A 56040-nucleotide genomic window follows, 5' to 3' on the forward strand; every position below is an offset into this window, starting at 1 on the left:
CGTGACAGGCCGGCACTCTAACCAACTGAGCTACACCCGCAGCTATAACAGTTTGCTCGGACTGAACACCTCTTCCCAAGGGAAGTGGCGCGAGTGACGGGACTCGAACCCGCGACCTCCGGCGTGACAGGCCGGCACTCTAACCAACTGAGCTACACCCGCTCAATCCAAACTACCTTCAACAACACTTTGCTTTCCTGCACCACTCTTCCTAAGGAAAAGTGGCGCGAGTGACGGGACTCGAACCCGCGACCTCCGGCGTGACAGGCCGGCACTCTAACCAACTGAGCTACACCCGCTTGGGTCAGCAACGTTGTGTCGTTGTTGGTGGCGCTGATTTACGGCGGGGGCGGGTCCAAGTCAAGCGAAGTTGGATCGACTTTGCGAGTTTTTCCTGAATAACTTGTTTTCACTGTGAAAATCGGCCTCGAAATGCGTTCAGATGTGGAAAACAGGACTGCATATCACCCATTTTATCCCCTTCTGGACTCAAGGACTTTTTGGCTAGCCCTGAAAAATATCTTATTCGCCATCAATGAAAATTTGAAAACCGCCTCAAAAAAGTCAAATCTCGTAATTCTACTTAGCTTGGGGCGGCTCCTGCGATAAACTCAGGAACAATCATCTCAATCAAAATACAAAAAAGTCGACAGTCCAATTCATTTCAAGGACCGGTTTTATGGGCACATTTTTCAAAGCGCTTGCTCTTGCAGCAACAACAGCTGTCGCAATCCCCTCATCCACCCAGGCTGATACAGGAGACGTCATCATCGGGCTCGGTGTAAGAGCGATCGGAAACACGATCATCGATCACACCGCAGCTCAACAACCAACCCCGCATGTCGTCACCGCTCAATCGCAACAGGCGCGCAGCATTCCCCGCATCCCAACTCAACAAACAGTAGCTCTCAGCCGCATTCAGTTGAAAGACGTCCAGTATCGTCTGAACTTGCTGGGCTACAACGCCGGTTTCCCTGACGGCGTAGCTGGTAAGCGCACCTTGCGCGCAATAGGCAGGTTTCAAAGCACCCTCGGTTATGTGGCAACTGGGCGGCTCACACAGTCTCAATTAGAAGAGCTTTACACCCGCACGCAAAAGAAGCGCTATCAGAAGACCCAGATTGATCAGGCGCAGCCAACACCAACTCAACCACCTCTGCCCCAATCCAATCCCGGCGGGTACTCTGAGGCAGAAAAAGCAACGGTCAGAATCCCAAAAGAAAACAAGCTTGCTCTGGACCCTAAAAATCCACCCAACATTTACGGGCTGATCACTGGCATGCGCAGTGACGAAACCGCGTTTTTTTTAAAAACAGAAGGCTATGAAGAGTGTGTAGAGACAACCGGACTGACCATCTGCAAGAAAGCCACCAAAAACCTTGAAGAAACTGTCAGCGTCAATAAGGTCGGAAACGTCATCTATGGAGTGAGCCGCACTGTAACATTCAAGACCGCCGCCCCAAGGTCTGCAGTCCTCACAAAGCTAGCAGAGGCCTACCCAAACCTCACCCGCTTCAAAAGGATGGCAACGTCCAGCTCTAAAACCTGCTTGGAGCAATACGCAGGCGATGGCAGCAGCTTGTTAGCACCAACAGAAGCCAACCCATCCGACCCTGAAACGCTTCTGACGCTCACCGAAAACTGCCGCAACTTCTACGCCATCGAACTGGAAGGCAACCGCAACCTCAAATCCATGCGTATCACTCTCTACGACGGCCACCCCATTCAACAAGCAGAGGAAGAGCAAACTGGTATCTTCCAAACCAAATCCGAAGCCGCAGATGAGCTGAAGTTCTGAACACCATCCTCTTTTGTATTGGCCTCATACCTCCCGAGGCCAATACAGCAGATCACCCCAAGCTCCATCCTAAGGATTACCTCCCCACAACCGAGAGATTATTCCTGCTGCATACACAGTTAAAGTAGCCTCAAAAATGCATTTCTGCTCACCCGCAAATTTGTCCTTTTGGGAGCTCCAAAATGTTGAGAGTAAAAGCACTGGCTCTGCTGCTGGCCGCACTGTGCCTGATCACCACCCCCGCCCTTTCTGAGAAGCTATACAAGCTCAAAGAATTTAAACCTGACGTCTCATATACAGCAGCGTCATACTCCGTTTCGTTCCTCGCCAAAGAAATCGAAGCAGCAAGCTATGATGCCAATGGACATCTGGGGTACATCCTCGTCGCATCAGATTCAGCAGATAACCTCGTCATCTCTACATGGCAGTCCAATGTTGAAATACCAAAAGATTTTATCGACCGGGGCAAAGCTCGCAGCGTATCCATTGCAAAGATCGACAACACCCACTTCATTACACCGATCATCGATGCAGATAATAAGTTGCGGGTCATGCTTTGGAAGATCACAGGAAACGGGACCATCACATATCGTGGCTTTCGCTCCGGCCCGGAAGTTACAGAAGTAACCTCTGCAAGTTCTGGCTCTGCTGCTATGGTCGTCGCTCAACGAAAGAACGGCACCTTGTTTGCACAAGCCTTCAAATTGAAGCAAGCAGAAGACATCCCGACGGAGAAAGCACTCGACCGTCGCGGCATTTATGAGTTTGCTGGCTCTGCGGACCAACTTGCCCCGAGCGATGGAACTGCAAACCTTCTCGCCTTCCGTGACGATGATGGAAAACTGCGAGTTACTCGCCTTCGCAAACGTCAGAACGCATCTGTGATCGAACGCGGCCCAACACTTGTAAGCATGGGCCAAATCCAGAAAGCCGCAATTACTGCTGCCGATGGCACTCCCAATGGCCGATGGATCACCCTATCAACAAGCAAAGGCCCCAGCGAGTTCAAAACAGGGCATCGATGCTTAGGTCAGACCATACATAAAGAACGCCATGGGCGTGGCAAGCTAATCGAATGGGATATTGGAACCGACGGCACCCAGTACCTCCGCCGAAGAGCTGAGCGTGAGTTTCAGGGCAGCGGAGGCGTCGCAAAGGAAGTCGCCGTAGAAGTGATCAGCAATGGCAAATATCTGGTCAGCAGCCACCTGGGCTTTGACACCTTCTGCAAACGAAACCCGAAAAACCGTGGCAAGCAGCGAATGGAAGTCCACCTGTGGGATCACGCCGGAACCACTTATGACAAAGACGCCTCAGGCCGCATCAACGGCAAATACTACGACGTAGCCTTAGCTGAGTTTCATCCTATCCACAACTACGATGCAAACTTCGTCGTAGCCCTCATCGGCGAAAACCAACAGGTCAAGCTGTCCATCTGGGGTGTGAAGTAACTCAACCCCGATCCATCAAAACAGATCAAGAATCTCAAGACAGAAAAGGCAGCCTCCCATCGGAAGCTGCCTTTTCTACATCAGCCAAACCTCAGATTTCAGCTCCAGCATCATTTCTAAGGTCCGATACCTTAAATCATTGCCTGAAACGCACTCACTAACATGAAATGCATTCACCGCAAGCCGACATAAAACAGCAGATACGCTTCAATTATGACCGATATCTCCGAGATATCAGCAATAAAATCTCTCAACTTAAGAGTGAAACACTTAATTTATTTCAACTTACATTTTTTAGAGTTTGAGATAAATTTGCTGCAAGTGGGCCTTTCCCGCCTTTCCTTTGATTTTTTATGTGTGCAAGGCAACAAAATGCGCAAAATGACAAAGCTTACATCCGCTCTCTGCCTCTCTTTAGCAGTCAGCGCCACCACCGCTCGTGCAGGCTCTGAGGATTTCATCTTCGGCTTTGGCGCAGGCATTATTGGTAGCGCTATTGTAAATGGCGCCAAAAAGAATGCGCCACCCCAGACCCAGAAACAAACAACACGGAAAAGAACTAACTTTTCAGCAGAGACACAGGACATCCAGTTGCGCCTGAACATGCTGGGCTTTGATACTGGAACACCAGACGGCGTTTCAGGCCGCCGCACGCGCAACGCCATACGCCAGTTTCAAATTTCCATCGGCGCTTATGCAAATGGCAAGCTCGATAACAGACAAATTGCCAAGCTTTATGAGCTGACAACACCACAACAGCCAGCAGCGCCAACACCTGTCGTAACCTCCACACCAGCACCTGTGGCGGTCATTGCCCCAACGCCGGTTATAGCAGCACCAGTTGCAACAGCCGCTCCATCACAGCAAATCAACATCACAATACCTGTTACGCCCGGCACAAACACAACCAACAACGCTCAGGTCGTGAATGCCACTCCGAACGTGTCACCAAAGAACGAAACACAGATCGCAGTAACCTCCTCCAAACCCCTTGCTCTTGATCCGGCCAACCTCCCGTCAATTCACGGTCTGACCGTTGAGCGCTTTGAGCATGACGTGCAAGGCCTGCTGGAAAAAGTCGGGTATCAGGCGTGCGTAGCTGATGAAACGAAGACTGTATGCTCACTGGAGAAAGACACTCTCTCTGAAACCGTAAGCGTGCTTACTCAGGATGAAAACATCTACGGCCTGCAACGTGAAGTCAGCTTCAAAAACCCAGCTCCCCGCGCTGCTATCATGGGCAAGCTACTGGATGCTTACCCGGTGCTCACGCACTTTGAGAACATGACTGCCACACAGGATAAAGCCTGCCGCATTACTTACGTCAACAACAGTGGCGAGCTCCTGAAGGAGGCTCTGGAGAAACCATCCAACGCAGAAGCGCTGCGCCAGCTGTCAGACAACTGCAATGACTACCACAGCCTGGAGGTCTTTGGAGAAGACACCGTGAGTGGCATACGCCTCGTGTTTTACAGCAGCAAACCAATCAAGGATGCGATTGAAAACCGCAAGGGTGCGTTCCAAATCTCTTCAAAGCCAGCACAAGACCTGACTTTCTAATAGATACAGCCCAACGAAAGCAAAAAAGGCAGCCTCCCCAGGGAAGCTGCCTTTTATTTTGTATCAAAGCTTTAAGAAGCTCACCAACCGTGGCGAATACGCACGATCAGGGCTGTCATGAAGCCAAAGATCATGTGACCAACCAGAGACGCCCATGTCAGCTGAATGAAGCCGAGGAACGGTGGAAGACCAGCAAAGATGTGCGCCATGATGTAAAGCGCGAACACCCAAAGACCAACGCCATAGCAAAGACCAACAACCCACCATGGCAGCGGCGGAATGATCACACGTGCCAGAGGACGAGCAATATAGAGGTATCCGATAGGATAGAAGACGACGCCAACCACGGCGTGAATAACTTCAGCCCAGAAAAGGCTTCTGAAACCAAAGACCGACTGCACAAGTGCAGCTGGCTGTAGTGGACCACCAACCCAGAACGGCGTGATATAGCGCGCCCAGATCTCCCAGCTCACATCTGCAACGATGCCTGCCAGAAGGATGGTGACCAGAGTGTGCCACACAAGTGGCGGACAGATAGGGTGCTTATGACTTGAACCACTCATACGGCGCATGCCTCCACGTAGTTATACTTGATTGCCACGCGGAGTTAAAAACGATCTCAGTCATGCAAGCTGTTATCTACGGCACACTTAGCAGCGCAATAACGGCTCTTGAGCAAGTCCTAAACGATTGTTTCCAACCGAACACTAGGATTTCACTCATTTAAGGGCAAAGCAGCTCTCAAAAAGTTGACGAAATGAGAGCACACTCCGCAATAAGCTCCACAGGCTATTGCAGCAAGCTTAGCTATAAGGTCCTGAGATCACCCTTTGGTTTTTGCTCAGATTAGCACCCTGCCCTACAGCCTTGAGAAACCAATTGCCGAAACGCCGTCTTAAGCTTAACAGCACCGTTCTTGGTAATTTTCAGGAGTGCGGACAACAAAAAAGCCTCCGCGGAAATCCGGGAGACTTGAAATCCTCTGAGAGGAATGGTGGGCGATGAGAGACTCGAACTCCCGACATCTTCGGTGTAAACGAAGCGCTCTACCAACTGAGCTAATCGCCCATCCTGGAGCGTTGAACATCCTCTGAAAGAGAATGGTGGGCGATGAGAGACTCGAACTCCCGACATCTTCGGTGTAAACGAAGCGCTCTACCAACTGAGCTAATCGCCCCCGCGAGGGTGGTACGCCGTGTGGCGTGGGGAGCTATTTAGCCGCCCTCCCTACCCTTGGCAAGGCCTGAGATTGAAAAAAACGACATTACCAGCAAAAAACTTGGAGCAGCCATCCACCCTGTGAATTACCTGATTAAACAAAGGCTTGTCGTCACAGCGAAAAACCGGCAACCCATCAGAATTGAGCGCATAAAAAAAGCCCCTACTGCTCCAATGAACAACAGGGACTTTTAAACCCAAAACGAACAAGCCCAATTAGGCGTTGACCGCGTCCTTCAGGCCTTTACCAGCTTTAAATTTCGGCGTCTTGGAAGCCGGAATCTGAATGGTCTCACCTGTACGTGGATTACGGCCTTCAGTTGCTGCACGAGCGGAAACTGAAAAGTTGCCAAATCCGATGATCCGAACTTCATCGCCGCTCTTCAGGGTTTCAGTGATTGCTTCGAAAGATGCTTCTACTGCTTCGCCTGCCTGTGCTTTGGTCAAGCCAGTTTTTTCCGCAACGGCCCCGATCAGATCATTCTTGTTCATGACTGTCCCTTTCTAAAATAACGTGGGGAATGCTTTAGATTCGCGCTGCACTCCTGAATCGGACATTCGTGCGAAATTGCGTTCAAATCAAGCCGCGAACCGCAGAAAACGGCCATTTTCTGTGTAGTATCAACCAAAAAAAGCCTCGGAACTTGTCCGAGGCTTTTGTATCCACAAGCAGACGCTCTGGTTCAGTGAGCAACGACCCCAGAACCCTTGTCATCTTTGACCAATGCTTCGGAGTTGGACTTTTCTTCCTCTTCGCTCCATTCGATGGCTTCAGGCATACGAACAAGAGCATGTTCAAGCACTTCGTCCATGCGAGCGACTGGAATAATTTCCAATTCGTTTTTCACATTGTCAGGAATATCAGCTAAATCCTTTGCGTTATCCGCAGGGATCATAACCTTCTTAATGCCGCCACGCAGAGCAGCCAGAAGCTTCTCTTTCAGACCACCGATTGGCAGCACGCGGCCACGCAGTGTGATCTCACCCGTCATCGCCACATCACGACGAACCGGAATACCGGTCATCACGGAGATAACAGTTGTCGCCATGGCGATACCAGCAGATGGACCATCTTTTGGAGTAGCCCCTTCTGGAACGTGAACGTGCAGTTCGCGCTTTTCGAAGAGCGGAGGCTCAATGCCGAAGTCTTCTGAACGGGAGCGAACGTAAGAGGCAGCAGCGGAGATGGACTCTTTCATCACATCACGCAGGTTGCCGGTTACGGTCATCTTGCCCTTACCTGGCATCATGACACCTTCAATGGTCAGCAACTCGCCGCCCACTTCAGTCCATGCCAGACCGGTGACAACACCAACCTGATCTTCATCTTCAACCTGACCGAAGCGGAAGCGAGGCACACCGAGGTATTCCTCAATCAGCTCTTCATCCACTTTGATGGTCTTCTTGTCGTTGACCAGAATGTCCTTCACAGCCTTACGGGCCAGAGTGCTCATCTCACGCTCAAGGTTACGCACACCAGCTTCACGGGTGTAAAGACGGATGGTCTTCTGCAAAGCGCCATCAGACACTTCAAACTCACCATCCTTCAGACCATGGTTCTTCACAGCCTTTGGCAACAGGTGACGACGGCAGATCTCGATCTTCTCATCTTCAGTGTAACCAGCAATACGGATGACCTCCATACGGTCCATCAGTGGACCCGGAATGTTCAGCGTATTGGCTGTGGTCACAAACATGACGTCGGACAGATCGTATTCCACTTCGAGGTAGTGATCCATGAAGCTACCGTTCTGCTCTGGGTCAAGAACCTCAAGCAGAGCGGAAGACGGATCGCCACGGAAATCCATGCCCATCTTGTCGATCTCATCGAGCAGGAACAGCGGGTTGGACTTCTTCGCTTTCTTCATGGACTGAATAACTTTACCCGGCATGGAACCGATGTAAGTGCGGCGGTGACCGCGAATTTCAGCCTCATCACGCACGCCACCAAGAGACATGCGTACAAATTCACGTCCGGTTGCTTTCGCGATAGATTTACCAAGAGACGTTTTACCAACGCCTGGAGGGCCAACAAGACACAGGATAGGGCCGCGCAGCTTGTTCGCGCGCTTCTGCACTGCAAGGTACTCCACAATGCGTTCCTTGACCTTCTCAAGGCCAAAGTGGTCGGTATCTAGAACCTTCTCAGCAAGCGTCAGGTCATGCTTAACCTTGGACTTCCTGCTCCACGGAATGCCGATCAGCCAGTCAAGGTAGTTGCGAACCACAGTCGCTTCCGCAGACATCGGGCTCATCTGCTTGAGCTTCTTCAGCTCAGCATTCGCCTTCTCGCGAGCTTCCTTGGACAGCTTCGTCTTCGCAACGCGCTCTTCCAGCTCAGCAAGTTCATCACGGCCATCTTCACCATCGCCGAGTTCCTTCTGAATGGCCTTCATCTGCTCATTCAAATAGTACTCGCGCTGGGTTTTCTCCATCTGACGCTTCACGCGGGAGCGGATGCGCTTTTCCACCTGCAGAACGGAGATCTCGCTCTCCATCATGCCCAGCACCTTCTCAAGGCGGTCGGTGACAGCCACAGTGCCAAGCAGTTCCTGCTTGTCCTGGATCTTCACAGCAAGGTGAGATGCAATGGTATCAGCAAGCTTCGAGAAGTCGTCAATCTGATTAACAGCGCCGAGAACCTCAGGAGACACCTTTTTGTTCAGCTTCACGTAGTTCTCGAACTCGGAAATCACTGAACGGCCAAGAGCCTCGACCTCAACCTCGTCACCGCCAGCTTCATCAAGAATAACGGCTTCTGCTTCATAAAGGTCTTCGCGATCAGTGAACTTGCCGATTTCGGCACGTGCACCGCCTTCAACCAAAACCTTTACGGTGTTATCTGGCAGCTTCAGCAGCTGCAAAACTGTTGCAAGGGTACCGACTTTGTAAATCTGATCGGTATCCGGATCGTCATCCGCCTCGTTCATCTGGGTCGCAAGCAAAATCTGCTTATCAGACTCCATCACCTCTTCCAGAGCACGGATCGATTTCTCGCGCCCTACAAACAGCGGCACGATCATATGAGGGAATACGACGATGTTGCGCAGTGGGAGAACAGGAAAAACAGAGTTTTCTGTCTCTTCTTCCGGGCGCATTTCATTGTCAGCCATCTCTATTCCTTTCAAATTGCAGCTTTCCAACGAAAGCTACGAAAAAGCGCAACATAAAAATCGACTAAGGCCCTTAGGGCACTCGTAGAATTTCGAGGGCCGAATTCACTCGCCCCAAAACGGGCACAAACAAATTCGCCAAGCTGCGAACTAGACCTATTAGGTGGAGACACCGCCTCCAAGTGTCAAGCACTCCGCTTCCAAGTCTTTCAGCGATCTGTTGATATTATAAGCTTTTTTCCTGTTATTAGGAGCGTATAACACCGTTTGATCGTCCTCACACTTAAGCTGGAACACCATCCTTCCCGGTCTTGGTTCGCGTTTACGCAGAACACTCATACGCATCATCATGCTAGACACATGAGACAAAAAATGGGCGGCACTTTTTTCAAGAAGTTACCGCCCAAATTAAACTCAATACCCGTGAGCGAAGCCTACTGGCTCATCAGTCCCCATCGCCTTACGCGCTGGTTGCTGAATTCTCCGCACGATCCTCGTAAATGTACAAAGGACGCGCATCGCCGTCGACCACCTCACCGGAAATCACAACTTCCTTCACACCCTTAAGGCCAGGAAGCTCGTACATGGTTTCCAGCAGAATTGCTTCCAGAATAGAACGCAGTCCGCGAGCACCGGTCTTACGTTCAATCGCACGTCGGGCAACTGCCTTCAGAGCGTCCTCATGGAAAGTCAGCTCTACGTTTTCCATTTCGAACAAACGCTGGTACTGCGCAACAAGCGCATTCTTAGGTTCACTCAAGATGGACACCAAAGCGTCTTCATCCAGATCTTCAAGAGTTGCAATAACCGGCAAACGGCCAACAAACTCAGGAATAAGACCAAACTTCAGCAGATCTTCAGGCTCAAGCTCTGAGAACAACTCGCCGGTCTTGCGATCTTCAGGTGCAAGCACAGAAGCAGCAAAGCCGATAGAGGTTTTGCGACCACGGTCAGAAATGATCTTGTCCAGACCAGCAAATGCACCACCGCAGATAAACAAAATGTTTGTTGTATCTACCTGCAGGAATTCCTGCTGCGGATGCTTACGACCACCTTGCGGCGGAACAGAGGCAACAGTCCCTTCCATGATCTTCAGCAGTGCCTGCTGAACACCTTCACCAGAAACGTCACGGGTGATGGATGGGTTTTCTGCCTTACGGGTAATTTTGTCCACCTCATCGATGTAGACAATACCGCGCTGCGCACGCTCAACATTGTAGTCTGCGGACTGAAGCAGCTTCAGAATAATGTTTTCAACGTCTTCACCAACGTAACCCGCTTCAGTCAGCGTGGTTGCGTCAGCCATCGTAAACGGAACATCCAGAATTCGGGCGAGCGTTTGTGCCAGATGGGTTTTACCACATCCGGTAGGACCAACCAGAAGGATGTTGGACTTAGCAAGTTCAACATCGTTGTTCTTGGAAGCATGATTCAGGCGCTTGTAGTGGTTATGAACCGCTACAGACAGAACCTTTTTGGCTCGGCCCTGACCAATCACGTAATCATCAAGAACACCACGAATTTCCTGAGGTGTCGGAATCCCATCACGAGACTTCACAAGCGAAGATTTGTTTTCTTCGCGAATAATGTCCATGCAGAGTTCGACGCACTCATCGCAGATGAATACGGTCGGACCCGCAATCAGCTTACGGACCTCATGCTGGCTTTTTCCGCAAAACGAGCAGTAAAGCGTATTCTTGCTGTCGCTGCCGCTGGCTTTGCTCATGAGATATAACCCCGCATCGTTTCAAGGGACACAGCCCCTGTTAGAATTCTTAGTTCGACAGCGATACTTTCGCCGCGACGTTCTACTGACTTATCGCGTTTTGTGTTCCGCTTCCAGAGGGAAGCTTTGGAAATCACTAATAGCCATTCTCTTATGCGATATTTGGCTCGCAATAATCAACATTCCTTTAAGCCTCGCACGCAAAGTTCATTCCCTGTTAAAAAAACTTGCGCGCGAGTTACTTTATAAAACCGGCTTTAAGCTGGTTCGATAACGTTCAAGCTCTCGCGATTTTCGATAACGTTATCAATCAGACCGAACTCTTTCGCCGCATCTGCACTCATAAAGTTATCACGTTCAAGCGCTTCTTCAACAGCGTCAAGAGTCTGACCTGTATGAGAAACATAGATCTCATTGAGGCGACGCTTCAGCTTCAGAATTTCCTGTGCATGCAGCATAATGTCTGCCGCCTGCCCGCGGAAACCACCGGAAGGCTGGTGAACCATGACGCGGCTGTTTGGCAAAGAAAAGCGCATACCCTTTTCACCAGCAGCCAAAAGCAGGGAACCCATGCTTGCAGCCTGACCGATACAAAGAGTTGAAATCTTCGGACGGATAAACTGCATAGTGTCATAAATAGCAAGACCACTGGTCACAACACCACCCGGGGAATTGATATAAAGTGCAATTTCTTTGTTCGGGTTTTCCGCTTCCAGATAAAGCAACTGGGAACACACCAGTGTAGCCACAGTATCTTCCACAGGACCGGTCAGGAAGATAATACGTTCCTTCAACAACCTTGAGAAGATATCATAGGCCCGCTCACCCCGGTTGGTTTGCTCTACAACCATTGGCACCAGGCTGTTCGTGAAATACTCAACAGGATCGGTCATGCGTCATCCATTTTAAATATGCAGAAAGCTTCGTAAAGCTCGGTAACTTATCCGGCATTCCGGTAAGCCTGCAAGAAACTTATGTCGAAAAAAGCGCCACGCCCACCCACGGGATGTCGCCCTTGTCTTAAAGGCACTTGCCAAAAGGTAAAGCCACAAGGTTTATGGAGTGTTTCCATAAGACCCGATAGTCTTATCCCAATTATAAGGGAGCTTAAAGACCACATTGGGCCTATGCACTTAAGACGGCTTCAGATATTTCGGCTTTCCACCTCAAAATTCAAGATGTCAAAAAAGAAAAAGGGGGCACAAGGCCCCCTTTCCGAAATTCTTGGGTAATCCCAACAATTATGCTTCGTCTTCGTCCTGAGCCATCAGCTCTTCTTTGGACACAACTTTGTCGGAAACTTTCGCGAGTTCCAGAATGTAGTCCACAACCTTCTCTTCGTAGATTGGGGCACGCAGGGAAGCGAGAGCCTGTTCGTTGTTCTTGTAGAATTCGAACACCTGCTGTTCCTGACCTGGGAACTGACGAACGCGGTCGAACAGAGCCTTCTGAACTTCTTCGTCGGTAACCTGAACTTTGTTCTGCTCACCAACTTCAGAAAGAACCAGACCGAGACGTACGCGACGCTCAGAGATCTTGCGGTATTCAGCTTTAGCTTCGTCTTCGGTTGTTTCTTCGTCTTCGAAGGTTTTACCGGACTGCTGCATGTCAGCTTCAACCTGCTTCCAAACACCGTCAAATTCTGTTTCCAGAAGTTTTTCAGGCAGCTCGAAGGAGTACTCTTCGTCCAGCTTGTCCAGCAGAGCGCGCTTTACTTTCTGACGGGTAGCTGCACCGAACTGGCTTTCAATCTGGCCACGAACGATTTCTTTCAGCTTCTCAAGGGATTCAAGACCCAGCTTGGTTGCCATTTCATCATCAATGGAAACTTCGCCAGCAGCTTCAATGCCTTTAACGTCGATGTCGAAGGTAACTGCGCGACCAGCAAGGTTTGCTGCGCCGTATTCTTCAGGGAAGGTCACGTCGATGACTTTTTTGTCACCGATTTTCAGGCCAACGATCTGCTCTTCAAAACCAGGAATGAACTGACCAGAACCCAGAACCAGCTGACCGTTCTCATCTTCACCACCTTCAAATGGCTCGCCGTCAAGCTTGCCGAGGTAATGCATGGTAACGCGGTCACCGTCTTCAGCAGCAGCACCTTCTTCGCGCGCTTCAAATGGACGGTTGCTTTCTGCGATCTGCTTAACCTGCTCGTCAACTTCGTCTTCGGAAATTTCAACGATTGGGCGTTCAAGTTCAATCGCAGAGAAATCTACGATGTCGAACTGAGGCAGAACTTCATAGGAGATGGTGTAAGCGAGATCTGCTTCACCAGCCAAAACTTTCTCAGCATCATCGTCAGAAAGATCGATTTCTGGCTGAAGAGCTGGCTTTTCTTTGCGCTCTTCAATGGTCTTAGCAGTGGTTTCGTTGATCAGGTTACCGATCAGCTCACCCATTGCCTGACGGCCATGAACTTTCTTGAGATGAGAAACTGGAACTTTACCCGGACGGAAGCCGTTAATGTTTACCTTTGACTTCATGTCATTAAGATATTCATCGAGGCGGGTCGCCAGATCCGTCGCCGGGATAACGACTTTGAGTTCGCGCTTTAGGCCCTCGGCCAGGGTTTCTGATACCTGCATGGTCTTTGCTTCGTCCTTGATTTAGGACGCGTACCGACAAACCAATATGGTTTGTCCCAGCACGGTAAACATAACACCAATTTCGAAGGGGGGAAAACGCTTCGGGAGAAAATCCCTCAGCTCTTATCCGCCTGACGAAAAGGTGAGCATAAACCGAACCTCGACAACGCCCTCAACTTTTCCGTTTCCGATAAGCTACGGTCGTTTATTTATGCACCGTATCACCGGGGATATGGTGCGGCTGGAGGGACTCGAACCCCCACGGTCTCCCGCTAGAACCTAAATCTAGTGCGTCTACCAATTTCGCCACAGCCGCGTTGGAGGGGTAGCTAAATGGGAACCTAAGAGAAGTCAACCACCTAATACGCTGTTTATGCCCAGTTCTCGGTTTTCCACGCCATTTCTACCTATGAAACTGTGCATTACGACAATCCGGGGCTAATTTCTCAAGCAGGAGATCGCATCACATCCTTTTTCTTTTCTGGCTCGTGCATTGCCAGTCAGCAAGCCTCTCCACTCACTCACAAAGTGGCGTCAGAACCCGCTGCATAAAAGCCGCGCCTTTTTCGGTCAGATACAACTCCCGGCGGCGACCATCCGTTTTATCCGCCTCAACACGGGCATAGTTATGTCCGCCACGCACATCCTTGTGCCCTTCGCACCAGTAATAGATGTTGCGGGTCGCGGTTCCTGATTGGTAACCAATCTTCTTTTGAAGGCCATGAGGATGGATCGTCACCCCCTCCTCCTGATGAACGGCAATTTCAAGCAATGTCAAAACCGTCGAGACCTGCATTTTAGCATCATGGTCTTTAAACGGTGCCAGCGCCTCGATGATCTGGCGGAGTGCTGCAGAGTGCTGTGTCGTCTTGCTCATAAGAATATCCGTAATATCGTCCCGAAGGCGAAGACGATCACACGTTTTACGCGCAACCCTCCCCCTTCTCTCGTCTGCCTATCGCATTACTTGTCTCACTAAATGATACGCATGACGTTTCGTAGATTAATTATCACAAATATTGATGATTCCCACCAGATATCTCAGAGGGTAAACCCATCCCTTGGGCGGGGAAGCTTTAAAAATCACCCAAAAATTGAACCAGCTCGGTGAGCACATCCGGGATATGCGAAACCAGATCTTCCGCAATAAGTCCGGCTCCGGCAATTTCAGCGGCCCGGCCATGCACCCAAACACCTTTCGCAGCGGCCTCATAGCCACCAAGTCCTTGCGCCAGATATCCGGCAATCACACCCGCCAGCACGTCACCAGACCCTGCTGTTGCAAGCCAGGGCGTGCCACTGGCATTGATGGACACATGACCTTCAGGGTCTGCAATCACCGTGTCCGCCCCCTTCAGCACAACCACAGCACCAGCCTGTTTCGCTGCCTTCTTGGTGCGTTCCACTTTGCAATCTGTGGAAGTGGGATCATACAAATCAGGAAACAATCGACGGAACTCGCCCTCATGAGGTGTCAGCACAACACGCCCAGCGCAGTCAGAATCCGCAATATAGGCAAACAAGTGCTCCGGGTTTTCCTCAAAGGACATAAGCGCATCCGCATCCAGAACCACACCGCGCTCTCCGGAAAGGCACTCAGCAACCCGCTCCTGCGTCTCACGGCCAATACCGGCTGCCGGTCCGATCACCACGGAGTTGAGCCGCTCGTCTTCCAAAATACGTTCAAAGTCGGCAATACGCTCAGCCGGGCGGATCATGATACTCGTCAGATGCGCTGCATGGACCAGAGCCGCCTGCTCCCGCGCCACCACAGTCACAAGCCCGCTCCCCGCCCGCTGTGCAGCCAACGCCGCAAGACGGCTCGCACCGGTGGCAAACTTGGGACCACTCACAACAACAGTGTGCCCCCTGTTATATTTATGCCCTGCCACCGCCGGCTGATCAGGAAGATCTCCCCAAATTTTATCGCAGTTGTAAAAAGCTGTTGGTCCAACCTTCTCTAAGACAGAATCCTCCAGCCCGATCTGCTCAATAACAATCTCACCGCAATGCCCCCGGCCCGGATAAAGGTAGTGCCCCGGCTTGGCGCGAAAAAACGTCACCGTCATATCCGCATGCACAGCCTCACCCAGCACAGCGCCACTGCGGCCACTCACACCGGAGGGCAGATCAACTGCGACACATTGCGCCGGACTGTCATTGATGTGCTGCACAAGCGCCAGAACTTCATCATCCAGAGGTCGAGAGAGGCCCGCACCAAACAAGGCATCAACAATAACGTCGTCCTCACCCAGCTCTTCCAGCGCAGCCCGCATGTTATCCATTGAAGTTAAATCAAGATCCATCTCGTCATAGGCAAGCTCCGCATCGCCTTCGAGAGTTTCCGGATCACACACCAGCCCGACAGAAACATTAAAGCCTTCATTGTCCGCAAGCTGCGCAATAACAAAGCCGTCTCCTCCATTGTTTCCGGGGCCGCAAAACACAAGAACCCGCGAATAAGGATGCAGGATCTGGCGCATCACTTCAAACACAGCTTTGCCCGCATTATGCATCAACACAATACCGGGAAAGCCACCCTCGATGGTCAGGCGATCTGCCTTCTTCATCTGCAATGGTGTCAACAACTCATGCATAAAGCTCTCCAATTCCCTATCCATCAGGCTTTGAGAAATTTATGACCCACTATCCCTAAGACTTTGGTCCATCATTACCCAGTTGCCGCGACGTTTTTTCGATCACGAAAATTCACAAAACATAAGCTAGTGCTAAAAGGCACAGATTTAAGAGGCACTTCCTGAGTAAATGTTGATACCAGCGCACCACTTCGGGAAAACTACGAAAACATGCACGAGAGACGAGCCCACTACGACCAGCTAATGACTGCTTTCGCACGACGTCTGGGTATGACCACCCAGCCTGATACTGGACTATTTCTTATTGAAGAAGCAAACGGAAGCCGTTGGTCGGTCGAACTCAATGAAAGCTCTGATCTCATTTATATAATCACCAGCCTCCTTCTTGCAGAAGATAAAAACACACTGAAGGCGGCTTTGGAGCTCAATCAGGATGTGGATCTCCTACGTGGAGCTTTCCTCGGCCTGTCTCAATCTGGTGACTTGCAACTGAATGCTCAGGCCACACTCCGGTTCACAGATGGCCTTGCACTGGAGAACACACTGGTCAACCTGATGCAAATTCGCGAGCAGGTATGCGCACGGCTTTCTGAAACGAAATCCACCCAAACCTCCAAAGCCGTAGAACCGGACTGGAGCACGACGTCTATTCGCCTGTAAAGGTCTCTCATCCATGCATTCCGTCAACTCTCCCAAGCATACTCCAGTTGATCAGAGCCAACTCCAGAACGACGTAAGTGCACAACAAAACTCTGCGCCAAAAAAATCAGAGACGTTGGAAGCGCGCGGCGTGTCTGTTGAGACACCAAAGGGCTCAACACCGCCAACAACAAGTAACACAAAGCCCCTCGACACCGCTTCAACTGAAACGCTTGCAAACCGGATAAAGCCACCGAGCCAAACCAGTTCAGAAAGTGTAACGCAGGAGGCTACCGCCCCTTTTGAAGCAGACCGCACCGCGCTTGAGCAAAACGCCAAACGCCTTGGTGCTGGGGCCAATGGTGAAGTCTATCTTGTCAATCAGGACGGCAAGTCCTTCGCATTTAAAGTCGCAAGCACCGAAGCCGGTTGGCAGGCCCTGCAACAAGAGGCACAGGTCTACGGCAAAATTGCCCAGATCGGTCCTCACGATAATATCGTCAAAAGCATGGGCATCGTGGAAGTCCAGGGCGTACAAGGCCTCGCCCTTGAGCATGTAGAAGGCTACGAAGCAGGCAAGCTCTTCACCACTGCCGAAAAGCTGTACACAGACAACAAGCTCAGCCACTCCCAGTACTGGGGCACCGTGCAGTTCATTATGCGCGATGTTCTGAGCGGCGTGCACCATCTGGCTCAGGCAGGCATCAGCCACAGCGACATAAAGGGCGGCAACCTCCTTTATGACAAGGAAAGTCAGGCGATTAAAATCGTCGACTTTGGCAGCGCAGCAAAAATCGGCATTGATCCTGTCACTATTGGCACTCCGGAAGCTCTTTTGTCTCTTCCACACAAAGATGGAGACAAACCACGCGCCAATGAGAAGCAGGACACCTTTGCCGTTGGTCAGATGACCTACCGCGCAGGCGAACATGCCGAGAATTTATTTGGTGCACAAAATACTGGAGATCCTGCCGCACTTGGCTTTGCATTGCATTCCAAACTTCGAGATATCGAGCGTCGCGGTGAGACCATTGAGTATCAGGCGCTCAATCAGGCCGATGACCCAGCCGTTGCAGGCACACCGGGCCATTTCGGCAAGGGCGGCGAAATCGCTCATGTTGAGTTCGTCAATATCTCAACCCTGCTGGACATCGATGTGCGTGGCACCGCAGAAGAGCTCCTGAAAACCAACTTCATCTCTGACCCTTTGTGTCAGCCAGACGAAGCCCGTCAGGTGATCTCAGGCCTCATGACCAAGATGGAAGAAGACCACAAGGCAGAACTCGCAGCTCTCATGCAACAAACCTGATCTGCTCCTTGCAATGATAACCATCAGAAAGCCGGCCTCGTGGTCGGCTTTTTTGTTGCGCCCCTTCAGGGACATTTTAATCACATCTCTCCATTTCGATACACCTTAACAACATCGCCTCTGTTTACAGTGGAGTGAGCAAACGATCGCAAACAGCTCAAGACCTGTAACATGACAAAGTCGCCTCGCCCTCTTCAGAACCCGTCGAATGATCCATCAACTCAGGATGCCCAGATCAGCGCGTGGGCAGACAATGTCATTACCCTGCTGGGCCTGAGTGAAAGTTCGGTAGAGGACGGCCAGACAGAACCAGATTTCGACCATCCCCACATGGCCACCAGCAGCCGGTTCACCGTCAGCGACGTCGAAGAAATCAGCTCCTCAGAAGACGAGGAGAGCGATGACGAGCTGGAGCAACCACCAACACCCAAACCTTCCCCTGCCAACAGGTTCACAGTCAACAGCGTCAACGAACCAAGCTTCTCAGAGGATGAAGAGAGCGACACAGAGCCGGAACAACCTCAGCCCGCCGCAAACCGGTTTGAAGTCAGCAATGTGGGCGAGGACAGCCCCTCAGAAGATGAGTTGGAGCAACCACCAACACCCACAGCTTCCCCCACCAACAGGTTCACAGTCAGCAGCGTCGACGAGCCAAGCCTCTCCGAGGAGGACGAGAGCACGGAAGCACAAGCAACAATGGCTCTCCCCTCCGACAATCTCAAACGAGCCAAACGACTGGGCGCAGGATCTTTCGGGGAAGTGAGCTTGTACACGGACGAGAAAAGCGGAAAGTCCATCGCATTCAAGACCGCACGGTCGCAAAAAGGCAAAGACGCCCTGCAAAAAGAAGCCCAGATCTACGGGAAGCTGATGGCCGCAGGCCCGCACAAGAACGTTGTACAGTGCTACGGAATACACGAGATCGACGGTGAAACCGGCCTTGCTATGGAATACGTGGAAGGCTGTGAAGCAGGTGACCTTTTCGAAGGCGCCGAAGAACTCCTCCAAGAGAACAAGCTCAGTCACTCTCAATATTGGGGCGCCTTACAATTCATGGCGAATGAAGCGATTGACGGTCTGAAGCATGTCAACGCGGCAGGCATCAGTCACAATGACATCAAAGGGGGCAACATCCTGTTCGACAAGAACAGCCAATCTCTCAAGATCGCTGATTTTGGTTTTGCAGGCACCATTGGAGAAGATCCACTGGACTTCGGCACCCCGGAATATTCCAGCCCGGAAGCCATCGCCGCCGCCTTCAAAGACGCAGAGGATCGTGACCGCCTGGACGATAAACAGGACGGCTATGCCGTTGGCCAGATGGTATACGGCGGCGGTGAAGGTGAAGCCAATCTTCTGGGCGCGCCGGATTGCGACAGCCCTTATGCATTTGCTCTCCATGTTGTGCGCAAACTGAGCAACTCAAAATCCCAAACCGGCGAAGAAAACAGCCCGGAGAAAGCCCTCACGCCAACAGATGATCCTGATCTGGCTGGCGAGCCCGGTTATTACAACGAGAGTTACGAGTCTGCGTACGCCCGCTTCGTCAACAATTCCATGCAGATAGATCCGAAGAAGAGAAGCAGTCTGGACGACATGCAGCAAAGCCAGTTTTTACAGGATCCGCTCCTGCAACCGGACGAAGCGAAAAAAGTCCTCGACTACATCATGCAGCAAACCAGCTCCAAATCTGCATAGAATAAAAGCTAGCTTCATACGATCAGAGCTGGGCAACACGCCTAGCGATTGGACTTTGGCGGCTTCTTCTTCACATTCCTGGCAGCCTCCCGCTCATCACTGGCAATCACCACATCCTGAGGCTGGGAAAGCTCAATCAGGTTGCCGTCAGGGTCGCGAATGTAGACAGACAGGATCGGCGAACTGGCACCTGTGCGGAACACAGGCCCCTCCACAATCGTCACGGCGGCAGCACTCAGCCGCGCAATGGCCGAATCCAGACTCTCAACCAGAAAGCAGAGATCTGCGGTCCCCGGCACCTGTTCCTGCGCGATCGGAGTATGATCCACATCGATGGGCTGAAGGTTGATCTTCTGCTGCCCAAAATGCAGGGCCCTCCGCCCGCCTCCGAATATGATCTCCTCCATACCCAGCACATCCTGATAAAACCGACTGGTACGTTCAACATCATGAACGGTAAGCACGACATGGTCGAGAGAAACCAACCTCATCACTCGCTCCTTCAAGCGCATGCCAAAAACTGACTGTCAGCTTCCATAGGAACGCGCAAAATCTGCAACAGCTTTTTCCATAGCAACCATAACCCTGCCTTGCACAAGGAACCAACACCTAGTTTCAGGCGAGATGAACAAAAGGTGCACTGCCTATTTTTTAACCATTATGCGCAGTGTTTGTGCACCAGATATATTTCAGATGCAGTTTCCCATTATTATTAAGGGAGAAAACTGCCCGCTTTCGCGGCTTTTTAAGAAAATTTCAAAACTGGCACGGTTTCTGCATTCATATTTCCGTAAGTTTTGAATCGCGAACTTTCTGCACACGCGCTGATCATTTTTAAGAGCATGCCAGATCAGCAGCGCACGCAGATACAAGACGAACTGAGAGTGTGAAGACCATGAAGAAAATTGAGGCGATCATTAAGCCGTTCAAACTGGATGAAGTGAAAGAAGCACTTCAGGAGGTTGGTCTTCAGGGGATCACCGTTACCGAGGCAAAAGGATTTGGCCGCCAGAAGGGTCATACAGAACTCTATCGTGGCGCCGAGTACGTGGTGGACTTCCTGCCAAAGGTTAAGGTGGAAATCGTACTCAACGATGATCTTGTAGAAAAAGCTGTAGAAGCCATTCGCGACGCCGCACAGACCGGCCGCATTGGTGATGGCAAGATTTTTGTCTCCAGCATCGAAGAAGCAATCCGTATTCGTACCGGAGAGACAGGCGAAGACGCCGTTTAACTCTGAGTACCACTCGAAAATCACGAAGACTGAATGATTTAGGGGCAACGACCCCACACACTTGGTCTTCCAGTTTACAACACTGCGCCACTGGCGATTTTAATAAGAGGAATAGGAAGTTATGACAACCTCCGCTGATGTCTTGAAAGAAATCCAGGAAAAAGACGTAAAGTTCGTAGATCTTCGTTTTTCTGATCCGCGCGGCAAGCTGCAGCACGTCACCATGGATATCTCCCAGGTGAACGAAGACATGTTCGCAGAGGGCGTCGCATTTGACGGTTCTTCTATCGGTGGTTGGAAAGCAATCAACGAATCCGACATGATGCTGATGCCAGATCCGGAAACAGCTCATATCGACCCATTCTTCGCGCAGTCCACCATGTCCATCTTCTGTGACGTTCTCGACCCACGCACAGGCGAAGGTTACAACCGTGACCCACGCATGACAGCTAAGCGCGCAGAAGCCTATGTAAAAGCATGTGGCGCTGGCGACACCGTATTTGTTGGCCCAGAAGCTGAGTTCTTCATCTTCGACGACGTTCGCTTTGCAGCAGACCCATACAACACCGGCTTCAAGCTGGATTGTTCCGAACTGCCATCCAACATGGACAGCGAGTACGAGTCTGGTAACCTCGGTCACCGTCCACGCACAAAAGGCGGCTACTTCCCGGTACCACCAATTGACAGCGCGCAGGACATCCGCTCTGAAATGCTGACCGTCATGTCTGACATGGGCGTTAAAGTTGAAAAGCACCACCACGAAGTGGCAGCTGCTCAGCACGAACTCGGCATGCAGTTCCAGACCCTGACAACCTGTGCTGACCACATGCAGATCTACAAGTACGTGGTTCACCAAGTTGCACACGCTTATGGCAAGTCCTCAACCTTCATGCCTAAGCCAGTCTTCGGCGACAACGGCACCGGCATGCACTGCCACTTCTCCATCTGGGAAGACGGCAAGCCAACCTTTGCTGGCAGCCAGTATGCTGACCTTTCCGAGAATGCTCTGTACTTCATCGGCGGTATCCTGAAGCACGCGAAATCTCTGAACGCATTCACCAATGCGTCCACCAACTCCTACAAGCGTCTGGTACCGGGCTATGAGGCTCCAGTTCTTCTGGCATACTCTTCCCAGAACCGTTCAGCATCCTGCCGTATTCCATTCACATCTTCTCCAAAAGGCAAGCGTGTAGAAGTTCGCTTCCCGGATCCTTCCGCAAACCCATACCTGGCGTTCGCTGCACAGCTGATGGCTGGCCTTGATGGCATCAAGAACAAGATCCATCCTGGTGATGCAATGGATAAGAACCTGTACGATCTGCCAGCAGAAGAACTCTCCGAGATCCCAACTGTTGCAGCATCTCTGCGTGAAGCTCTGGAATGCCTCGATGCAGACCGTGAATACCTCAAAGCAGGCGGCGTATTCGATGACGACCAGATCGACGCCTACATCGAACTGAAGATGGAAGAAGTCATGCGCACAGACATGACCCCTCACCCAGTTGAGTTCGACATGTACTACTCCGTCTAAGTTATGAAGGGACTGCTTTAACTCCAATGCACCTATGGCGTATCCATAAGACGAGCTTCGGCTCAAATCAGGAGACGCCTTTCAAAAGCAGTCCTCTCATCTAGGCACAATAAAACCCCGGCTGGCCTCAGTCGGGGTTTTGTTTTTTCCATCACCTGGATCTCATCTGGCGATACAAACCTGCATCAGCAAAGCAGAGACCTTACCAGCCGCCCTCTCTCATCTCCGCAGAGATCTCAAGACGCACGCGATCGCTGGTCAATGGCGCAAACTTACCAACACCAAAGTCACTGCGCAAAATCGCTCCCTTACCCTCTACACCGATCCACTGCCCCTGATAGTAGTCAAAGTAGCTTCCCAGCGGATGCGGGCCATTGTGTTTGAGCTGAAAGTCCAGTTCCACCGCATGCTTTTGGTCCCTGATGGTCAGGTCCCCCACCAATGTCACAGCTGTAGCCCCGGTTTGCTTGACGGATGTGGAAACGAACGTGATCTCAGGAAATTTCTCCGCGTCAAAGAAGTCAGAGCCTTTCAGATGCTCATCCAGCGGTTCAACACCCGTATCCACGCTTGCCGGATCAATAGTCACACTGACTTTCGTTTCTTCAATCTTTGCCGGATCAAACTCCACTTCCCCGCCAACAACCTTCCACTCACCAGACTGCTCTGTCAGTCCCGCATGATTGTAGTAAAACCGAACCTCGGTATGGGTCGGATCAAATTTGTAGCTCGCGGCCTGCGCTGACGCTGTGAATGCAAGCGATGCCGCAACAACGGCGAATTTCGTGAAATGCCTCATGCTTTTCCTGCCTCATATCCCTGTTTGTCACATAAAAACTGCAGTTTCCTGCAAATACACACTCATTAACCTGTTGATTTTTATTATGTTAATATATATGCATGTAAATACATCTAAATGAATGAAAACCATTTTCAAGAGCGGAATGCACAAATAACGAGGATGTGATGTCTGTCAGCAAAGAGTCAGTTTCTCTCTGGATCGCTCTCAACCGAGTGCAAAAGACCATCTACACCGATATCGAAGGCGCCTTCAAAGCAGAGCGTTTCCCCCCTCTCTCCTGGTATGACATCCTCTGGGAACTGGAGAACGCACCCGATGGCCTGAGGCAATTCGAGCTGGAGCAACGTGTCCTCTTTCAGCAGGCCAACCTCTCCCGTGTTATCCAGTCGCTTGCCAAGGCTCAGCTGGTCGAGAGCAAACCCGCCCTCAAGGACAAGCGCGGCAAGACCCTTTTCATCACCTCAAAGGGAAAAGATCTCCGCGCCCGGATGTGGCAAACCTATGAGCGCATGCTGGAAGAAAAACTCGATACAAAAATCAGCAAGGAAGGCGCGACCCAACTCGCAGCAGCCTTGAAGGCGCTAGTTTAGATTTTTTCATCGACCAGTGGGTCGCGACAGTAAACAATGGCTTTACGCGCAACACAGCGCCTCTACACAGCAACGCAAGAAAACACGAAAGAACGCAAACCAACGCACATTAGAGCGCAAAGAGGATATGTCATCACCACGTCACGAAACTGCGTTTAAGTGCAATGAGGTTATCAGTATCTGACCGTGCTGATTAGACCCGCATACTCTTCAAAGGCGATCCTCTCGGATCGCCTTCTTTTTCGCGCTTTTTTGGAAAAATAGAGCGTCTTCACTAAGGCAGCACTAACTATTTTCTCCCCCATCCCTTGAAAGAAAACCCAAGCGTTCCTAAGTTAGGTACAGGTCAACAAAAGGAGAGCCAATGACTCCACCGGACCTGCATGTTGTACGGTTTTTATAAAGGCAATTCGGTACTTATGAAGACCCTCTGCAAGATGCTACAATATAGCAAGACTACAAAACGGCCTGAGCGACCGAGCGTCATCAGACGGTAAGCACGGATCGAACCCGGACGTACACGGGCGGAAATCATATCAAACGCCCCAGCATATAGCCTTGAAACGGTAAATCGCGGCGATCCGACTATAAAAGCAAAACCCCGTTTAGACCTTCGAGAAGGACGCGGGGTTTTCTTTTGGCCATTGCAAAGTAGTCCGCAGCCTCTAAAATATACCAATTACATTCATATTTTAGAGAAAACAATGACTGCAGCAGCCGACACAATTGAGCTTCTCCCCACACTTCCTTCCCTCAACATTCAGGAAACAAAAGCGTTTTACGCAGACAAGCTCGGCTTTTCCAACCTCGTTTACGAACAAGATGACTTTCTGATTCTGCGTAGAGACACTTTAGAAATCCACTTCTGGCTCACCACAGAAAAGCACTTGTGCAACAACAGCAGCGTTTATTTCCGTGGAGGGCCCGTCGTCGACCTTCACGAAGAATATCGCAAACTCGGCCTTCCAGAGGACGGCAAGAGCGAACCCCGCTTCACGCAACTCACCAGACGCCCCTGGGATATGGAAGAGTTTTACATCCACGACCCTCACGGCAACCTATTGAAATTTGGCCGCATTCCGCTCTGAGCAGAACAGAGAGGAAACACACTTGCGTTGCGGAGATACCACTCCACACACCTCAGCACCAAATTCTCCGCACAATCTCAAATCCCCAACACAGCTTTTGGGCCTTGCCAGAAAAAACGAGTGAATCCCGCTGAAAACTCAGGTATAGACCTTTCAACTTGGAAATACTCAGTAAATTGAACAGGCTTGACCAATGAGCTCATATAAATCCGAATTTATGCGGACAATGGAAGAACGCGGCTTCCTGCACCAACTCTCTAACGCCGAAGGTCTGGACGAACTTTGCGCGAAAGAGACCGTAACCGCATATATTGGCTTTGACTGTACAGCCTCCAGCCTGCACGTTGGCTCCCTTGTACAAATCATGATGCTGCATTGGTTCCAGAAGACCGGCCACCGTCCGATTACCCTCATGGGCAGCGGCACAACACGCGTTGGCGACCCGACCGGTAAAGACGAGAGCCGCAAAGTTCTGACCGATGAAGACATCGAAGGCAACAAAAACGGCATCAAACAAGTCTTTGAAAAGTTTTTGCAATTCGGTGATGGCCCATCTGATGCAATGATGATGGACAACGCCGATTGGCTGCTCAAACTCAACTACATGGACTTCCTGCGTGATGTTGGCCGTTATTTCTCCGTCAACCAGATGATCCAGCGCGACAGCGTGCGCCTGCGTCTGGAACGCGAGCAGCACCTGTCGTTCCTCGAATTCAACTACATGCTCCTGCAGGGCTACGATTACCTCGAAATCCATCGCCGCACAGACTGCCGTCTGCAGATGGGCGGCTCTGATCAGTGGAGCAACATCCTCTCTGGCGTAGACCTTGGTCGCCGTCTTGCAGACAAAGAACTGTTCGCCCTCACCACCCCGCTGCTCACCACAACTTCCGGTGCCAAGATGGGCAAAACCGCAGCAGGCGCAGTATGGCTCAACGCAGACATGCTCAGCCCCTACGATTATTGGCAGTTCTGGCGCAACACCGAAGATGCTGACGTTGAGAAGTTCCTGAAACTCTTCACCATTTTGCCAATGGACGAGATCAAACGTCTGGCAGGAATGGAAGGCGCTGAGATCAACGAAGCCAAGAAGGTGCTGGCAACCGAAGCCACCGCCCTGCTCCATGGCCGTATCGAGGCTGACAAAGCTGCTGAGACGGCTCGTAAGGCGTTTGAAGAAGGTGCCAATGCCGCTGGTCTGCCAACCATCGAGATTGCTGCTACAGAGCTGAAAGAAGGCCTCGGCATCCTCAACGCTTTCGTAACCGCTGGCCTGTGTTCTTCCAACGGAGAAGTCCGTCGCAACATCAAAGGCGGCGCTGTACGCATCAACGATAAGGCGGAGCAGGATCATAACCGCTCTATCACCGACGCTGATCTGACCGATGATGGCGTGATCAAACTTTCCCTTGGCAAGAAAAAGCACGTTCTTGTAAAGCCAGTCTAACAAGCTGGCATCAAAGTGATTTTAACAAGGCCGGGTCATGCACCCGGCTTTTTCTTTACCTGCAAAACACTGCAAGTTTATGCAATTACAGCCAGTCAGCTGCACCTTGAACTAGGCCTGATAACCTAAACTGCTTCTCTCGTATTCAGGAGCAGCCCCCATGGCGATGCAGGATTGGAACGCACAACAATACTTGAAGCACGCAGCCTATGTCGCAGACTTTGGGCAGGATGCACTTGAACTGCTGGCTGTGCAACCCGGAGAAAGCATTTTGGATCTGGGATGCGGTGAAGGCACGCTGGCCCAGGAAATCCAAAGCCGAGGGGCAATCGTAACCGGCGTCGACACAGCAGGAGACATGCTCCTGCAGGCGAATGAGAAAGGCATCAAGACCTGCCTCATACCTGCTGAAAATCTCAATTTTAACAAGGAGTTCAACGCAGTTTTCTCCAACGCAGCCCTTCATTGGATGCAGGACTACAAGGGCGTCATCCGCGGTATTGTGAAAGCTCTTAAGCCGGGAGGTCGGTTTGTTGGTGAAATGGGATGCGACCGGAACTGCCGCATCATCCGATCTGCAATGGAGAACGTGTTCGCCGAAAACCCTACTTTCGGCCCCTACAAGAGCCCCTGGATTTTCCCACCTCCCGAAACGTATATGCGCGCGCTGAAAGAAGCGGGCTTCTCAGTTACCTACCATACAGAAATCGAACGCAGGACACCGCTGGAAACAGGAATGAAGGGATGGCTGCAACTCTTTACCAACAGCCTCACAGAGCAGCTGAGCGAGACCCATAAGAAGCGATTTTACAAAGAAACAATCAAGCATCTCAAACCGCTGCTTTATTCGAGAACCAGAGGTTGGGAAGCAGACTACGTTTGCATGCGCTTTGCAGCCTACCTCCCTGTTACCTCTACTTAAATTCAAAGATACGGCGGAACACACCCGGCGCAATTGCAGAGATCGGGTTGACCTGGAACTTAGGCTTCTCAAAAGTACCATCCAGCTTATAGGTCACGCCAAACAGCCCTTCATCAGAAGAGCCTCCACCCAGAATGAGACCAATCACCGGCAGTTTCGCAAACAGGTTGTTCAAGGCATAGGCAGGAACAAACGTGCCAGCCATATCCAGCTGACGGCTCTTCAGATTGGCATTCCCGCTAAAGGTCCCGCCAATAATAGCACCGCTCAACGTTCCCTTAGAAACATTCAGAATATCTCCACTGCGCGAAAACTGCATGCGCATCTTTTGGAAAGACGCCTCACCAGAATTCACTGCAGCAGAATACACCTCACTGTTCCGCGTTCCGCGAATTTCCTTCGGCTCGATCCCTTTCAGCGCTTTAATCGCAGGGTCTTCCGTGATGGAGAAATCATTTACAGTCAGCTGACCAGCCCAGTTGGTATCAGTTGGCATCTGGATATCCAGACGTCCGTTACCACCCCGCATACGAGGGAACAGGTCCATAAACCGTAAGAACTCACCAGCATTATTCAGCTTGCCTTTTGCAAAGCGATGCTTCCCCTCGCCGCCCACGGTGAAATTGAATTGACCACGGCTTGAAGTTGCGCCCGAAACCGCAAGGTTCACAGCGCTCTCTCCACGGAAGAGCCCATCAACACGCACGTTTTGAGCCTGTACACCTCTGAAACCGATCAGGCGCCGGAATGTCAGGTCAACCGCAATCACATCTCTTTTGCGCTTTGTCGAAGCACCTGCCTTATCTGCCCCAAACGAATCCAACAGGGCACGGCCATCAAAGCGATCCGCATTCATAACAACCTGATACCCACCACCACGGCGTGGACGAACAGTCATCTTAGCTTTGTCATTGGGGCGCAGATTGAACGCGGAGAAGTCGGCAAGCGCCAGCTTTCCATTGCCGTCAATCTTCAGATTGCCGCGAACTTCAACACCCTCAGACAGGAATGAGAAGTTATGGAGCGTCCTGGCATTACCATTTTTTGTCACACGAAACCTTGCGGTTGCACGTACACCGGACGCCTTGCTCCAGCCAACCTCACGAACGTTGATGGCAGCTTTTGAGAGGTCCAATTCAAACACCTGCGCGCCGCCACTGTCTTCATAACTGACTTTCACAGAGCCTTTGACATAACCCTGAAGATCAACGCCGTAGTCTGTCAGATCTTTGGCATTGGCAACAAACGTCACGCCCTGACGGTCTTCAGCGCCACTACCATCGCGGCTGGTGCTCAAATCAATCTCAGAGTGGAAGCCATTCAGCTTCCCCTTGCCTGAAATCTGGGTTTGCTTTGTATCCGCTTGAACGGTCAGATTTGCATTTTCAATGGTCTGCCCTGAGATTTTCGCTTTACTAGTAAAATCTTTCAGATCCAGATTAGCCCGCCACTCAACATCTTTAACCTTGAGATTCTTGATGAGCGGGAACGAGGCTTCCACGCGGACTTCCCCCATGCCAGAAAGGTCCGCAGGCACGACACTAAAGCCCTCCAGCGCATTTATGGGTTCTGCATCAGCAAGCACACCCAAATCGTCAGCACGCCCCGTCAGCAACACAGACAACTCAGCAGGCAGCGCGCCTGGTACTGCGATATTCTTGATCGCAAACTGAACCTCTGGCACCTTAACGATGTTCCCGTCTTGCATACGGAAATGACCATTACTGCCGGAGATCGTGAAATCTTCGTTCTCGATCTTGCCAGCCCCGGTAAGGTCTCGCACCACTGGCAGAGTCTTGAGCGCTTTGACTGAGCCATCAATCACATCAAATGTTGCTGTAAGGCCATCTCCCTGCCACGCAGGCGTACTCCGGTCGCCATCAAAGGCTTCTGGCCCAAGCGCCAGATCCAAGGCAATATTATCAACCCGGCCTGGGCCGAGGTGATCAATCAACCAGTTTCGGGTTTTCGGTGCCGTGACCGTCGGCCAAACCTGCAACACTTCGCCAAAGCTCAGGCTCGGGCTGAAAACAGATAGCGCAAGAGACGGCCCCGGTTTCCCGTAGTAGAACGACCCCGCAACATTGATGTCAGCATCAAGCCCAACAGCACGGGCTCGCTCAATAGAAATCAGGGAGTTTGTCGGATCAAACGTTCCCGATGCATAAGCATCAGGAAACAGCAGCGGCGGCGATTTTACATCAGCAGGCGCCAAAACAATCTCCCGGGAACCAAGCGAATAATTCCACTCAGCACCTTCAGTTACAGGTGGCTGCACAACGCCACCAAACACAACGCGTGTGTTTTTACGGCGCAGATAAGATCGCCCGATAATAATATCGGGATTATCGCGCTGCAAATTGAGATCCAGGAATGCTTCGTCAATGGTGATAGAATTATCTGGAGCAGTACGGATGAAGATTGGAGAGGTACGAACATTCATATCCGCGCCAACAAACTCACCGGTCGCCCATAGTTCAGCATTCGCTTCAACAAACAGACGCGTATTCGCCAGCTTGTCATCACGAGCAAAACTGTGCGTTGGCAACAAATCTCGCAGCGAGGCATCACGCAGATTGACGGAAATGTTTCTCGCACCAGTTTCAGGTGTAACAGTGCGCTTCAGATCCCATGACCAGTCCCCTTCACGGCCTACGATCTTGGCGTTTACTGCAAAGGAGAGATCATCCAGCAGCACGGCATTTGCATCAATACCATCAGCTACAAACTCTTCACCCTGCGCATTGATTACCAGTCGGCCGTACTCAATAGCAACTTTCTCAAGGTGCCAGCGTTTGAGCTCCTCAACAGCAATCACACTAAACTTGTCGATCGCCACCACGCGGTTTTGCACCCGCGGCAAAGGTTCTGATCCACTCGCTAGCTTGATCGTTGCAGAAGGCCGTGCCAGCGCGACACTGGTGATTTCCAGATCACCGGTCAGCAGCCCAGACAGATTGATGCCGATTTCGGCCCGTGGAAGTAACACAGTCGCAGCAGTGCGACCTTTGACGCGAATAAGGGAGTCTTCCAGGAGAATACGGCTGCCATTTTCACCAAACAGATCAAACTGCGCACTACCAACGGTGACATTCAGCGCTTTGCTCTCAAACTGTTTGATTGCCCAATCCACGAGGTAGGGAACAGAAAACGGGCCACTCATCACCCGGTATCCGCTAAAACCAAACGCTAAAAATAGAAAAACGCAAACAACACCCCATATTACGCGTCGCTTAAAACGACGTGTAACAGGAGAGCTCTCAAGCTCTGCTGTATTCCCAACATCAACAGCCAGAATCTTATTCCCTGTTTTAGTGGTACGTTCGATTTTGACCGAATCGTAACCTGCGATAGCATCGCGTGATCACAGGTGCTCTGCAAGATTAATTGCTTATCTACACCATACTCAAAAAAACGGCGTCCCAAGAGACCAAATGGCACCCCAGGAGCAAATAAAGAATGCCTGATACGAAAGATGCGACACCTTCCTTACCGCAGGAAGGCATGCTGGCACCGGATTTTACCTTAGCCACAGATTCGCAAGGACAATTCACCCTATCAGAACAAACTGGCCAGTCGGTCGTCGTTTATTTTTATCCAAAAGATGACACACCAGGCTGCACAAAAGAAGCAATTGCCTTTACCGAAAATGCGGCTGAGTTTGAAAAACACAATGCTGTTATCATCGGCATTTCGCCCGATACACCACTAAAGCATGACAAGTTTAAGGCGAAACACGGACTTAACGTCACACTTGGGGCAGATATCGAGAAAGAAGTTTGTGAGGCCTACGGGGTCTGGGTGGAAAAAAACATGTACGGAAAGAAGTACATGGGCGTTGAACGCTCCACATTTCTCGTTGATAAAACCGGCAAGATTGCCAAGATTTGGCGTAAGGTCCGCGTTCCCGGCCACGTCGAAAATGTCTTGGAAGAATTACAAGGTCTGAGCCAGTAAAGAATGCCAAAACTTCCAGGCAAGAATGATGCGGATGCGTTTGCAGGGCAAGCGCATCTATCCCTCCCTGAAAACACCAGCGTAAAGTCCCTCAAGGACGGCGCACGCCAAATCCTCCTCAAGGACGGCGCACGCCAAATCCTAGAGACACCTGATTTGGACCTAAAAGTCGCGCTTGCGTATTACGTTGCAAATCAATGGTTCAAAGGTGCCCTGTCCATTTCCTGCGGCACCGGCGAAAGGCCCATGCAGGATCGTCCCGGTCGTCCGGCCAAGCCTGAACTTCTCCCACCACGAGATATGCCTAAACGCGCTGTTGGAGGGAAAAACGGCAAGGTCGCCCTGCTCCATTCTCTGGCACACATCGAGCTCAATGCCATCGATCTCACCTGGGACCTGATCGGCCGCTTCACCCATGTACCCATGCCACGTTCCTACTATGACGACTTTGTCCGCGTTGGTTTGGAAGAGGCAAAGCATTTCACACTCATCCAAGAACGCCTTGCAAAACTTGGGCACGCCTATGGCGATCTGCCAGCCCATGACGGTCTCTGGCAAGCAGCCCAGTCAACCGGCAAAGACCTAATAGCACGTCTAGCGATTATTCCGCTCGTGCTCGAAGCCAGAGGCCTCGACATCACCCCATCCATGATAGAGAAGGCCAACGCAACCGGTGATGAAGACACTGCCAGCGTCCTACATGTGATCTACCACGATGAAAAAGGGCATGTTGCCTATGGAGCAAAATGGTTCCGCTTCATGTGTGACAGGCATCGTGTACGTCCTGAGCCACGTTTTCAACAGCTCGTAAAACAGCATTTTTAAAGGACCGCTGAAGCCTCCGTTTAATGACAGGGCAAGATCAGAAGCAGGCCTCACTCCGGGCTTCTATCGTCCGCTCATCAAATTGACCCAATGATACACTGCACTTAGACTTTATTAACCATAACTAACTTTAATTGAATTTAACAAATCATTTCCAGTAGGCAAACTGAGCAAGTGGTCATCCGATGAAGCTTTCCAGGTGCAGTGAGTTTTCTAACAATTACAACCAATTGAAATTGGATGGCCCAATGTGGCTTTCGCGCATCACATCTGAGCTGCGCGTAATTCCTCCCATGGCCTATTGGGTTTCCGGTCTTGCGGCAACGGCGGTCGTCTCCGCAGTATTGGCAAGCAGCTTTCAACAGTCTCTCAGCGAGATGCGACTTAATTCAACATTATCCAGAGAATTGGCGCTCCGTGAAAACTATGAAAGTGAAATTCGAGACCTTAAATTTCAGCTCGGTGAGATGCGTGGACGGTTGGATCAGGATACATCCGGTCTGAGTGCCCCTGCCCGCAAACAGCAAGCGCAACTGTTACGACAGTTTCAGGAAATCGAAGCGCTGGTGACATTGGCGGAACAATCAAACCTCGTCCTCTCCGCCATCCCGCCTTCTCCAAAGCGCAAACCGCAACAAAGAGAAGTCAGTGTTGCACACTCCAACAAACTATCTTTTGCGCCACAACAAAACGATGCTCCGCTCGATATTCTGAAAACACTGTCAGGCAAGCAATCCACCGCGCCACAGCCAGCTGCCCCTCACAAAGACTTCTACGCAAAGCAAGCGCAAGGGCAACTCTTGCTCACTGCTTACACACAAGCGGCAATGGACGACATTAAACGTGCAAACACGCTGCTTAAGAAAGCCGGCGTTGCACAGCCTGTCTTTGTTACCCCAAGTTCATCTGCTGGCGGCATCTATCAGCACGTTGGGTCTGCTGATTTAGACAGCAGCATGATTGCTGCACGCCGGATCATTGAACAACGCATTGAATTGAATATCAAAGTGGATGCCTTGCCCTTTGGCCGCCCGCTCTCCAGCTTCAACATCTCCAGTGCGTACGGAGCCCGAACAGACCCGTTCCTTGGCAAACCCGCAATCCACACTGGTCTGGATTTCAAAGCACCTCGCGGAACCTCAGTCAAAGCAACCGGCACCGGCATTGTCTCACTCTCACGGTACAACGGCGGCTACGGCCTTTCCGTGGAAATCGTACACGACAACGGCCTAGTAACCCGCTACGCCCACATGCACAAGCTACTCGTTAGCGAAGGCCAGCGCATCAACATGGACGATATTATAGGTACTGTCGGCAATACGGGCCGCTCAACAGGCCCCCACCTCCACTACGAGGTGCGCCTCAACGGCAAGCCAGTCAACCCAATGCGCTTCATCCGCAATGGCGACAGACTAGCAGCGATTTTCAAGCCCAAAAAACAAACCAAAGTCGCGTTCAACCTTCCATAAAACCATTTGGAAAACAAAAAAACCCCAGAACTGAGTTCCAGGGCTTTCTAATTCATTTCAACAGATTCAGACTTAATCCAGATCTTCAACCGCAGCAGGCGCGTTGCCGAATGCGCGGTGCGCCAGCGTTGCTTCCATGAACTTATCCAGATCGCCATCCAAAACGTCAGAAGGCGCAGTGCATTCCACGCCTGTACGCAGATCCTTCACGAGCTGATATGGCTGCAGAACATATGAGCGGATCTGATGTCCCCAACCAATATCAGTTTTGGACGCAGCATCCTTACTCGCCTGCTCTTCACGGCGCTGAAGTTCAGCTTCATAAAGACGCGCGCGAAGCATATCCCACGCAGTTGCGCGGTTTTTATGCTGTGAACGCTCACTCTGACACTGAACCACAATACCCGTCGGATTGTGCGTAATGCGAACAGCAGAGTCAGTCGTGTTCACGTGCTGGCCACCTGCGCCAGAGGCGCGATAGGTATCGATGCGGCAATCGCTTTCGTTGATCTCGATATTGATACTGTCATCAATAACCGGATAAACCCAGACGGACGCAAAGGACGTATGACGACGCGCGTTGGAGTCATATGGCGAGATGCGAACAAGACGGTGAACACCAGCTTCGGTCTTCATCCAGCCGTATGCGTTCTCACCTTTAACAAGCAAAGTTGCAGACTTGATGCCAGCTTCTTCGCCGTCATTGTATTCCATCAGCTCGACCTTATAGCCGTGCTGCTCACCCCAACGACGATACATACGCAAAAGCATGCTGGCCCAGTCCTGACTTTCAGTACCGCCCGCACCGGAATTGATCTCGATATACGTATCATTTCCATCGGCTTCACCGGAGAGCAAAGACTGCAGCTGCAGCTTATTGACCTGTTCCAGCATAGCTTTCAAAGCAGCCTCAGCCTCATCAACAACGGACTGATCATCTTCCATCTCGCCCATCTCAATCAGTTCCTGATTGTCAACGAGATCCTGCTCAAGCTTGCGAACACCGCCAATGCTGTCATCCAGCTGCTGACGTTCACGCATCAGTTTTTGCGCATTCGTCGGGTCATTCCAAAGGTTTGGATCTTCAGAAAGCGCATTGAGTTCATCTAGACGGACAAGTGCAGTGTCCCAGTCAAAGATGCCTCCTCAGCAGGCTTATGGCCTGCTTGATTTCGTCGACGATGGCCTCCATTTCGGCGCGCATCGGATACCTCACTTTTTTGAAAAACAACTGTGCAGTCAATAACACTGCGTCGGGTGCGAACATAATCGCAGCAAACGATTTCCGCAATCAGCCAGACCACAGAAACTGTGGGCTGGTCATGCAGTTAGCAAGACCAGCCCATGAAGTTTTTAGTAAAGTCCACCTGTGCCGGACATAACGGCACGCCCGGCTTCCGGAGACAGATCCTGACGGATACCAATCTCATCCTGGAAGCCAATGACAGAGTAACTGTCTGGTGGCGATGTACCCGGTTTGAAGGATTCCAGAATTGTACCCGGAGCCCCGGCACCAGCCCGCAGACCAGTACGGCGGTTGATAGACACCAGACGCAATCCGTTTGGAACACGGAACTCCAATGGAGGCGCATCCTTCAGAGCGTCCTTCATGAAGGCCGTGAAGATTGGCGCAGCAACCTGACCACCAGTTGCACCGCGGCCCATTTTGCGAGGCGTGTCGTATCCAACGAACACACCCACAGTCAGTTCTGGCGTAAAGCCAACGAACCATGCATCACGCTCATCATTGGTGGTACCAGTTTTACCAGCAACAGGACGGCCAACAGCTTTAACACTTGTCGCCGTACCGCGCTTGACCACACCTTCCATCATGGAAGTGATCTGGTAGGCGGTCATAGGATCAAGCACCTGCTCACGAGTATCAATCAGCTCAGGTTCTCCCTGATTGTTCCAATACTCTTCGGAGCAGTCTGTGCAAACAAGCTGATCGTTCTGATAGATAGTCTCACCATAACGGTTCTGGATACGGTCAATCAGAGTAGGCTGCACTCGGCGCCCGCCATTGGCCATCATGGAATAAGCCGCTGTCATGCGCATCACGGTGGTTTCACCCGCACCAAGAGACATGGAGAGCACCGGCATCATATTGTCGTCAATGCCAAAACTGCGCGCATATTCAGCAACCAGATCCATGCCCATATCCTGAGCAAGACGAACAGTCATCACGTTACGGGACAGTTCAATACCCGTACGCAGAGTAGATGGCCCATAGAACTTGCCACCATAGTTTTGTGGCTTCCATGGCGCCTGACCCGGCCCCTGCTCAATTTCAACAGGCGCATCGAGCACCACTGAAGACGGCGTATAACCATTATCAAGCGCAGCTGCATAAACGAACGGCTTGAACACAGAGCCCGGCTGACGCCAAGCCTGCGTCGCGCGGTTAAACTGGCTTTCGGCGTAGCTAAAACCACCAACCAGCGCGACAACGCGGCCAGTATTCGGATCCATGGCAACAATGGCACCCGAAACCTCTGGCACCTGCTGCAGTACGTATTTGCCACTCGCCTGACGCTGAACGTAAATCACATCGCCCGGGCTTAACACTTCCTGCACATTGCGAGGTGCACGCCCGTTGATGCGAGCCCATTTCATATCACTCAGGGAGAGATCTGCACGGACACGCTCAGTAGAAAGTTTCCGGTTTGCCATGCGCTTTGGACGAAGACCTACTACGGCTTTCTGATTACTCACAGACAGAACCACCGCACTCGTCCACTCAGGAACATCGTTCAGCGTCTGAACTTTGGCAAGCGCCGCGCCCCAGTCGCTGGAGGTGATTTCAATCGTGCTGATCGGACCGCGCCACTTGCCACGCTTATGGTCAAAGTCAACCAGGCCGTCACGCAGTGCCTTACGCGCCTTCAGCTGCATTTCAGGATCAAGGGAAGTACGAACGGACAGACCGTCCTCATAAAGTTTCTCTTCACCGTACTGACCGGCCAACTGGCGTCGCACAGCCTCAGAGAAATACTCAGAGCCTTTCACGAGGTTACCGGTTGGACGCAGCTTAACATCAAGAGGCTTGGCCTTAGCTTCAATACCTTCCTGAACAGTCACGTAACCATTCTCAACCATACGGTCGATGACCCAGTTCCGGCGCTCAATCGCACGGTCCCGGTAGCGGTATGGGTGATAGTTGGACGGACCTTTTGGAACAGCAGCGAGATACGCAATCTCTTCAAGCTCAAGCTCGTGAACAGATTTATCAAAAAGGATTAGGGAAGCAGCGCCAACACCGTAAGCGCCGACACCGAGATAAATCTCATTCAGATAAAGCTCAAGGATCTCTTCTTTCGTAAACGCTTGCTCGATACGCAGAGCAAGAAGCGCTTCTTTGATCTTGCGCTCATACTTCTGCTCACCAGTCAAAAGGAAGTTCTTTGCAACCTGCTGAGTAATCGTGGACGCTCCAACAAGGCGGCGCCCAGATCCACTGTTACGAACGTTGGTGATCACCGCACGGCCAATGCCCCACGGGTCGATCCCGATGTGTTCATAAAAATTCTTATCTTCAGCAGACAAGAAAGCTTGCTTCACACGGTCCGGAATAGCCTGAATCGGAATAAACAAACGCCGTTCACGCGCGAACTCATACATAAGATGCCCATCAGCAGCATGCACACGTGTCATGACTGGCGGTTCATAATCTTTCAGCGCGGTGTAGTCCGGTAGATCCTTGGTTATGTCATTGAGATAAATCCACAATCCGGCAGCTGCAATCAGCCCCAGAACAACTGAAATCCCAAAGAGATATCCAATGAACTTTAAAAATAATCTCATATTCGGGCTCGTTTGCTTTCCCGCTAAGAATGTTCGTGTCGTGAAGCCAGCATTCCAGAGGCAGTTTCAAACGCCGTTCCTGATGCATTTCCCGTTAAGGGTCAAGAGGTCTCTTCCTGAAATGAATGCAGCAGAATCGAATCCAGACTTCACTGTTACAGTTTGGCACCCAATCGCTTTTCATTATGTCAAAGCTGAGGCAGGAACTTAGCCTTTATCCCACTACAGCCGCGACATATACGCACCCGAAAAACAACCACACCAAACGGCTATTGCTGCGCAATTCTAGCCCGAAAGAAACCGTTCGTCGCTTGAACAATCGCATCCGACACGCGTTCCCGCCACTCATCAGAACCTAACATTTTCTCATCCAGATTATTGGAAAGAAATCCAAGTTCAATCAAAACAGACGGAACATCGTGGCTTTTCAGCACTTGGAACCCCGCAGAACGAAGAGGATTTTTAATAACTGTTGTGGCGCTTTTAAGTTCTTCAACCACCAACCGTGCAAAATGGATCGAAAAATTCTTGGTTTCACGGCGGGTGAGCTCGACCAAAATATCTGTAACCTCTTCAGGTTCATCAGAAAAATCGACCCCGCCAATCACATCCGAATAGTTCTCACGGCGCGCCAGCGCAGCCGCCATTCGGTCAGACGCTCGCTCTGAGAGCGTGTAGATTGAGGCTCCACGCGTCGTCTCTGCCCCATTTGTGATCGAATCCGCATGAATGGAAATGAACAGATCAGCCCCTTTCCCACGCGCCAGCTTGGTCCGGTTTCCCAAAGAGATGAATTTGTCATCATCACGGGTTAGATGGACCTGATAGTAGCCAAGTTTATCCAGTTTCTCTTTCAAAAACCGACCGAAATTCAGAACGATCGCCTTTTCAAGCGTACCATTACTGCCAACTGCGCCAGAATCAACACCGCCGTGCCCCGGATCGATAATGATCACAGGCAGCTCATTTTCAACCGATGTAGCTGGCTCTTGAGTTTCTTGCTTTGGAACAGATGCCGTCGCCCCTACAGGCTGCGCATGTGAAGTGGCCTGACCAACCGCAGCTTCAAACTCATCAGGAGAAGATTCGGTCAGATCAATAACCAGCCGTGTTGGTTGATCTTGTACGCCGGGCAACAAAAAGGTTTTATCCAGAGCAACTGGAGAGTTGAGATCCAGTACTACTCTGGAACGCCCTTTGGAGATGGAGCCATACCGCCAGGACCGAACCAGTCCCCGCCCTTTTGGCACGAAATCTCTTGGAAACTGGAAGGTGACAGACGGCAGGTCAATCACCAACCGATAAGGGTGAGACAAGAATGAAAGGTTATATCCAACCTCACCATCCATATCCAGAATGAAGCGCGTCCGTGCCAGATCTCCGGCAACACGTGCATCAGAAACGACCGAAACCGCATTTTGCGCCGATACAGCATTACTCATGGCAACTGTTGCAATGAGAGAAAACGCGACACAATAAAAGCTGAGAGCACAGAACCTGAATGCATGACTGATGCGGCTCACCTTTTCACTCCCCTATAGAAACACTGGCAATTTAGTTTAAATCAAGTTGAACGATTAAAACACGATTAAGCGAAAGTCACCCCGCCAAACCTATCATTAAGCATTGATTAACAACTGCAGCTTTCGTAGCAAGACATCGCCAGATCGATTTTCCCAAGCTTGCCAAGCGTCTCGAGGGATCGTAAAAGGTTTACTAGGACTTCGATTTGGAATTGTTCCGTAAAGTTGTGAGCCATATTTTTTGAAGCTGATATCCTGAGATTTTCGCAGTTTTCAAACTGATCGAAATGTTTCAAAAAGCCCATATGAGCCATTTGTGCCGTTTCCGGTTTGTTGATGAGGATACGGTATAAACCAACTGGAAGAGCAGTCTGCTCGAGAGCCAAGACAGAGTTTTGCCGTGACATTTTCGGTCATGGCGGGTTGTGAACAGATTTTCTGTCGCTTTGGATAAGTGCTTTATCCCCGAATTTTCGGAGAGATACGGCAGCTAGGCGCAGGAACAGACGTTTACAGATTGGAAGCCTGAAGAAGCGCTTCCATTTCAAGCATACCGCCTTATGGCGGTCAAAAGAGATCATTAAGGGCGAACGGTTTGTCAAAGCTACGCGCAAATACAAATGAACATGAGTTAAGAAGCAGTGCGCCGACGTGTCAGTCGGTCCCTTCTTGCCGTGGTCATGCGCGCCGCCGTCTCTCCTTTTCTACTAGCAACTTACATAACAAGTTGACCGACCTGACGATGTACAAATCTCAGCGCCACTCGCGCCGTCTTCAGTGTTTGGTCCTAAGGAACTCACTTCATGGCAAACAAGATGCTGATAGATGCGACCCACCCGGAGGAGACCCGGGTTACGGTCGTGCGCGGGAATCGGGTTGAGGAATTTGACTTTGAAGCCGCAAACAGAAAGCAGCTTCGCGGAAATATCTACCTAGCTAAAGTCACACGAGTAGAGCCATCACTTCAGGCCGCTTTTGTTGAATATGGTGGCAACAGACACGGGTTCCTCGCCTTCAGCGAAATCCATCCGGATTATTATCAGCTCCCGAAAGAAGATCGGGAGGCCCTTGAAGCTCAGCTTGCAGCCGAAGCAGCTGCAAACCAGCGTGAACGTGCCCGCAGAGAAAAAGAAGAAGCAAAGCGTGAAGCCGAAATTCAGAAGGTTGCTGCAGCGAAAGCCGCAGAAGCCTCTGAAGATGTTGTTGCTGAGCTGATCGAAGCTGAAACCAGTGCTCTGGAAGCAGAACACGAGGCCGAAGCTCTTGCCAGCATGGATGCTCCTTTCCAGGATGACAGCATCGAGGATATCGAGGCGGAAGCTGCGGAAGAAGACGAAGCTGGCAATTCTACAGCGCAAAAAGCAAGCGCTCGTGATGCAACGGCTGCCAAGCCTTCTTCAAAAGAGCCTGTAGCTGAGACTGATACTGCTGAAGACACAGAAGCTTCCGACAAAGCCGCATCAGAAGACGCGACTGAGGAAACTGCAGAAGAGACATCTGAAGCTGAAGAGCAGGATGATAACGAAGAGGAAGCGGAAGAAGAAGTTACCGCACGCCCTCGCCGTCTGCGCGACAACTATAAGATTCAAGAAGTCATCAAACGCCGCCAGCTGCTGCTGGTACAGGTCGTGAAGGAAGAGCGCGGAAATAAAGGCGCTGCTCTGACAACATACTTGTCCCTCGCTGGCCGTTACTCTGTTCTGATGCCAAACACCGACCGTGGCGGCGGGATTTCCCGCAAGATCACGAAGCCAACAGACCGCAAGCGCCTGAAGCAGGTTGCTGGTGATCTGGATGTGCCGAACGGCATGGGCGTTATCCTGCGTACAGCAGGCGCCAGCAGAACCAAAGCAGAAATCAAGCGTGACTTTGAATACCTCCTGCGTCTTTGGGAAAATGTCCGCGAACTGACCCTTGATTCAGCAGCCCCTACCCTCGTTTACGAGGAAGGCAGCCTGATCAAGCGCTCTATTCGCGACCTGTACAACAAAGACATTGATCAGGTTATGGTCTCTGGCGAAGAAGGCTACCGTGAAGCGAAAGACTTCATGCGCATGCTGATGCCAAGCCATTCCAAGAATGTTCAGCCTTATCGCGATGCAACGCCAATCTTCACCCGTTTCGGTGTAGAAGCCCAGCTCGACGCAATGTTCTCACCGCAGGTGACGCTGAAGTCCGGTGGCTACATTGTCATCAACCAGACAGAAGCGCTTGTTGCGATTGATGTGAACTCTGGGAAAGCAACCCGCGAACAGAACATTGAAGACACAGCTCAGGCAACCAACCTGGAAGCCGCAGAAGAAATTGCACGTCAACTTCGCCTGCGCGACCTCGCCGGTCTTGTGGTTATTGATTTCATTGATATGGAAGAGAACCGCAACAACCGCGCAGTTGAACGTCGCCTGAAAGAATGTCTGAAGTCTGACCGCGCCCGCATTCAGGTTGGCCGCATCTCACATTTCGGCTTGCTCGAAATGTCACGTCAGCGCATCCGCACCGGCGTACTCGAAAGCTCATCAGTTGTTTGCCCACACTGCCATGGTTCTGGCATCGTGCGCTCAGTAGAATCTGTTGCTCTGCACATCCTCCGCTCCCTGGAAGATCAGCTGCTGCGTGGCTCTACTCACAACTTGAATCTGAGCACGCCAAATGAAGTGGCGATGTACATTCTCAACCAGAAGCGCCATCACTTGATGGATCTGGAACGTCGTTTCGGTCTGGAAATCTCTATTCTCGGAGACGACACCGTCACCGAACAGCACTTCACTTTGGAGCGTGGCGAGCTTGCAACACCAAGCGAGCGTACGCAGCCTCTGCCAGCTACAGTTCAGCCGGACACCATCTTCCCCGTTGAGGAGGAAGAAGAAGAAGAAGAAATTGTTGAAGAGACTATAGAGGAAGAGAAGCAAGAAGCAGCTGATGAGGACGGCAATGATCGTCGTCGTCGCCGTCGTCGCCGTCGTCGTCGCACTGGCAACGAGAAAGACGAAGCTGAGCAGCAGGAAACAACATCTGCGAGCGCTGAAGAGTCGTCTACTGAAGAGGACACATCCTCTGAAGAAAAGTCAGCTGACGCGGACTCTGCTGAGCTAACAGACGAAGAAGAAGATCGCCGCCGCAAGCGTCGCCGTGGTCGCCGTGGTGGCCGCCGCTCTCGTCGCAGAAGCGCATCTGATGAAAACGGCGAGAACGGTGAAAGCTCCGACGAAGCAGAAGGCTCAAAAGAAAGCTCTGCGGACAGCGTTGAAGAGATCATCGCAGAAGCAAAATCTGAGACCGCAGATGAGGCAGTAGCTGTAGAAGACACTGCTACTCCTGCAGAGCCGGTAACAGAGGCTGTAGCTGAAGAAGAGCCGAAGAAAGAAACTCGCAAGCCTCGCCGTCGTCGCAGAGTAAAACCTGCACCTGAGGAAACAGCTGAAAAGGAAGCTTCTACAGAAGCAACCGAAGCCCCTGCCCCACAGGCAGAAGAAACTTCAGACGTCGCGGTGAAAGAAGCTCCGGCAGAAGTGGCAGTACAAGCAGAGCAACCTGCAGAAGCTCCGGCAGAACCAGTAAGCAAGTCTGCAGAACCAGTTGCTGAGCAGCCTAAAGAAGAAAAGCCTGCGGAAGTCGCTAAGGTTGAAGTGAAGGAAGAAGCTCCGGCTGTCGAGGCCCCTAAAGCTGCAGAAGCAGAAGTTGAGGCCGAAGCACCAGCGAAACCGAAAGCGCCAACCAAACCGGTTGTGACATCGCATAAGGTTGTTGAAGGGGAAACTGTTGCCGTTGAAGGCGATGATGACTCGCCGCGCCGCACAGGTTGGTGGCAACGCCGCTCTTTCTTCTAAGAAGAAACAAGTTCAAAAAAAGCCCGCTCTACTGAGCGGGCTTTTTTATTGCCTGTTACTTGAGCCAGTCTTCCAACCGCTCCACCGCAAGCTTGATATCGGACTCCTTCCCCGCAAAGGAAAAGCGCATGTATTGATTCCCGCGCGTCAGATCGAAATCCACACCGGGCGTCGCTGCAATGTGTGTCTCTGCCAACATCTTCTGACAGAACTCCATGGAATCGTTGGTGAGCTTTGAAACACCGGCATACACATAGAACGCACCATCAACCGGCAGCACATCAAAACCAAGCTGAGGAAGATGATCAAGCAGCACCTGCCTGTTGGCAGCATATCCTGCCTTGATCTTCTCATAATCCTCCGTCGCATCAAAAGCAGCGGCTGCAGTCACCTGCGCCAGCTCTGGAGGCGAAATGTAAAGGCTCTGCGCAATCCGCTCAATCGGACGCACAAGCACCTCAGGCAACACCATCCAGCCAATACGCCAACCTGTCATGCAATAGTATTTGGAAAAGCTATTGACGATGATCGCCTTGTCCGTAAAGCGGAGCGCCGTCTCCTCCTCCATATCATAGGCAAGCCCATGGTAAATCTCATCGGAGATGAACCACAGATCCATCGCTTCACAAGCCTCAACCAATGCCTTGAGAGCATCAGGAGACATCATGGTCCCGGTCGGATTCGCCGGACTGGCCACAAGCACGCCCTTTAGCGGCTTCTCCTTATGCACAGCCTCAAGAATCTCAGGGGTAAGCGACCAGCGCGTTTCCGGGCCGACCTCAATCTCCACACACTCCAGCCCTAACACCTCAATAATATTGCGGTAGGCCGGATAGCCTGGAGATGTAATTGCAATGCGGTCCCCTCTGTCAAACCCGGCAAGAAACGCAAGGTTAAAACCGGCAGAAGAACCCGTAGTTGCGAAAATGCGAGATTCTGGAACCTCTAATCCGAAGGTTTGCTTATAGTAGCGAGCAATGCTCTTCTTCAGCAACGGAATGCCTTGCGCTTCCGTGTATCCCAATCGGCCAGAAGACAGGTGGTCATGCGCAACCTTCAAAACCGAGTCAGGAACAGGCGCTCCCGGCTGCCCCACTTCCATGTGCAGCACATGTTCTCCGCTTTGCTCAAGGCGGTTGGCAGCATTCAGCACTTCCATAGCTTGAAAAGGCAGGACTTCACTACGTTTTGATCCCATTAATACTGACAAATGCATTCCCTCTTATTTCTTCTTCTCAGAGCCTGTGCTTTAATTTTTCGGGCTACCTAGCAATTTTGCCTAATAACTGCCTATCTTGGGTGGTTAAGGCTTATTTGAAAGTCTATGTAGTACTTTAAGTGCGAACCGCTCTGCGCCTGCCAAGCCAATTAAGGGGACTTGACGTGCAATTTAAGAACAATGCATTGAAACGTGTGATTGAACCAGTCAAATCACAAGCAACAAAGTTTGCGCGCAAAATTCTTATAACAGCAACCGCACTTTCACTGGTTGTACCTAATGTGGCAATCACCACAGCTCAAGCTCAACAAAAGAAGGGGCTCCCCCTCGTTCGCGATGCAGAAACTGAAGATTTGCTGCGCGAATATGCCAAACCGATCTTCCGGGCAGCTGGACTTCCTGCCAATCAGGTTGAGATCATTTTGGTCAACGACAAGAGCTTTAACGCCTTTGTTCCAGACAGCCGAAGGATGTTTATCAACCTCGGCGTCATCATGGATGCCAAAACGCCAAGCGAAGTGATCGGCGTAATCGCACACGAGACCGGCCATATTGCAGGCAACCATCTGGTTCGCATGCGCCAGGCAGCTTCAAACGCACAGATTATGTCAGTTATCGGCATGATCCTGGGTGCAGGTGCGATGGCAGCAGGTGCAACCACGGGCAACAGTTCTATAGCCCGCGGTGGTGCAGCAGCAGTCTCCGGTGGCGGAGCGCTCGCCCAACGAAATTTCTTGTCCTATCGCAGATCTGAAGAATCATCAGCTGACCAGGCAGCCCTGCGCTACCTCGATCGCGTCGGCGTTTCTGCCAAGGGCATGCTCACAACATTTGAACGCATGGCGGATCAGGCTCTGTTCTCAGCGCAGTATGTAGATCCATACGCGCTCAGTCACCCCATGCCTCGCGCGCGTTTCAACGCCCTTCAAAACAGGGCTCAAAAGGCGAAGCACTTTAACAAGAAAGACCCTGAGCGCCTTCAGCTGAAGCATGACATGGTCAAAGCTAAACTATTGGCATTCACCAGTCACAGAAATTCAGTTTATCGCGCCTATCCGGAAAGAGATAAAAGCCTCCCAGCGCAATATGCTCGTGCCATTGCAAGCATGAGGTCCGACAAAGCATCAAAAGCCGTCAGAAAAATTGACGCCCTGATCTCAAAAGCGCCGGAATATCCGTATTTTTATGAAATCAAAGGACAGGCTCTGCTCGAAGGCGGCAAGCCGAAAGCCGCAATTGCGCCATTCCGTAAGGCGCTGGCGCTTTATCCTGGCAATCCGCATTTTGAAATCTGGTTGGGCTTCGCGATGGTCGCATCCGACGACAAGCGGTACCTGAAAGAGGCAAAGAGCATTTTGACCAGAGCTCTGCGAAAAGACAGATATTCCATGAACGGCTATGCACAACTTGCAATCGCAAATGCCCGTCTTGGCGATATCGCTGGTGCAGATCTGGCAACCGCTCAAAGCCATATGACCCGCGGCGATGTTCGCAGCGCACAACGCTATGCAAAGCGCGCTCAGAAAAAATTGAAAGTCGGCTCACCCGCCTGGCAACAAGCTGACGATATACTGTCAGTCAAAGCGCCTCAGCTCAGACGCCGCTAACAAATCAGACTGATAAAAATCAAGCACCCGAACAGGGTTACAGGAGACGTCATGAAGAAACTCATTCGCCGAGCTGCGATCACATGTGCTGCAACACTCGCCCTGCTGCCAGCAACTTTTTCTGCACAAGCAGAATCGGTGAACCGCGCTGAAGTCGAAACAATCATCAAGGAATACCTTGTCGCAAATCCGGAAATCGTGCTGGAAGCGCTTCAGGAACTTGATAAGCGCCGCCTCGCAGAAGAAGAAAGTGCACGCAAAGGCGCTATCTCCAGCCTCTCTGATGAGATCTACAACAGTGACTACCAGATTGTCCTCGGCAACCCGGATGGCGACGTCACACTCGTAGAACTGTTCGATTACAACTGCGGTTACTGTAAGCGCGCACTGTCTGACCTTGTTCGCCTCGTTGATGAAGACAAGAACCTCCGCGTTGTCTTGAAAGAGTTCCCAGTTCTGGGCAAAGCCTCTCAGGAAGCCGCACGCGTTGCGATCGCAGTTGCTGAAGTTGCACCTGATAAATACGAGGATTTCCACCTCGCACTTCTGGGTCAGCCTGGCCGCGCAAACCTCGCCAGCAGCCTGAAAGTTGCAAAGGACCTAGGGATCTCTGATGCAGATCTGGAAAAATCAATGAAGTCCAGCCGCGCCGCTGAAACCTTCCAGGAAGTATTCACTATTGCTGAACAGCTCGGCATCACCGGAACCCCTTCCTACATTTTGGGTGAAGAAGTGATTGTTGGAGCCGTCGGCTACGACACTTTGAAGGAAAAAATTGCAGCTGAACGCGAGTAGATTGGTCCCAATCGCGCATATCAACGCATTTTCGCAGCTTTATCCTTAAGAACTCAACTCAGAGCGGACAAAGGTCTTTTCCTTGGTCCGCTCTGACCATATAAGAGGGCCAGTTATGTTTATTTGCCTGGCTACGCTTTACCAATACGTCAAGTAAACCTAGCGTATTACACAGAGTTTTTGAGAACAGATTGGTTGCGTAGGCGCAACTACATTTGTGTACTTCTGAGTAAATCAAAGCGTTATGTGCCTTTCTGCGCTAATAAACATGATATTGCCTTATGCTCAGCCTAGGCACTCCGGATGCATACTTTTTAAAAGACAGCATCTCGCAAATAGAGAATTAATGGCTATCTTAGCAGTTAATAACCAACTGCTTGCGTAGTTCATTCAGTCAGAAAATCCATAGTTTGCTCTGAGCAAATGGGTTTTCACAGATTATTAAAGGCCATCCTTGCTGCACAGTCGCTTTGGGGGCCAAACCGAAGGCTCCTGGCATTAGTCAGGGCATTTCGAACTGGACGATGAAAACGATGACGAAAGAAACTAAGTTTGATCAGGAAATGATCCGCCAGCTTGCAAATGTGCTGGACGAAACCAACCTGACCGAAATCGAAGTTGAACAAAAAGATCTCCGCGTTCGTGTCGCTCGTCAGCTGACAGTGGGTGCAGTGGCACCAGTAGCAGCACCTGCTCCTGTCGCTGCGCCGGCACCAGCAGCGGCCGCACCTGTAGAGATTGCAGTTTCTGCAGACGCAGCCAACCATCCGGGCGCTGTAACTTCTCCAATGGTTGGCACAGCATATCTTGCACCAGAGCCAGGTGCGTCAGTCTTTATTGAAGTAGGTAAGCCCATCAAGAAGGGCGAAACTATTCTGATCATTGAAGCTATGAAGACCATGAATCAGATCCCTTCACCAAAGTCAGGCACTGTGACTGCAATTCTGGTTGAAGATGGTCAGCCAGTTGAATTCGGCGAACCACTTATCATCATCGAATAACAGGCGAAGTCTCTATGTTCTCAAAGATCCTCATCGCAAACCGCGGCGAGATCGCACTCCGCATCCTTCGGGCATGTAAAGAGCTTGGCATTCGCACTGTAGCGGTCCACTCTACTGCCGACGAAGACGCAATGCATGTGCGCCTTGCTGACGAAAGTGTTTGCATTGGTCCGCCGGTAGCGCGCGACAGCTACCTCAATATCCCGCAGATTCTGGCAGCCTGTGAAATCACTGGCGCCGACGCTGTGCATCCCGGTTATGGTTTCCTGTCCGAGAATGCACGCTTTGCGGAAATTCTTGAGGCACACGGCATCACCTTTATCGGCCCTACCTCAGAGCATATCCGTGTGATGGGCGATAAGATTCAGGCAAAAACCACGGCAAAAGAACTGGGCATTCCAGTTGTGCCGGGTTCTGACGGTGGCATCACTCCTGAAGACGACGTCCATGCAATCGCTAAGGAAATCGGTTATCCGGTTCTCGTAAAAGCGGCGGCAGGCGGCGGTGGCCGCGGCATGAAAGTTGCCCTGACGGCTGAAGATCTGGATACTGCGATCTCAACCGCACGATCCGAATCCAAAGCAGCCTTTGGCGATGATGCTCTGTACATGGAAAAGTACCTCGGCAAACCACGCCACATTGAGGTGCAGGTTCTGGGTGACGGTCAGGGCAACGCGATCCACCTCGGTGAGCGCGACTGTTCTTTGCAGCGCCGCCACCAGAAGGTATTCGAAGAGTGCCCATCCCCTGCGCTCAATGAAGAGCAACGGATGGAAATCGGCGAAGTTTGTGCAGACGCTATGCGTAAGCTCAAGTATCGCGGTGCGGGCACAATCGAATTCCTCTATGAAAACGGTGAGTTCTACTTCATTGAAATGAACACCCGTTTGCAGGTGGAACATCCTGTAACCGAGATGGTAACTGGCATTGATCTTGTGATCGAACAGATCCGCATCGCTGGTGGTTCTACTCTGTCAATCAATCAGGAAGAAGTTCGCTTCTCTGGTCATGCGATTGAGTGCCGTATCAATGCAGAGCATCCTCTGACCTTCGCACCATCTCCGGGCACAATCACCTATTACCACCCACCAGGTGGCTTGGGTGTGCGCGTAGATTCAGGCGTTTATCAGGGCTACAAAATTCCTCCGCATTATGACAGCCTGATCGGTAAGCTGATCGTTCATGGCCGGACCCGTGTGGAATGTATGATGCGCCTGCGTCGTGCTCTGAGCGAGTTTGTGGTTGATGGCATCAACACAACTGTTCCGCTCTTCACAGAGCTTCTGGATAATCAGGATATCGCCAACGGCGCCTATGATATCCATTGGCTTGAGAAGTTCCTGGAAGCGCACATCGCAGCACAGAACTCCGAAGAAAACTGAGGAGATTTAGGGAGGTCAAAAGCAGGCCAGCATGGAATTTAAGATTACCCCACAAATTCTGCTTAAAGCATACGCTTGTGGCATCTTTCCAATGGCTGAGACTGCTGACTCTCCTGATCTTTTCTGGATTGATCCCGAGCGGCGAGGTATCTTGCCGCTCGATTCATTTCACATCCCCAAACGGCTCGCCAGAACCGTCCGCTCCGACAAGTTTGTCGTTCAAGCCTCCCGTGATTTCAACGCAGTAATCTCTCACTGCGCGACAACCACGTCAGAACGTAAAGAGACATGGATCAACACTGAGATCCGCAAGCTCTACACTGCGCTTTTTGCCATGGGGTATTGCCACACAATCGAAGTCTATAACGCCGCTGACGAGCTCGTTGGCGGCCTTTACGGTGTATCACTGGGCGGTGCCTTCTTTGGGGAGAGCATGTTCTCACTGGAGCGGGACGCCTCCAAGGTTGCCCTTGTGCATCTGTATGGCCGTCTGCTCTATGGAGGCTACAGGTTACTGGACGCTCAGTTCGTAACAGAACATCTGGAACAGTTCGGGGCGACAGAAGTTCCCAAAGAGCAGTATGGCAAGCTGCTGGAAAATGCGCTGATGGTACTCGGAGATTTTCACGCACTACCGCAGGAGAGCTCTGGCAAATTAGTGCTGCAGATCATCGAGGATATGCGCCCTGCTCCACCTAAAAACAAAAACGGCCTCATCTGAGAGGCCGCATCATTTACCGCAGTGTTGCAACAACCTTCGGTCGTGGCACCGGAATTTCCCCTGAAGAAACAAAGTCCTTACCAGCAAGATCATCCTCTTCGGAGACAAGATCAACAGCTGGACCAGCGTATCCTTCTGGTGGCGGCACAGAAGTCGTTTTCTTACAGTTGATCAGCCAGATGTCATAGACACTGTGCTCAACGGCATGAACACCAGGGTTACTTGCGAACATCCAGCCACTGAAAATCCGGCGAACTTTACTGTCAAGCGTAAGCTCATCAACTTCAATAAACGCAGTGGTTTGAGAGGCTTCTGTCCGAGGCCGGGAATTACAAACGCGCGGCGTTACCTGAAGCGCACCAAACTGAACTGTCTCATCAATATAGACATCAAACGTGGTAATGCGGCCGGTGATCTTATCCAGCCCTTTGAACACTGCAACCGGGTTTTTAATTGGTGTCTGAGCTTGTGCAGGCAATGCAAATGCTACCCCACCGATCAACGCAGCAAGTGCGCAGGATGCAGCGCGCCCAAGATATTTACGCATTGTAAAACCCATAAAACTTTCCAGCAGCTAGTGATTCAAACGCCCGAGCTGTAAAGGGCTTAGCACTGGAATGCTACGGGGAAAAGGCCAGAACGAGGCAAACACGCGGCAATCGCTGAGGAATCTCAGCTAACCCACAGGCGTTGCGCGAAAGCCACGATAAGCCACCGGCAAATTTTACTTAAATAACAAGGCGTGGATTGTCCAAATGGTCTTGAGTGGCTGGTTTCATAGAGCAGGAAGCAGCCAACAACCGAGACCTCAATGCAACCAGAGCAACAGCCCTCGATAACCCAGCAACAACAGCCACACCTGGCCTCCAGTGTGCTTTGCGTTGGTTTGCGTTATTTGTGCGTTACACGCGTTTTTGCTGCGTTTTTTTGCGTTCTTTTGTTTCTGGCACTCTCGAGCGAGGCTCCCGCCCAGTCCCTCTACCAGAAGTACATCAAACAGCAGCAAAAGGAGATCCTAAAAGCTCCCTCTGAAAAGCCAGAGATGCCATCTGACGAAAACGGCATGCCTGAGACACTGCGCATGCCGGCAATGCCTTTGATGGAGTTTCGCGCAAAAGACATCATCGGCATGTTCCCTCTCGCACCTGCTGACACCAGCTCCCCAAGAGCGACACTGGACAGCTTTCTCGACATCATGGAGGAGACCAACCACCTCATTCAGGAAGCTTACGAAGAAAACACAGGTATGGGTGCGTTCTCTATGGAAACGCTTGGCATGAGCAAAAGCCATGAACACATTCAAAACAAGATCCATCTCGCCGAGATTCTTCTTGAGCGTGCAAGAGACTGCTTTGATCTTTCCGGGCTCCCTAGCGCAACACGCCAGCAAACATCACTTGAGCTAGTCCTGCAGCTCAAAGAGATACTGGACCGCATCCCACTTCCACCTTTCCCGGATATACCAGGAACGACCGCAGGCACCTACGACTTCAATCAGGCCGATTTAGAAAACTCCTGGACGATCCCCTTCACTCAAATCGTTATCACCAAGATGACTGAAGGACCGCAGCAAGGGGAGTATGTTTTCTCTGCACAAACAGTGGACCGGATTCCAGAGTTTTATGAGGAAGTCAAAGCGCTCCCGTCCCGCTCACCCATTCCGCAAGACCTTTATCACTTCTTCGCCAGCAGTCCTGGGCACCTGCTTCCCCCAGCCTGGTTCTCGTTAATTGAAAGCCAACCACCATGGCTACTGGAGCTGTATTATGGACAGGCCGTCTGGCAGTGGTTCGCGTTGATCCTGATCACAGCAATCGCCGCGGTCATTCTTTTCTTCTTTGTCACCACCATGCGGCGCCTGCCAGAGCGCAATAAGCCTGTTCGGCGGCAAGTGCTCAGCATCATCACTTCCGGCGTGATTGTCGGCTCTCTCATTTTCCTGCGTTATCTGGCTGACTATCAAATCAATATCGGTGGCCCGGTTCTGCAGGTCTATGACCTGACCATCGAAACACTAGTCTGGATTGGCGGAGCCGTCATCATTTACAAAATCCTGCGCCTCTTGAGCGAGCTGGTACTGCTCAAGAACCGCGGTGTTGCCTCCATCGACCGCAGCATCATTCGCACAGCAACGCAGTTCTTCGCCATCTTGTGCGCTCTCATTTTGCTCACTTACGGTGCAACCCGCCTGAATATCCCGCTCTACGGCATTATCGCTGGTATCAGTGTCGGCGGTCTCGCGATCGCTCTGGCCGCTCAACCCACGCTCGAAAACCTCCTCGGCGGCCTGATCCTCTATGCGGACGGCATTGTCCGTGTCGGAGATTATTGCGAGTTCAACAAGGTGCGCGGACACGTGGAATCCATCGGTATGCGCTCAACCCGTATCAGAACCACGGACAGAACGCTGGTCACTATTCCTAACGCCGACCTCGCCAAGATGAACTTCATGAACTACACGCTGAAAGATCACTTCCGCGTCGTTCTGAGATTTGCATTGAAGTACGACACCAGCGCAGAGCAACTGGAAAAGCTCATCACCAAGATCAAACGAATGCTGGCCAAACATCCGCTGTCCCAACCAGATGCAGCAAAGGTGAGACTGGAGAACATTGATGAAAACGGCATTGTGATCCAGATCGAGGACAGCGTTCAGGCCGCAACTCGTGATGAGTATCTCGCCATTCAGGAGAGCATCATCATCCGCACCCTGAAACTTATTTCAGACCAAAACATCGAAGTCGCCCACCCCTTCGTCACCAACTACGGCGAAACGGAAAGTCCGCTCAAAGCTACGAACGACCCTATTGTAGAAGCAAACACACAAAGAAGAGGAGGAACCAAGGATAAACTATAGCATGTACCTAACGGCCTCCTATTTGAGCGACAAATACCCAAACAGCCCACACCACAGATCAGTTTTGACACGGTTTTCTTAGAAAGAGTAGCAGAGAGCGGATGTGTGAAGGGGAGTGCTTCTCCCCTCACATCCAGAGGATTATTTGCGCGAGATGCGATCGATCTCTTGGCGCACAAGCCGCTCCACCACGCTTGGCAGATGCTGGTCGAGCCAGCCTTTCAGCATTGGGCGCAGCATCTCAGCCACAAGTTCTTCCAGCGTACGGGCGTTCTTGGACAGCACCGTGTTGGCAAGACCGTTAAAGGCGCTGGACACAACTTCGTCCGTCGCGCTTGAGATAAGTGTTTCCGCCGGGCTTTTTGCAGCAGAAGGCTCAAGAATATCATCTTGCCCCATGCTGCTCAACCCAAACGCTTCAGGACCCGGCTGATCAAGAAAAGCGATGTCTCCATCCTCTTCCTTGTCTTCATCAGCAAGGCCTTCAATAATTTTCAATGAGGAGGATTGCTCGTCGATCTGCTCTTTTTGCGTCAGCTCCAGAACGTCTGGTTCCGCATCCTTCACCACTTCTGGCTCAGGAGTTGGAGCAGGTTCCATTTCCGCTGGCGCATCATCAAAGAGTTTATCTAGATCGTCCTGTGATAATTCGCGACCCGCGTCCGCGTCACTCAATGCAGCATCTGTCATCTGTTCTGCGCCACTTGCTTCGTCATCCGAAATAATCTTGCGGATCGAGCTCAGGATATCCTCCATGGAAGGCTCGTTACCCTGTGAGACAGCTCCCATGTATGTGCTCCACTTCTAATCGCGTCTAATCCGCCGGCTTTCCGACTCAGTTCATTAATAAATACTTACTTAAATATAAGAGAAAAGCGGTCCCGCCTGACACCCGCATATTCTGCAAAATGCCAATTCCCACAAGGAAAACGAGCAATTTTGAAAATGCGGCAACAAAAAAGGGAGCCCGTGAGGCTCCCTTCTCCAAAATTTCATTATATCAGAGGAGCTTAACGCCCATCCGGGGTCCGCAGACCAATCCACTTATCACGTACCAGACGGTAGTGTTCAGTTGGATCATAACGCGCACCGGTCAATGCCAGGCTGTTATAGTCGAGACGACCAACAGAGGAAAGAACCGCATAAGCAGCAACCACACGGTCACGCTGCGCTGTCACCAATGTTACACGCGCATCCACCAGATCACTCTGTGTATCCAGAACATCAAGCGTGGTCCGCTGACCAACACGCTGCTCTTCAATCACGCCTTCCAAAGCAAGACGAGCCGCAGCAACCTGTGCTTCAGCTGCCGTAATGGAAGCGATCGATGCATTCAGCTGCCCCCAGGAGGAGATCGCCTGAGCACGGATGCTATCACGGGACACATCAACCAAAATCTCGGTGCGGCCCAGATCTTCTTTAGACTGGCGCACAACAGAGTATTCGCTACCATTCTGGTAGATAGGAACAGTCACACGACCAAAAATAGATGCTGTTCTGGTCGGCTTTCCAGACACGCCAGGAAGGTTGTTGTCGCTATAGGACAATGTTCCCTGAACATCAGCAGTCGGAAGCAATACACCCTCAGCAGTTTTCACTGCAAACTGAGCGGCATCAACCAGAAACTGAGAAGACTGGATCGCAGGATGCTCTTCCTGACCAATAGAGATTGCAGAAGAAACAGTCTTCGGCAACAAGCTTGTCACATTGGTGCGAGCGCTCAGGTTTTTGGGATCAATGCCAATCACCTGACGGAAAATCGCACGACTTGTGTTCAGGTTTGCCAGCGCTGTGTTCAGTGTGGACTGCGCACGAGCACGACCTGATTCAGCCTGAGAAACATCCGTCCGCGTACCTTCGCCCACATTAAAGCGATCTTTAGAGGCCCGAACCTGCTCTTCCTGGAATTTCAAATCACTCCGACGCAAAGACACAAGCGCGGTATCGCGAATGACGTCCATGTATGCGGTCGCAGCTTGGAAAAGCGCAGTCTGCTCTGCTGTACGCAAATCTTCACGCTGAGCACGAACAATAGCTTCAGCCTGACGGGTAGAGTTCACAGTCCGGAAACCACGGAACAGCGGCTGAGTAACCTGCAAGGATGCTGTATACTCATTACGGTTTCGGTTAGTGCCCTGTGTCTCCTGCCACTGGTAACCATAATTACCACTGGCAATAATGCTTGGGCGCCATCCGGCCAAAGCCTGTGGCACACCTTCATCTGTCGCACGAAGCTGAGCGCGTGATGCGTTTAATGTCGGGTTATTCTGATAGGTAGCAGCCAATGCCTCTTTAATTGAAAGAGCATTCGCGCCTTGAGCACTCACAAGCAAGCCGACTACTGCAACTGCACCCGTTAACGTTTTCCGAGAAACCACTTCATATGCCTCAAACAGGGTCAATCTTACGAACCGCAAACCCAACACACTCGCCGAAATGTATATCTTATTCGGCGTTTTCCGAAACCGACGATCAAGCCGATTTTGGAAAAAAATAAACACTGCGACGAACAAGCAACATCTTATCGATATAATTGCCTAGACTAATCGCAGAATATCATTCCCCGGAGGCACACTAATAGAACCATTAAGTTTTTACTACCGTTTTTTCACCCAATGATTGAAACGTGGATATCTCTACATCATTGATAGAAAAGACAGCAGCAGTGACCAGTTCTTATTTTACCCCACCAGAGTTTGAAGTGCTTTAAACCAGCATTGAGACAAATCTGTAATTCACATCACGAAAACGGAAATTCATCACAACACTTCACAGAAAAACAAAAAAAGGCGAAGGTTGCCCCTCGCCTCACATCTCAGTATCTGCATCGCAAGCGTTTAGAATTCAAAGACTTCCGGCTTCTCAAAACCTGGAAGCGCACATGCATGCGCATTAAACGCAAACACAGAACTCACATTGCCGCCAGACTTGGTGTAAAGCCGTGCAACGCCCGCATTGCTCTCCCCCTCAACCACAACAAGACGACCTTCGTCTTTCAGCTGAGCAGTCAAGGCTTCCGGCAGCTCTTCAACGGATCCATTGACCAGAATAACATCATAAGGCGCGTCAGCCGCATAACCCTTGGCCAGATCACCATCAATCACAGCAGCATTTTCAATGCCCAGCTGCTCAAGATTCGTTGAGGCCGCTTCAGACAGCGCCACATCAACTTCAAGACCAACAACAGCTTCTGCCAAGTAGGAAACAATCGCCACGCCATAACCAGAGGCAGCGCCAACCACAAGCACAACATCCTTGGCAGTGATATCAGCCAGCTGAACAAGACGGCCAAAGATGTGCGGCTTGAGCATTTTGCGCTCGCCTTTTTCATCAACGGCTACATCTTCATCAATATAGGCCAACTCCTGCAGGTTTTCCGGAACGAACTTTTCGCGAGGCACCTTGCCCATAGCACCAATAATGCGCAGATCTGTAATATCATTGGTCCGCAGCTGATTGTCGACCATCAGTGTTCTTTGTTCCGCGAAATTGACCATCTTGTCCTCACTGTCTCGCAAGATTCTTTGGCTGAGAAATATCGCTCATGCACCACAAACACAAGCTGCCATATCCGTAAAAATAAACAGTTCCCTCTGTTGTTTTTCCATTTTTGAACTTTGCGGTGCAAATAAGAGCCTTTTCACCATGCAGGAAGAGAAGATGGGGCTCATCCAGAAAGACACTCACTTAGGTAAACCCCATAGATGTGAATCGGCATGCAAAATTGACCCGGTTAGGTGGG

Annotated in this window: 39 protein-coding genes, 5 tRNA genes and 2 pseudogenes; 22 read left to right on the forward strand and 24 right to left on the reverse strand. The window is 51.2% G+C overall.

What is annotated here, in order from left to right:
* Positions 1–85: 85 nt before the first annotated feature.
* Positions 86–162 (reverse strand) — tRNA-Asp (locus tag PsWM33_RS06335).
* Between the two features lie 60 nt (positions 163–222).
* A tRNA-Asp gene (locus PsWM33_RS06340) sits at positions 223–299 on the reverse strand.
* Positions 300–679: 380 nt separating this feature from the next.
* Between PsWM33_RS06340 and PsWM33_RS06345 the strand changes: the two genes are divergently transcribed.
* The 3 genes from PsWM33_RS06345 to PsWM33_RS28620 all read left to right on the forward strand — a co-directional run bounded on the left by PsWM33_RS06345 (position 680) and on the right by PsWM33_RS28620 (position 4809).
* A complete protein-coding gene (locus PsWM33_RS06345) occupies positions 680–1798 on the forward strand; it encodes a peptidoglycan-binding domain-containing protein (RefSeq protein WP_063299602.1) in 1119 nt (372 codons plus the stop codon).
* Between the two features lie 182 nt (positions 1799–1980).
* Positions 1981–3249 carry a hypothetical protein gene (locus PsWM33_RS06350; protein WP_063299603.1) on the forward strand — a complete coding sequence of 423 codons (1269 nt, stop codon included), beginning with the start codon at positions 1981–1983 and terminating at the stop codon, positions 3247–3249.
* Between the two features lie 381 nt (positions 3250–3630).
* Positions 3631–4809: a peptidoglycan-binding protein gene (locus PsWM33_RS28620; protein WP_342585901.1), complete on the forward strand. Its 1179-nt coding sequence runs from the start codon at positions 3631–3633 to the stop codon at positions 4807–4809.
* Positions 4810–4889: 80 nt separating this feature from the next.
* Here PsWM33_RS28620 and PsWM33_RS06360 read toward each other — a convergent pair whose 3' ends face one another.
* The 11 genes from PsWM33_RS06360 to PsWM33_RS06420 form a co-directional block, all read right to left on the reverse strand.
* Positions 4890–5372, reverse strand: a complete 483-nt coding sequence (locus PsWM33_RS06360; RefSeq protein WP_057461782.1) for a hypothetical protein — start codon at positions 5370–5372, stop codon at positions 4890–4892.
* Positions 5373–5801: 429 nt separating this feature from the next.
* Positions 5802–5877, reverse strand: a tRNA-Val gene (locus PsWM33_RS06365).
* Positions 5878–5910: 33 nt separating this feature from the next.
* Positions 5911–5986: transfer RNA gene (locus tag PsWM33_RS06370), tRNA-Val, on the reverse strand.
* A gap of 257 nt (positions 5987–6243) precedes the next feature.
* The gene (locus tag PsWM33_RS06380; protein WP_008546789.1) at positions 6244–6519 is read right to left on the reverse strand and encodes an HU family DNA-binding protein; all 276 of its coding nucleotides are present in this window, start codon (positions 6517–6519) and stop codon (positions 6244–6246) included.
* Between the two features lie 191 nt (positions 6520–6710).
* Positions 6711–9140: an endopeptidase La gene (lon, locus tag PsWM33_RS06385; RefSeq protein WP_063297428.1), complete on the reverse strand. Its 2430-nt coding sequence runs from the start codon at positions 9138–9140 to the stop codon at positions 6711–6713.
* 460 nt (positions 9141–9600) lie between these two features.
* Positions 9601–10866 carry an ATP-dependent Clp protease ATP-binding subunit ClpX gene (gene clpX, locus PsWM33_RS06395; protein WP_057461785.1) on the reverse strand — a complete coding sequence of 422 codons (1266 nt, stop codon included), beginning with the start codon at positions 10864–10866 and terminating at the stop codon, positions 9601–9603.
* A gap of 257 nt (positions 10867–11123) precedes the next feature.
* On the reverse strand, positions 11124–11759 hold the full coding sequence (gene clpP / locus PsWM33_RS06400) for an ATP-dependent Clp endopeptidase proteolytic subunit ClpP (protein ID WP_063289033.1): 636 nt from the start codon (positions 11757–11759) through the stop codon (positions 11124–11126).
* 348 nt (positions 11760–12107) lie between these two features.
* A complete protein-coding gene (gene tig / locus PsWM33_RS06405; RefSeq protein ID WP_063292446.1) occupies positions 12108–13454 on the reverse strand; it encodes a trigger factor in 1347 nt (448 codons plus the stop codon).
* A gap of 233 nt (positions 13455–13687) precedes the next feature.
* Positions 13688–13770 (reverse strand) — tRNA-Leu (locus PsWM33_RS06410).
* 201 nt (positions 13771–13971) lie between these two features.
* Positions 13972–14331: a hypothetical protein gene (locus tag PsWM33_RS06415; RefSeq protein WP_063289035.1), complete on the reverse strand. Its 360-nt coding sequence runs from the start codon at positions 14329–14331 to the stop codon at positions 13972–13974.
* Between the two features lie 199 nt (positions 14332–14530).
* Complete coding sequence (locus PsWM33_RS06420) at positions 14531–16051, reverse strand: NAD(P)H-hydrate dehydratase (protein WP_244276658.1); 1521 nt, start codon at positions 16049–16051, stop codon at positions 14531–14533.
* 210 nt (positions 16052–16261) lie between these two features.
* Here PsWM33_RS06420 and PsWM33_RS06425 point away from each other — a divergent pair, with 210 nt between their 5' ends.
* The 3 genes from PsWM33_RS06425 to PsWM33_RS06435 all read left to right on the forward strand — a co-directional run bounded on the left by PsWM33_RS06425 (position 16262) and on the right by PsWM33_RS06435 (position 19697).
* A complete protein-coding gene (locus tag PsWM33_RS06425) occupies positions 16262–16711 on the forward strand; it encodes a type III secretion system chaperone (protein WP_208994420.1) in 450 nt (149 codons plus the stop codon).
* Positions 16712–16724: 13 nt separating this feature from the next.
* Positions 16725–17999 (forward strand): protein kinase domain-containing protein, encoded by a 1275-nt coding sequence (locus PsWM33_RS06430; RefSeq protein ID WP_063299608.1) that lies wholly within the window; start codon positions 16725–16727, stop codon positions 17997–17999.
* Between the two features lie 171 nt (positions 18000–18170).
* On the forward strand, positions 18171–19697 hold the full coding sequence (locus PsWM33_RS06435) for a protein kinase domain-containing protein (protein WP_063299609.1): 1527 nt from the start codon (positions 18171–18173) through the stop codon (positions 19695–19697).
* Between the two features lie 41 nt (positions 19698–19738).
* Here the strand turns inward: PsWM33_RS06435 and PsWM33_RS06440 are convergent, their stop codons facing one another.
* Entirely contained in the window at positions 19739–20188 is a 450-nt protein-coding gene (locus tag PsWM33_RS06440; RefSeq protein WP_063292442.1) for a VOC family protein, read from the reverse strand.
* 404 nt (positions 20189–20592) lie between these two features.
* Here PsWM33_RS06440 and PsWM33_RS06445 point away from each other — a divergent pair, with 404 nt between their 5' ends.
* A complete protein-coding gene (locus PsWM33_RS06445) occupies positions 20593–20931 on the forward strand; it encodes a P-II family nitrogen regulator (protein WP_057461792.1) in 339 nt (112 codons plus the stop codon).
* Between the two features lie 121 nt (positions 20932–21052).
* Positions 21053–22462, forward strand: a complete 1410-nt coding sequence (gene glnA, locus PsWM33_RS06450) for a type I glutamate--ammonia ligase (protein ID WP_063299610.1) — start codon at positions 21053–21055, stop codon at positions 22460–22462.
* 202 nt (positions 22463–22664) lie between these two features.
* Here the strand turns inward: glnA and PsWM33_RS06455 are convergent, their stop codons facing one another.
* Positions 22665–23261, reverse strand: coding sequence for a YceI family protein (locus PsWM33_RS06455; RefSeq protein WP_063299611.1), 597 nt, complete (start codon positions 23259–23261; stop codon positions 22665–22667).
* Between the two features lie 167 nt (positions 23262–23428).
* Between PsWM33_RS06455 and PsWM33_RS06460 the strand changes: the two genes are divergently transcribed.
* The 4 genes from PsWM33_RS06460 to PsWM33_RS06475 all read left to right on the forward strand — a co-directional run bounded on the left by PsWM33_RS06460 (position 23429) and on the right by PsWM33_RS06475 (position 27311).
* A complete protein-coding gene (locus tag PsWM33_RS06460; RefSeq protein WP_063299612.1) occupies positions 23429–23854 on the forward strand; it encodes a MarR family winged helix-turn-helix transcriptional regulator in 426 nt (141 codons plus the stop codon).
* A gap of 704 nt (positions 23855–24558) precedes the next feature.
* Positions 24559–24942, forward strand: coding sequence for a bleomycin resistance protein (locus tag PsWM33_RS06465; RefSeq protein WP_063299613.1), 384 nt, complete (start codon positions 24559–24561; stop codon positions 24940–24942).
* A gap of 193 nt (positions 24943–25135) precedes the next feature.
* Positions 25136–26389, forward strand: coding sequence for a tyrosine--tRNA ligase (tyrS, locus tag PsWM33_RS06470; protein WP_063297437.1), 1254 nt, complete (start codon positions 25136–25138; stop codon positions 26387–26389).
* Positions 26390–26549: 160 nt separating this feature from the next.
* Positions 26550–27311, forward strand: a complete 762-nt coding sequence (locus PsWM33_RS06475; RefSeq protein ID WP_063299614.1) for a class I SAM-dependent methyltransferase — start codon at positions 26550–26552, stop codon at positions 27309–27311.
* Here the strand turns inward: PsWM33_RS06475 and PsWM33_RS06480 are convergent.
* On the reverse strand, positions 27304–30474 hold the full coding sequence (locus PsWM33_RS06480) for an AsmA-like C-terminal domain-containing protein (protein ID WP_063299615.1): 3171 nt from the start codon (positions 30472–30474) through the stop codon (positions 27304–27306). The genes PsWM33_RS06475 and PsWM33_RS06480 overlap by 8 nt on opposite strands.
* Before the next feature lie 296 nt (positions 30475–30770).
* On the opposite strand from PsWM33_RS06480, the gene bcp reads away from it, so the two are divergent.
* The 3 genes and pseudogenes from bcp (at position 30771) to PsWM33_RS06495 (ending at position 33562) form a co-directional block, all read left to right on the forward strand.
* Entirely contained in the window at positions 30771–31268 is a 498-nt protein-coding gene (gene bcp, locus PsWM33_RS06485) for a thioredoxin-dependent thiol peroxidase (protein WP_063297440.1), read from the forward strand.
* Between the two features lie 3 nt (positions 31269–31271).
* A pseudogene (locus PsWM33_RS06490) lies at positions 31272–32187 on the forward strand (ferritin-like domain-containing protein).
* A 154-nt stretch (positions 32188–32341) separates the two neighbouring features.
* The gene (locus tag PsWM33_RS06495) at positions 32342–33562 is read left to right on the forward strand and encodes a M23 family metallopeptidase (RefSeq protein WP_063299616.1); all 1221 of its coding nucleotides are present in this window, start codon (positions 32342–32344) and stop codon (positions 33560–33562) included.
* A 72-nt stretch (positions 33563–33634) separates the two neighbouring features.
* Here PsWM33_RS06495 and prfB read toward each other — a convergent pair.
* The 3 genes from prfB to PsWM33_RS06515 all read right to left on the reverse strand — a co-directional run bounded on the left by prfB (position 33635) and on the right by PsWM33_RS06515 (position 38889).
* Positions 33635–34766 (reverse strand): peptide chain release factor 2 gene (prfB, locus tag PsWM33_RS06500; RefSeq protein WP_153039802.1). Its coding sequence is split into 2 segments (ribosomal slippage): positions 33635–34696 and positions 34698–34766, totalling 1131 coding nucleotides; the frame shifts between segments, so codons are not numbered across the junction.
* A gap of 149 nt (positions 34767–34915) precedes the next feature.
* On the reverse strand, positions 34916–37366 hold the full coding sequence (locus tag PsWM33_RS06505) for a penicillin-binding protein 1A (protein ID WP_063299617.1): 2451 nt from the start codon (positions 37364–37366) through the stop codon (positions 34916–34918).
* A gap of 269 nt (positions 37367–37635) precedes the next feature.
* Entirely contained in the window at positions 37636–38889 is a 1254-nt protein-coding gene (locus tag PsWM33_RS06515) for an N-acetylmuramoyl-L-alanine amidase (RefSeq protein ID WP_063299619.1), read from the reverse strand.
* An 803-nt stretch (positions 38890–39692) separates the two neighbouring features.
* Between PsWM33_RS06515 and PsWM33_RS06525 the strand changes: the two genes are divergently transcribed.
* Positions 39693–42716 carry a ribonuclease E/G gene (locus PsWM33_RS06525; RefSeq protein WP_063299620.1) on the forward strand — a complete coding sequence of 1008 codons (3024 nt, stop codon included), beginning with the start codon at positions 39693–39695 and terminating at the stop codon, positions 42714–42716.
* Positions 42717–42771: 55 nt separating this feature from the next.
* Here the strand turns inward: PsWM33_RS06525 and PsWM33_RS06530 are convergent, their stop codons facing one another.
* Entirely contained in the window at positions 42772–43914 is a 1143-nt protein-coding gene (locus PsWM33_RS06530; RefSeq protein ID WP_063289053.1) for a pyridoxal phosphate-dependent aminotransferase, read from the reverse strand.
* 185 nt (positions 43915–44099) lie between these two features.
* Here PsWM33_RS06530 and PsWM33_RS06535 point away from each other — a divergent pair, with 185 nt between their 5' ends.
* The 5 genes from PsWM33_RS06535 to aat all read left to right on the forward strand — a co-directional run bounded on the left by PsWM33_RS06535 (position 44100) and on the right by aat (position 49441).
* Positions 44100–45542 (forward strand): M48 family metalloprotease, encoded by a 1443-nt coding sequence (locus PsWM33_RS06535; protein ID WP_063299621.1) that lies wholly within the window; start codon positions 44100–44102, stop codon positions 45540–45542.
* A gap of 51 nt (positions 45543–45593) precedes the next feature.
* Positions 45594–46337: a DsbA family protein gene (locus PsWM33_RS06540; RefSeq protein WP_063299622.1), complete on the forward strand. Its 744-nt coding sequence runs from the start codon at positions 45594–45596 to the stop codon at positions 46335–46337.
* Between the two features lie 524 nt (positions 46338–46861).
* Positions 46862–47338 carry an acetyl-CoA carboxylase biotin carboxyl carrier protein gene (gene accB / locus PsWM33_RS06545; RefSeq protein WP_063299623.1) on the forward strand — a complete coding sequence of 159 codons (477 nt, stop codon included), beginning with the start codon at positions 46862–46864 and terminating at the stop codon, positions 47336–47338.
* Positions 47339–47352: 14 nt separating this feature from the next.
* Positions 47353–48720 (forward strand): acetyl-CoA carboxylase biotin carboxylase subunit, encoded by a 1368-nt coding sequence (gene accC / locus PsWM33_RS06550; RefSeq protein ID WP_063289054.1) that lies wholly within the window; start codon positions 47353–47355, stop codon positions 48718–48720.
* 31 nt (positions 48721–48751) lie between these two features.
* The gene (gene aat / locus PsWM33_RS06555) at positions 48752–49441 is read left to right on the forward strand and encodes a leucyl/phenylalanyl-tRNA--protein transferase (RefSeq protein WP_063299624.1); all 690 of its coding nucleotides are present in this window, start codon (positions 48752–48754) and stop codon (positions 49439–49441) included.
* A 133-nt stretch (positions 49442–49574) separates the two neighbouring features.
* Here the strand turns inward: aat and PsWM33_RS06560 are convergent.
* Positions 49575–50000: pseudogene (locus PsWM33_RS06560) on the reverse strand (DUF2155 domain-containing protein); the annotation flags it as partial.
* Between the two features lie 252 nt (positions 50001–50252).
* On the opposite strand from PsWM33_RS06560, the gene PsWM33_RS06565 reads away from it, so the two are divergent.
* Positions 50253–52298, forward strand: a complete 2046-nt coding sequence (locus PsWM33_RS06565) for a mechanosensitive ion channel family protein (protein WP_208994421.1) — start codon at positions 50253–50255, stop codon at positions 52296–52298.
* Positions 52299–52439: 141 nt separating this feature from the next.
* Here PsWM33_RS06565 and PsWM33_RS06570 read toward each other — a convergent pair whose 3' ends face one another.
* From PsWM33_RS06570 to PsWM33_RS06580, 3 genes are all read right to left on the reverse strand, one after another.
* On the reverse strand, positions 52440–53087 hold the full coding sequence (locus PsWM33_RS06570; RefSeq protein WP_063299626.1) for a PopZ family protein: 648 nt from the start codon (positions 53085–53087) through the stop codon (positions 52440–52442).
* A 221-nt stretch (positions 53088–53308) separates the two neighbouring features.
* Entirely contained in the window at positions 53309–54676 is a 1368-nt protein-coding gene (locus PsWM33_RS06575; RefSeq protein WP_063292423.1) for a TolC family outer membrane protein, read from the reverse strand.
* Positions 54677–55135: 459 nt separating this feature from the next.
* A complete protein-coding gene (locus PsWM33_RS06580; RefSeq protein WP_063299627.1) occupies positions 55136–55795 on the reverse strand; it encodes a protein-L-isoaspartate O-methyltransferase family protein in 660 nt (219 codons plus the stop codon).
* Between the last annotated feature and the right edge of the window lie 245 nt (positions 55796–56040).

This window comes from Pseudovibrio sp. WM33 (assembly GCF_001623165.1).
Taxonomy (GTDB): Bacteria; Pseudomonadota; Alphaproteobacteria; order Rhizobiales; family Stappiaceae; genus Pseudovibrio.

What these genes read in the sequence shown, in the direction of transcription:
- PsWM33_RS06360 (WP_057461782.1), bottom strand. Translation starts at nt 5,372, where the DNA reads ATGAGTGGTTCAAGTCATAAGCACCCTATCTGTCCGCCACTTGTGTGG.
- accC (WP_063289054.1), top strand. Translation starts at nt 47,353, where the DNA reads ATGTTCTCAAAGATCCTCATCGCAAACCGCGGCGAGATCGCACTCCGC.
- glnA (WP_063299610.1), top strand. Translation starts at nt 21,053, where the DNA reads ATGACAACCTCCGCTGATGTCTTGAAAGAAATCCAGGAAAAAGACGTA.
- PsWM33_RS06565 (WP_208994421.1), top strand. Translation starts at nt 50,253, where the DNA reads ATGCAACCAGAGCAACAGCCCTCGATAACCCAGCAACAACAGCCACAC.
- PsWM33_RS06480 (WP_063299615.1), bottom strand. Translation starts at nt 30,474, where the DNA reads ATGAGTGGCCCGTTTTCTGTTCCCTACCTCGTGGATTGGGCAATCAAA.
- PsWM33_RS06570 (WP_063299626.1), bottom strand. Translation starts at nt 53,087, where the DNA reads ATGGGAGCTGTCTCACAGGGTAACGAGCCTTCCATGGAGGATATCCTG.
- PsWM33_RS06465 (WP_063299613.1), top strand. Translation starts at nt 24,559, where the DNA reads ATGACTGCAGCAGCCGACACAATTGAGCTTCTCCCCACACTTCCTTCC.
- PsWM33_RS06455 (WP_063299611.1), bottom strand. Translation starts at nt 23,261, where the DNA reads ATGAGGCATTTCACGAAATTCGCCGTTGTTGCGGCATCGCTTGCATTC.
- clpP (WP_063289033.1), bottom strand. Translation starts at nt 11,759, where the DNA reads ATGACCGATCCTGTTGAGTATTTCACGAACAGCCTGGTGCCAATGGTT.
- bcp (WP_063297440.1), top strand. Translation starts at nt 30,771, where the DNA reads ATGCCTGATACGAAAGATGCGACACCTTCCTTACCGCAGGAAGGCATG.
- aat (WP_063299624.1), top strand. Translation starts at nt 48,752, where the DNA reads ATGGAATTTAAGATTACCCCACAAATTCTGCTTAAAGCATACGCTTGT.
- PsWM33_RS06430 (WP_063299608.1), top strand. Translation starts at nt 16,725, where the DNA reads ATGCATTCCGTCAACTCTCCCAAGCATACTCCAGTTGATCAGAGCCAA.
- PsWM33_RS06380 (WP_008546789.1), bottom strand. Translation starts at nt 6,519, where the DNA reads ATGAACAAGAATGATCTGATCGGGGCCGTTGCGGAAAAAACTGGCTTG.
- accB (WP_063299623.1), top strand. Translation starts at nt 46,862, where the DNA reads ATGAAAACGATGACGAAAGAAACTAAGTTTGATCAGGAAATGATCCGC.
- tig (WP_063292446.1), bottom strand. Translation starts at nt 13,454, where the DNA reads ATGCAGGTATCAGAAACCCTGGCCGAGGGCCTAAAGCGCGAACTCAAA.
- PsWM33_RS06420 (WP_244276658.1), bottom strand. Translation starts at nt 16,051, where the DNA reads ATGCATGAGTTGTTGACACCATTGCAGATGAAGAAGGCAGATCGCCTG.
- PsWM33_RS06475 (WP_063299614.1), top strand. Translation starts at nt 26,550, where the DNA reads ATGGCGATGCAGGATTGGAACGCACAACAATACTTGAAGCACGCAGCC.
- PsWM33_RS06460 (WP_063299612.1), top strand. Translation starts at nt 23,429, where the DNA reads ATGTCTGTCAGCAAAGAGTCAGTTTCTCTCTGGATCGCTCTCAACCGA.
- PsWM33_RS28620 (WP_342585901.1), top strand. Translation starts at nt 3,631, where the DNA reads ATGACAAAGCTTACATCCGCTCTCTGCCTCTCTTTAGCAGTCAGCGCC.
- PsWM33_RS06495 (WP_063299616.1), top strand. Translation starts at nt 32,342, where the DNA reads ATGTGGCTTTCGCGCATCACATCTGAGCTGCGCGTAATTCCTCCCATG.
- PsWM33_RS06440 (WP_063292442.1), bottom strand. Translation starts at nt 20,188, where the DNA reads ATGAGGTTGGTTTCTCTCGACCATGTCGTGCTTACCGTTCATGATGTT.
- PsWM33_RS06435 (WP_063299609.1), top strand. Translation starts at nt 18,171, where the DNA reads ATGACAAAGTCGCCTCGCCCTCTTCAGAACCCGTCGAATGATCCATCA.
- tyrS (WP_063297437.1), top strand. Translation starts at nt 25,136, where the DNA reads ATGAGCTCATATAAATCCGAATTTATGCGGACAATGGAAGAACGCGGC.
- lon (WP_063297428.1), bottom strand. Translation starts at nt 9,140, where the DNA reads ATGGCTGACAATGAAATGCGCCCGGAAGAAGAGACAGAAAACTCTGTT.
- PsWM33_RS06580 (WP_063299627.1), bottom strand. Translation starts at nt 55,795, where the DNA reads ATGGTCAATTTCGCGGAACAAAGAACACTGATGGTCGACAATCAGCTG.
- PsWM33_RS06530 (WP_063289053.1), bottom strand. Translation starts at nt 43,914, where the DNA reads ATGGGATCAAAACGTAGTGAAGTCCTGCCTTTTCAAGCTATGGAAGTG.
- PsWM33_RS06505 (WP_063299617.1), bottom strand. Translation starts at nt 37,366, where the DNA reads ATGAGATTATTTTTAAAGTTCATTGGATATCTCTTTGGGATTTCAGTT.
- PsWM33_RS06525 (WP_063299620.1), top strand. Translation starts at nt 39,693, where the DNA reads ATGGCAAACAAGATGCTGATAGATGCGACCCACCCGGAGGAGACCCGG.
- clpX (WP_057461785.1), bottom strand. Translation starts at nt 10,866, where the DNA reads ATGAGCAAAGCCAGCGGCAGCGACAGCAAGAATACGCTTTACTGCTCG.
- PsWM33_RS06540 (WP_063299622.1), top strand. Translation starts at nt 45,594, where the DNA reads ATGAAGAAACTCATTCGCCGAGCTGCGATCACATGTGCTGCAACACTC.
- PsWM33_RS06345 (WP_063299602.1), top strand. Translation starts at nt 680, where the DNA reads ATGGGCACATTTTTCAAAGCGCTTGCTCTTGCAGCAACAACAGCTGTC.
- PsWM33_RS06425 (WP_208994420.1), top strand. Translation starts at nt 16,262, where the DNA reads ATGCACGAGAGACGAGCCCACTACGACCAGCTAATGACTGCTTTCGCA.
- PsWM33_RS06445 (WP_057461792.1), top strand. Translation starts at nt 20,593, where the DNA reads ATGAAGAAAATTGAGGCGATCATTAAGCCGTTCAAACTGGATGAAGTG.
- PsWM33_RS06415 (WP_063289035.1), bottom strand. Translation starts at nt 14,331, where the DNA reads ATGAGCAAGACGACACAGCACTCTGCAGCACTCCGCCAGATCATCGAG.
- PsWM33_RS06350 (WP_063299603.1), top strand. Translation starts at nt 1,981, where the DNA reads ATGTTGAGAGTAAAAGCACTGGCTCTGCTGCTGGCCGCACTGTGCCTG.